The organism is Aidingimonas lacisalsi, from assembly GCF_008079445.1.
GTDB classification, from domain to species: Bacteria; Pseudomonadota; Gammaproteobacteria; order Pseudomonadales; family Halomonadaceae; genus Aidingimonas; species Aidingimonas lacisalsi.
Map to the genome: position 1 here is coordinate 630,833 of NZ_VRYH01000001.1, position 57,671 is coordinate 688,503.

51 protein-coding genes, 2 tRNA genes and 1 other RNA gene (2 of these 54 running past the window's edge) are annotated in these 57,671 nt (G+C 57.3%); 34 read left to right on the top strand and 20 right to left on the bottom strand.

Annotated features, from left to right (window positions below):
• The 3 genes in view from lysA to argH are tightly spaced (at most 2 nt apart) and all read right to left on the bottom strand, a layout consistent with a single transcriptional unit that may run on beyond the window.
• On the bottom strand, positions 1-183 hold the 5' portion of the coding sequence (gene lysA / locus FVV99_RS02890; protein WP_148252510.1) for a diaminopimelate decarboxylase. The gene continues 1,095 nt to the left of window position 1, outside the view; only the first 183 of its 1,278 coding nucleotides appear in the window; the start codon lies at positions 181-183; the stop codon falls past the left edge of the window.
• Between the two features lie 2 nt (positions 184-185).
• Positions 186-344 (bottom strand): LPS translocon maturation chaperone LptM, encoded by a 159-nt coding sequence (gene lptM / locus FVV99_RS02895; RefSeq protein ID WP_148252511.1) that lies wholly within the window; start codon positions 342-344, stop codon positions 186-188.
• A gap of 1 nt (position 345) precedes the next feature.
• The gene (gene argH, locus FVV99_RS02900) at positions 346-1,752 is read right to left on the bottom strand and encodes an argininosuccinate lyase (protein ID WP_148252512.1); all 1,407 of its coding nucleotides are present in this window, start codon (positions 1,750-1,752) and stop codon (positions 346-348) included.
• A gap of 227 nt (positions 1,753-1,979) precedes the next feature.
• Here argH and hemC point away from each other — a divergent pair, with 227 nt between their 5' ends.
• The 5 genes from hemC (at position 1,980) to FVV99_RS02925 (ending at position 8,119) form a co-directional block, all read left to right on the top strand.
• The gene (hemC, locus tag FVV99_RS02905; RefSeq protein WP_148252513.1) at positions 1,980-2,921 is read left to right on the top strand and encodes a hydroxymethylbilane synthase; all 942 of its coding nucleotides are present in this window, start codon (positions 1,980-1,982) and stop codon (positions 2,919-2,921) included.
• On the top strand, positions 2,921-3,730 hold the full coding sequence (locus FVV99_RS02910) for a uroporphyrinogen-III synthase (protein WP_407921326.1): 810 nt from the start codon (positions 2,921-2,923) through the stop codon (positions 3,728-3,730). The genes hemC and FVV99_RS02910 overlap by 1 nt, the downstream gene beginning before the upstream one ends.
• A 6-nt stretch (positions 3,731-3,736) precedes the next feature.
• Positions 3,737-5,269 (top strand): uroporphyrinogen-III C-methyltransferase, encoded by a 1,533-nt coding sequence (locus tag FVV99_RS02915; RefSeq protein ID WP_148252514.1) that lies wholly within the window; start codon positions 3,737-3,739, stop codon positions 5,267-5,269.
• A complete protein-coding gene (locus FVV99_RS02920; protein WP_148252515.1) occupies positions 5,266-6,489 on the top strand; it encodes a heme biosynthesis HemY N-terminal domain-containing protein in 1,224 nt (407 codons plus the stop codon). Before FVV99_RS02915 ends, FVV99_RS02920 begins: the two co-directional genes overlap by 4 nt.
• Before the next feature lie 262 nt (positions 6,490-6,751).
• Positions 6,752-8,119 (top strand): NCS2 family permease, encoded by a 1,368-nt coding sequence (locus tag FVV99_RS02925; RefSeq protein ID WP_148252516.1) that lies wholly within the window; start codon positions 6,752-6,754, stop codon positions 8,117-8,119.
• 95 nt (positions 8,120-8,214) lie between these two features.
• On the opposite strand, the gene ybiO is transcribed toward FVV99_RS02925, so the two are convergent.
• Together ybiO and rloA3 are read right to left on the bottom strand one after the other, a co-directional pair.
• Positions 8,215-10,533, bottom strand: coding sequence for a mechanosensitive channel protein (ybiO, locus tag FVV99_RS02930; RefSeq protein ID WP_148252517.1), 2,319 nt, complete (start codon positions 10,531-10,533; stop codon positions 8,215-8,217).
• 427 nt (positions 10,534-10,960) lie between these two features.
• Positions 10,961-11,512: a retropepsin-like aspartic peptidase RloA3 gene (gene rloA3, locus FVV99_RS02935; protein WP_148252518.1), complete on the bottom strand. Its 552-nt coding sequence runs from the start codon at positions 11,510-11,512 to the stop codon at positions 10,961-10,963.
• Between the two features lie 141 nt (positions 11,513-11,653).
• On the opposite strand from rloA3, the gene FVV99_RS18495 reads away from it, so the two are divergent.
• Positions 11,654-11,803 carry a hypothetical protein gene (locus tag FVV99_RS18495; RefSeq protein WP_161598951.1) on the top strand — a complete coding sequence of 50 codons (150 nt, stop codon included), beginning with the start codon at positions 11,654-11,656 and terminating at the stop codon, positions 11,801-11,803.
• 81 nt (positions 11,804-11,884) lie between these two features.
• Here the strand turns inward: FVV99_RS18495 and ssrA are convergent.
• Positions 11,885-12,264: a transfer-messenger RNA gene (ssrA, locus tag FVV99_RS02940) on the bottom strand.
• A gap of 74 nt (positions 12,265-12,338) precedes the next feature.
• Positions 12,339-12,824: an SsrA-binding protein SmpB gene (smpB, locus tag FVV99_RS02945; RefSeq protein WP_148252519.1), complete on the bottom strand. Its 486-nt coding sequence runs from the start codon at positions 12,822-12,824 to the stop codon at positions 12,339-12,341.
• 126 nt (positions 12,825-12,950) lie between these two features.
• Between smpB and FVV99_RS02950 the strand changes: the two genes are divergently transcribed.
• A complete protein-coding gene (locus tag FVV99_RS02950; RefSeq protein WP_148252520.1) occupies positions 12,951-13,388 on the top strand; it encodes a type II toxin-antitoxin system RatA family toxin in 438 nt (145 codons plus the stop codon).
• Positions 13,375-13,728 carry an RnfH family protein gene (locus tag FVV99_RS02955; protein WP_148252521.1) on the top strand — a complete coding sequence of 118 codons (354 nt, stop codon included), beginning with the start codon at positions 13,375-13,377 and terminating at the stop codon, positions 13,726-13,728. The genes FVV99_RS02950 and FVV99_RS02955 overlap by 14 nt, the downstream gene beginning before the upstream one ends.
• On the opposite strand, the gene FVV99_RS02960 is transcribed toward FVV99_RS02955, so the two are convergent.
• A complete protein-coding gene (locus tag FVV99_RS02960) occupies positions 13,725-14,228 on the bottom strand; it encodes an outer membrane protein assembly factor BamE (protein WP_148252522.1) in 504 nt (167 codons plus the stop codon). The two genes, FVV99_RS02955 and FVV99_RS02960, sit on opposite strands and share 4 nt — an antisense overlap.
• A gap of 72 nt (positions 14,229-14,300) precedes the next feature.
• On the opposite strand from FVV99_RS02960, the gene fur reads away from it, so the two are divergent.
• Positions 14,301-14,744, top strand: a complete 444-nt coding sequence (gene fur / locus FVV99_RS02965; RefSeq protein ID WP_148252523.1) for a ferric iron uptake transcriptional regulator — start codon at positions 14,301-14,303, stop codon at positions 14,742-14,744.
• Positions 14,745-14,880: 136 nt separating this feature from the next.
• On the opposite strand, the gene recN is transcribed toward fur, so the two are convergent.
• Positions 14,881-16,554, bottom strand: a complete 1,674-nt coding sequence (recN, locus tag FVV99_RS02970; RefSeq protein WP_148252524.1) for a DNA repair protein RecN — start codon at positions 16,552-16,554, stop codon at positions 14,881-14,883.
• 206 nt (positions 16,555-16,760) lie between these two features.
• On the opposite strand from recN, the gene grpE reads away from it, so the two are divergent.
• The 10 genes from grpE to greA all read left to right on the top strand — a co-directional run bounded on the left by grpE (position 16,761) and on the right by greA (position 29,499).
• Positions 16,761-17,402 carry a nucleotide exchange factor GrpE gene (gene grpE, locus FVV99_RS02975; protein ID WP_148252525.1) on the top strand — a complete coding sequence of 214 codons (642 nt, stop codon included), beginning with the start codon at positions 16,761-16,763 and terminating at the stop codon, positions 17,400-17,402.
• Positions 17,403-17,554: 152 nt separating this feature from the next.
• The gene (gene dnaK / locus FVV99_RS02980; RefSeq protein WP_148252526.1) at positions 17,555-19,486 is read left to right on the top strand and encodes a molecular chaperone DnaK; all 1,932 of its coding nucleotides are present in this window, start codon (positions 17,555-17,557) and stop codon (positions 19,484-19,486) included.
• 90 nt (positions 19,487-19,576) lie between these two features.
• Positions 19,577-20,710 (top strand): molecular chaperone DnaJ, encoded by a 1,134-nt coding sequence (gene dnaJ / locus FVV99_RS02985; RefSeq protein ID WP_148252527.1) that lies wholly within the window; start codon positions 19,577-19,579, stop codon positions 20,708-20,710.
• A 156-nt stretch (positions 20,711-20,866) separates the two neighbouring features.
• Positions 20,867-22,117: an NAD(P)/FAD-dependent oxidoreductase gene (locus tag FVV99_RS02990; protein ID WP_148252528.1), complete on the top strand. Its 1,251-nt coding sequence runs from the start codon at positions 20,867-20,869 to the stop codon at positions 22,115-22,117.
• An 87-nt stretch (positions 22,118-22,204) separates the two neighbouring features.
• Positions 22,205-22,486, top strand: coding sequence for a DUF2218 domain-containing protein (locus tag FVV99_RS02995; RefSeq protein ID WP_148252529.1), 282 nt, complete (start codon positions 22,205-22,207; stop codon positions 22,484-22,486).
• A 41-nt stretch (positions 22,487-22,527) separates the two neighbouring features.
• Positions 22,528-23,439, top strand: a complete 912-nt coding sequence (locus FVV99_RS03000) for a DMT family transporter (RefSeq protein WP_236645273.1) — start codon at positions 22,528-22,530, stop codon at positions 23,437-23,439.
• 55 nt (positions 23,440-23,494) lie between these two features.
• On the top strand, positions 23,495-24,310 hold the full coding sequence (gene dapB / locus FVV99_RS03005; RefSeq protein WP_148252530.1) for a 4-hydroxy-tetrahydrodipicolinate reductase: 816 nt from the start codon (positions 23,495-23,497) through the stop codon (positions 24,308-24,310).
• A gap of 287 nt (positions 24,311-24,597) precedes the next feature.
• The gene (gene carA, locus FVV99_RS03010; protein ID WP_148252531.1) at positions 24,598-25,743 is read left to right on the top strand and encodes a glutamine-hydrolyzing carbamoyl-phosphate synthase small subunit; all 1,146 of its coding nucleotides are present in this window, start codon (positions 24,598-24,600) and stop codon (positions 25,741-25,743) included.
• Between the two features lie 52 nt (positions 25,744-25,795).
• Positions 25,796-29,026, top strand: coding sequence for a carbamoyl-phosphate synthase large subunit (gene carB / locus FVV99_RS03015; protein ID WP_148252532.1), 3,231 nt, complete (start codon positions 25,796-25,798; stop codon positions 29,024-29,026).
• A complete protein-coding gene (gene greA / locus FVV99_RS03020) occupies positions 29,023-29,499 on the top strand; it encodes a transcription elongation factor GreA (protein ID WP_148252533.1) in 477 nt (158 codons plus the stop codon). The genes carB and greA overlap by 4 nt, the downstream gene beginning before the upstream one ends.
• Positions 29,500-29,580: 81 nt before the next feature.
• Here the strand turns inward: greA and FVV99_RS03025 are convergent, their stop codons facing one another.
• On the bottom strand, positions 29,581-29,907 hold the full coding sequence (locus tag FVV99_RS03025) for a YhbY family RNA-binding protein (RefSeq protein ID WP_148252534.1): 327 nt from the start codon (positions 29,905-29,907) through the stop codon (positions 29,581-29,583).
• A gap of 139 nt (positions 29,908-30,046) precedes the next feature.
• Between FVV99_RS03025 and rlmE the strand changes: the two genes are divergently transcribed.
• The 15 genes from rlmE to pnp all read left to right on the top strand — a co-directional run bounded on the left by rlmE (position 30,047) and on the right by pnp (position 45,738).
• On the top strand, positions 30,047-30,721 hold the full coding sequence (rlmE, locus tag FVV99_RS03030) for a 23S rRNA (uridine(2552)-2'-O)-methyltransferase RlmE (RefSeq protein WP_148252535.1): 675 nt from the start codon (positions 30,047-30,049) through the stop codon (positions 30,719-30,721).
• Positions 30,722-30,910: 189 nt separating this feature from the next.
• Positions 30,911-32,890 (top strand): ATP-dependent zinc metalloprotease FtsH, encoded by a 1,980-nt coding sequence (ftsH, locus tag FVV99_RS03035; RefSeq protein WP_148252536.1) that lies wholly within the window; start codon positions 30,911-30,913, stop codon positions 32,888-32,890.
• Between the two features lie 157 nt (positions 32,891-33,047).
• The gene (folP, locus tag FVV99_RS03040) at positions 33,048-33,911 is read left to right on the top strand and encodes a dihydropteroate synthase (protein WP_456236711.1); all 864 of its coding nucleotides are present in this window, start codon (positions 33,048-33,050) and stop codon (positions 33,909-33,911) included.
• Positions 33,908-35,254: a phosphoglucosamine mutase gene (gene glmM, locus FVV99_RS03045; RefSeq protein WP_148252537.1), complete on the top strand. Its 1,347-nt coding sequence runs from the start codon at positions 33,908-33,910 to the stop codon at positions 35,252-35,254. Before folP ends, glmM begins: the two co-directional genes overlap by 4 nt.
• A 104-nt stretch (positions 35,255-35,358) precedes the next feature.
• Positions 35,359-36,111, top strand: a complete 753-nt coding sequence (gene tpiA, locus FVV99_RS03050; protein ID WP_148252538.1) for a triose-phosphate isomerase — start codon at positions 35,359-35,361, stop codon at positions 36,109-36,111.
• A gap of 4 nt (positions 36,112-36,115) precedes the next feature.
• On the top strand, positions 36,116-36,475 hold the full coding sequence (gene secG / locus FVV99_RS03055) for a preprotein translocase subunit SecG (protein WP_148252539.1): 360 nt from the start codon (positions 36,116-36,118) through the stop codon (positions 36,473-36,475).
• Positions 36,476-36,516: 41 nt separating this feature from the next.
• Positions 36,517-36,603: transfer RNA gene (locus tag FVV99_RS03060), tRNA-Leu, on the top strand.
• A 96-nt stretch (positions 36,604-36,699) separates the two neighbouring features.
• A tRNA-Met gene (locus FVV99_RS03065) sits at positions 36,700-36,776 on the top strand.
• 200 nt (positions 36,777-36,976) lie between these two features.
• Positions 36,977-37,435, top strand: coding sequence for a ribosome maturation factor RimP (gene rimP / locus FVV99_RS03070; protein WP_148252540.1), 459 nt, complete (start codon positions 36,977-36,979; stop codon positions 37,433-37,435).
• Between the two features lie 40 nt (positions 37,436-37,475).
• The gene (gene nusA / locus FVV99_RS03075; RefSeq protein WP_148252541.1) at positions 37,476-38,969 is read left to right on the top strand and encodes a transcription termination factor NusA; all 1,494 of its coding nucleotides are present in this window, start codon (positions 37,476-37,478) and stop codon (positions 38,967-38,969) included.
• A 27-nt stretch (positions 38,970-38,996) separates the two neighbouring features.
• On the top strand, positions 38,997-41,624 hold the full coding sequence (infB, locus tag FVV99_RS03080; RefSeq protein WP_148252542.1) for a translation initiation factor IF-2: 2,628 nt from the start codon (positions 38,997-38,999) through the stop codon (positions 41,622-41,624).
• Positions 41,625-41,635: 11 nt separating this feature from the next.
• Positions 41,636-42,043, top strand: coding sequence for a 30S ribosome-binding factor RbfA (gene rbfA, locus FVV99_RS03085; RefSeq protein WP_148252543.1), 408 nt, complete (start codon positions 41,636-41,638; stop codon positions 42,041-42,043).
• Positions 42,043-42,969, top strand: a complete 927-nt coding sequence (truB, locus tag FVV99_RS03090) for a tRNA pseudouridine(55) synthase TruB (protein WP_148252544.1) — start codon at positions 42,043-42,045, stop codon at positions 42,967-42,969. The genes rbfA and truB overlap by 1 nt, the downstream gene beginning before the upstream one ends.
• Positions 42,970-43,104: 135 nt before the next feature.
• A complete protein-coding gene (rpsO, locus tag FVV99_RS03095; RefSeq protein ID WP_148252545.1) occupies positions 43,105-43,374 on the top strand; it encodes a 30S ribosomal protein S15 in 270 nt (89 codons plus the stop codon).
• 225 nt (positions 43,375-43,599) lie between these two features.
• Positions 43,600-45,738, top strand: a complete 2,139-nt coding sequence (pnp, locus tag FVV99_RS03100; RefSeq protein ID WP_148252546.1) for a polyribonucleotide nucleotidyltransferase — start codon at positions 43,600-43,602, stop codon at positions 45,736-45,738.
• 84 nt (positions 45,739-45,822) lie between these two features.
• Here the strand turns inward: pnp and FVV99_RS03105 are convergent, their stop codons facing one another.
• The 10 genes from FVV99_RS03105 to dksA form a co-directional block, all read right to left on the bottom strand.
• Entirely contained in the window at positions 45,823-47,001 is a 1,179-nt protein-coding gene (locus tag FVV99_RS03105) for an acetyl-CoA C-acetyltransferase (protein ID WP_148252547.1), read from the bottom strand.
• 132 nt (positions 47,002-47,133) lie between these two features.
• Complete coding sequence (gene panC / locus FVV99_RS03110; protein WP_148252548.1) at positions 47,134-47,997, bottom strand: pantoate--beta-alanine ligase; 864 nt, start codon at positions 47,995-47,997, stop codon at positions 47,134-47,136.
• Complete coding sequence (panB, locus tag FVV99_RS03115; RefSeq protein ID WP_148252549.1) at positions 47,997-48,788, bottom strand: 3-methyl-2-oxobutanoate hydroxymethyltransferase; 792 nt, start codon at positions 48,786-48,788, stop codon at positions 47,997-47,999. Before panB ends, panC begins: the two co-directional genes overlap by 1 nt.
• A 148-nt stretch (positions 48,789-48,936) precedes the next feature.
• A complete protein-coding gene (folK, locus tag FVV99_RS03120) occupies positions 48,937-49,434 on the bottom strand; it encodes a 2-amino-4-hydroxy-6-hydroxymethyldihydropteridine diphosphokinase (RefSeq protein ID WP_148252550.1) in 498 nt (165 codons plus the stop codon).
• On the bottom strand, positions 49,427-50,821 hold the full coding sequence (gene pcnB, locus FVV99_RS03125; RefSeq protein WP_148252551.1) for a polynucleotide adenylyltransferase PcnB: 1,395 nt from the start codon (positions 50,819-50,821) through the stop codon (positions 49,427-49,429). Before pcnB ends, folK begins: the two co-directional genes overlap by 8 nt.
• Positions 50,822-51,776: 955 nt before the next feature.
• Positions 51,777-53,171 (bottom strand): sigma-54-dependent transcriptional regulator, encoded by a 1,395-nt coding sequence (locus FVV99_RS03130; RefSeq protein ID WP_148252552.1) that lies wholly within the window; start codon positions 53,169-53,171, stop codon positions 51,777-51,779.
• On the bottom strand, positions 53,149-56,109 hold the full coding sequence (locus FVV99_RS03135) for an ATP-binding protein (protein ID WP_148252553.1): 2,961 nt from the start codon (positions 56,107-56,109) through the stop codon (positions 53,149-53,151). Before FVV99_RS03135 ends, FVV99_RS03130 begins: the two co-directional genes overlap by 23 nt.
• Positions 56,099-56,275, bottom strand: a complete 177-nt coding sequence (locus FVV99_RS18635) for a hypothetical protein (protein ID WP_201745013.1) — start codon at positions 56,273-56,275, stop codon at positions 56,099-56,101. Before FVV99_RS18635 ends, FVV99_RS03135 begins: the two co-directional genes overlap by 11 nt.
• A 35-nt stretch (positions 56,276-56,310) precedes the next feature.
• Positions 56,311-57,198 carry a tRNA glutamyl-Q(34) synthetase GluQRS gene (gluQRS, locus tag FVV99_RS03140; RefSeq protein WP_148252554.1) on the bottom strand — a complete coding sequence of 296 codons (888 nt, stop codon included), beginning with the start codon at positions 57,196-57,198 and terminating at the stop codon, positions 56,311-56,313.
• A gap of 82 nt (positions 57,199-57,280) precedes the next feature.
• Positions 57,281-57,671: the 3' portion of an RNA polymerase-binding protein DksA gene (gene dksA, locus FVV99_RS03145; protein ID WP_148252555.1), read on the bottom strand. The gene runs 47 nt beyond the window's last position; the window shows 391 of its 438 coding nt (coding positions 48-438); its start codon lies beyond the right edge, outside the window — the gene reads right to left on this strand; the stop codon is at positions 57,281-57,283.

Here is a 57,671-nt window from a genome sequence, read left to right on the forward strand (position 1 = left end):
TGCCTTGACGGCATAGCAGATCAGGTGCGGATGACGACCCAGGGCATCGGCATAGGCATGGAAGTGGCGTTCCAGAGTCGCCCTGGAGTAGACATAGCAGGGCGTATCGAAGCGCTCGGCGATCTCGGCCAGCGCTACGTCCTCGGCATACATCACGCCGTCCCGGTATTCGAAATGATCCATGCTCAGTTCCCGTCTGCGTCGTCCTGGTTGTCGTCGTTACCTTGCGGGTCGTAGCGTTCGGCGGCCTCGTCGTCGTCGGGCAGGTATAAGGGGCCTTTCTGGCCACAGCCGGCGGTAACAAGCAGTATAGCGATCAGCAGCGATATCCCCAGGCGTGGCATGTCAGACCTCCTGCCGAGTCATGGTGGCCAGCGACTCACGCGCGCGCTGCGCCGCAGCACGTACCTGATCCGGGGCCGTCCCACCGATATGGTTGCGGGCGGCCACCGAGCCTTCCAGAGTCAATATCTCGAAGACATCGGCGTCGATGCTGCTGGAAAATTGCTGCAGTTCCGCCAGTGACATCTCCGCAAGGTCCTTGCCGTGCTGTATGCCGTGTGCGACCGACTGACCGACGATTTCATGCGCATCGCGAAAGGCGACTCCCTTGCGGACCAGATAATCGGCCAGGTCGGTGGCTGTCGAAAAGCCGCGACGGGCTGCCTCGTACATGTTGTCGGTCTTGGCCTCGACAGCCGGGATCATGTCGGCGAACGCACGCAACGCGCCCTTGACCGTATCAACGGTATCGAACAGGGGTTCCTTGTCTTCCTGATTGTCCTTGTTGTAGGCCAGCGGTTGCGACTTCATCAGGGTCAGCAGGCTCATCAGGTGGCCATAGACGCGCCCCGTCTTGCCGCGTACCAGCTCCGGGACATCCGGGTTCTTCTTCTGGGGCATGATCGAACTGCCCGTGCAGAATCGGTCGGGCAGGTCGATGAAGTCGAATTGGGCGCTGGTCCATAAGACCAGTTCTTCGCTCATGCGCGACATGTGCATCAACAGCATGCTGGCGAAGGCCGTGAACTCGATGGCGAAATCGCGATCACTGACAGCGTCCAGAGAATTGTCGGCGGGACGATCGAAGCCCAACAAGTCAGCGCTGACATGCCGGTCGACCGGATATGTCGTACCGGCCAGCGCAGCGGCCCCCAGCGGCATGATGTTGACGCGCCGGCGGCAATCTCGCAGCCGCTCATGATCGCGTGTGATCATTTCCTGCCAGGCCAGCAGGTGGTGACCGAAAGTGACGGGCTGTGCACTCTGCAGGTGGGTGAATCCCGGCATGATGGTGTCTGCCTGCCTGGCCGCCAACTCGATCAAACCATGACGCAATCTGGCAAGCTCCAGATCGATGGAATCGATTTCGTCACGCAGGAACAGGCGAATATCGGTGGCAATCTGGTCATTGCGGGAGCGACCGGTATGAAGCTTCTTGCCGGTGACACCGATCATGTCGGTCAAGCGCGCTTCAATGTTCATGTGGACATCTTCGAGAGCGATCGACCACGGGAAGTCGCCGGCATCGATTTCCTTGGCAATGTCCTCGAGACCGCTGATGATGGAGTCACGCTCTGCATCGCTGAGCACTCCGACACGTGCCAGCATGGTGGCATGCGCTATCGATCCCCGGATGTCATGAAGTGCGAGGCGTTGATCGAAGTTTACCGAGGCAGTGAATCGCTCGACGAATGCATCGGTAGGTTCACTGAAACGACCGCCCCAGGATTGGTTGGTTGAATGGGTCATCAAACGGTACATCCTGCGTTGTTGGCCTGAACGTCTATGCTTGGGCATTGACTTGGCAGTGTACCAGAGTCGGCGGCGCTGGCCACGCGACCAGCAAGGCCGCAACTCGCATTTTTCCTGTTTCCTTCGGTGCATTATGATGTCAACAGCACCGGGGGCCGAGGAGCGCCTTCATTTCATCTTGTGCGTGGGCTTGCGAGACCCGCGCTCACCGACAGGAGAGAGCCGTGTCCGCCTACACTATCCTGCGTATCGCAACCCGCAAAAGCCGTCTCGCTTTGTGGCAGGCCGAACACGTTCGCGACCGGCTCATGGCGGTACATCCAGGCTTGCAAGTGGAACTGGTTGCCATCTCCACGCGTGGTGACAAAATTCTCGACACGCCGCTGGCCAAAGTGGGCGGTAAAGGGTTGTTCGTAAAGGAGCTGGAAGAGGCCATGCTCGATGGACGGGCCGATATTGCCGTCCATTCGATGAAGGACGTTCCCATGCATTTCCCGGAAGGTCTGGGGCTATCGGTCATTCTCGCCAGTGCTGAGCCCACCGATGCCTTCATCTCCAATCACCATGCCTCCTTTCAAGTGTTGCCTGAGGGCGCGCGAGTCGGGACGTCGAGCCTGCGCCGAGGATTGCAGGTTCGCGAGGCTCGGCCGGATATCGAGGTATTGACGCTGCGCGGCAATGTCCAGACGCGTTTGTCCAAGCTGGATGACGGTGAATTCGATGCCATCATCCTGGCGACCTCCGGGCTGCGACGGCTGGGACTCGGCGATCGAATCACGACGGAATTGCCGCCTGAGGTCTGTCTGCCGGCGTGTGGACAGGGGGCACTGGGGATCGAGTGTCGTAGCGATGATGCGAATCTGATCGAAATGCTAGCGCCATTGGATGATCCGCGGACCGCGACACGGGTGCGTGCCGAGCGTGCCATGAATACTCGGCTGGAAGGCGGTTGTCAGGTGCCGATTGGTGGACATGCGACGTTCGAAAACGATGGGCGCACTCTCTGGCTCCGGGCCCTGGTCGGCAACCCTGAGGGCACCCAGGTGTTGCGTGCCGAAGGTCGGGGCGCGGCCAGCGAACCGGAAGCGCTCGGTTTACGTGTCGCCGATGACCTCCTTGACCAAGGGGCTGGCGAGATCCTGGCGGAAGTCTATGGTAGTGCCTGATGATGTACCGGCCTCGGGTACTGATTACACGGCCCGGTGAACGCGGGCGTGTGCTGGCGTCGGCCCTGTCGTCGCGGGGAATGGCCGTCGAGCCGTTGGACATGATGTATCAGGAAATGCTTCCGGAAACACCGGCCATGCGAGCCTGCTGGCTGGATTTCGATCACTTTTCTCGCATCATCGTGGTCAGTCCGTTTGCGGCCGAGTGTCTGGCTGATGCCCTGGACCGATACTGGCCTCAATTGCCGATTGGTCCGCAGTATTATGCCGTTGGCAGCGCGACGGCGGAGGTGTTGAGTCGGGAGTTGCAGGTCAAGGTTCATCTCCCCGTGGCTGCGAATACGTTCCAGCCACGGCGGGAAACCAGTGAGGCGCTGCTGGCGCTGCCGTCGTTGCAGCACCTCGATGAGGAGAAGGTGCTGCTGGTGGCGGGTGTCGGGGGGCGCACGGCGTTAACCGAGACACTGACGTCACGTGGCGCCCGGCTGACTCGTCTGGCACTCTATCGACGGGTTGTCACGTCACCGCAGGGCGCCATGCGTGACTGTTTGAGCGACGGTCTCTTCGATGCGCTGATAGTGAGTAGCGGCGAACTACTCGAACATCTGGCAGGATGGTGTGGTAGCGCGGCGTTGAACCAACCGCTAATCGTTTCCAGTCAGCGCTTGGCTACACTGGCAGTCAACCTGGGGTTCGCCGACCCGCGTGTCGCCGCAGGCGCTACGGCGACCAAGCTGGCGGCCATGACCGCTCGGGTATGTGGCTTGGAAGGGGGCGATGTCGATCATGATGATCTTGAAAAGGGCTAGCGACAGATGAGCAAGCAACGACACGATCAGGACGAACACCAGACGCCCTCCCGTCAGGAGCAGGCTGACGAGGACCAGCAGGATAGAGATTCGGCGTCGACATCTCCCGATTCGACCCATGAGTCCTCCCCGTCGGCAACGGAATCCAATGAGACAGCGACGCCGTCGTCTTCCAGGCAAACCGTTTCGAACGCCCAGAGACACGAGTCGGATGAGCCGTCGTCGGCTACCGAGGCAACGCCTGGCAAAGACAAGGAAACGAGCCGAACAGCAGGCACTTCCGCCCCCGGTAAACGCTCCGATGCCAATGTCGCCAAGACAGCAAAGAAACGGTCTCAACGTGGTAAGTCCAGCCAGCCCGACACATCGTCCTCAGGCACTGGCAAGTCGACTAGTCAATCATCATCGACATCGAATGGTCCGACTCCTCGTACGTCATCCAGCGGCGGTGGCCGGTCGAAAGCGGGAGGGACTGCTGCTACCGGGGGCACGAGTGGAGGAGGTGCCGGCAAGGCCGGCATCGTGGCCTTGGTATTGGTGGTCGTACTTGCGGTCGCTGTCATCCTTGCTGGTTGGTGGGGTTGGCAGCGTCTCGACCAGCAACAGCAACGCCTGACTCAAGTGGATACCAATGCCGAAGCGATCAGTGAGCTGGAGTCCCGGCTCGAGGAGAGCGCAAGCGAGCGGCAGTCGGCACTGGATGACGCGTTGCAATCGTTGCGCAGCGAGTTCGAGGATTACCGCGGCGAGGTGAACGGCACCCTGGATGATGTCCTTGCTGAACTCTCTCGAGAGCAGGACACCGATGAGCGCGAGTGGCTACACGCTGAAGCCGCGTATCTGCTACGACTAGCCAACCAGAGGCTCCAGTTGGAGCGTGACGCCGAGGGAGCCGCTGCACTGTTGCGCACCGCTGATGAGCGTCTGCGTGAAGCCGATAACCCGGCGCTCACTCCCGTACGTCGTGAGATCGCTTCGGAGTTGGCGGCTCTGGACTCCGTCGCGAAAGTGGATCGTACCGGTTTGTATCTCGCATTGAATGCCCAGCAGGAACAACTGGCTGACCTGCCGCTCAAGCAGGATATCGAGGCCCAAGCCGTCGAGGGCGAGGATGCCCAGGCGCCTGAAGGCGGTTGGCGGCAACAACTGTCCCATTTCGGTGCTGAACTCAAGGACTTGGTGACCGTCCGTCGCCATGATCAGGCACTAGAGGCGCTGATTTCGCCCGAGCAGGAGTCATACTTGCGGCAGAACGTGCGGTTGTTGATCGAACAGGCGCAGCTTGCCTTGCTCAAGGAGGAGGGAGCCCTCTACGAAGAGAGTCTCGATGAGGCAATGACGCTGGTGGAAACTTATTACGACAGTGACCGGGATAGCGTTCAGTCCGTACTGGATCGGCTCGAGGCACTACGTGGAGAAGTGATACGCCCCGAACTTCCCGATATTAGCGGTTCCCAGCAGGCGCTCGCGACATTTATCGAGCGTCGTTTCGAGGATGGTGGTGATCGGGCAACGGACGATCAGGAGGATGACGCATGAGAAAGCTGATTCTACTGATCGTCCTCGGCTTGGCCGTTGGCGCTCTTTTCGGCCAACTGATGCAGGTTCTGCCGGGGTATTGGTTGATTCGTGTCGGCGATACCTCGGTACAGACATCGTTCTGGTTCGGACTGGTATTGCTGCTGGTCGTCTTCCTGGTGCTGCACTTTGCCTTGCGAGTGCTGGCGCGATTACGCCGCCCGGTCAGCCGCTTCAAACTATGGAATACCCGAGCACGTCATCGCAATGCCATGCGGCGTACCGTGCGTGGCCTTGTCGCTCTGGCCGAGGGGCGTTGGAAGCGGGCGGAAAAATCCTTGGTCAAAGCAGCCGATGACTCCAGCACACCGTTGGTCAACTATCTGTCAGCGGCACTGGCGGCTCATTATCAGGGGCGTTATGACCAGGCGGATACGTTGCTCAAGCGAGCGCACTTGAGTACCGAGGGAGCCGATACCGCGGTAGGGATGGTGCAGGCACAGTTGATGCTGGATCGTCAGCAGTTCGAGGAGGCGTTGGCGACGCTGACGCGACTTGACCGTCAGTTGCCCAACCATCCTCAAGTGCTCAAGCTGCTCAAGCAGGCTTACTTGAGTGTCAATGACTGGGACGGCTTGCGTCGGTTGATGCCCCGTTTGGCGTCCCAGCAGTTGATTGCTCAGGAAGAACAGCAATCGCTGGAACAACGAGCCTACCGTGAGTTGCTCATGCAGGCGTCTCAGCATCCTGAGGATATCGAGCGGGTACGTAATCTATGGGCCGATATGCCCGATCATCTGCGCAGCGACGTCGATCTGGTGGTGTTGTATACCGAAGCCTTGATCCGTGGCGGTGAAGAAGGGTTGGCGGAGCGTCTACTACGGCATTCACTCAAGGAGCACTGGGATACGCGTCTGGTATTGCGCTATGGATTATTGAATGTCGATGCCGGTCGACAACTGGCCTACGCCGAGAAATGGTTGCAGGAGCGCCCTAACGATCCGGATCTGCTACTGTCCTTGGGGCGTCTTTCCCTGCGCAATGCTTATTGGGGCAAGGCGCAGGAGTATTTCGAAACCAGTCAGCGCCAACGACCCAGTGGGGTCGTATGTGCGGAGCTGGCACGGCTCTATGCGAACCTGGGTGAGCACAACAAGAGCCAGCTTTACTACCGGCAGAGCGTCGAGTTGCTCGATAAATCATTGCCGGCGTTGCCTCAGCCCAGCGATGATAATTTGTGACGCACCGTCACTGTCGACATTCTCGTTTTGCTCTCCTGGGCGCCTGACGGCGCCCTTTTTTTGTGAGAACCGGTCATTACCCACCATGCCGGGGCTATTTGATTTTCTGATAGAGAGAATCAGCGCCACAACTTGTCCGATCGGTCAACTGTTGCCTAGTCTAGGCTTATCGTATTGACCAATCGGTCAGTCCTTGTCTGCTGACTTCATAGGGCGACCATTGTCTCGAATGCCCCATTTCAACAACAAAGGGACCATGGCTATGCAACACTCTTCGACTGCAGATATCGAGACCTCGCGGTCAGACACGTCGCATTCCGGGAAGAGGCTGGACGGTTACTTCAATGTTCGGCGTCGCGGCTCCACGCTAAAAACCGAGATACTTGCCGGTGTTGCTACCTTCCTGGCCTCAATGTATATCATCGTGGTCAATCCGGCGATTCTCAGTGATGCCGGGATTCCTTTCTCGGCGGCGTTGTCAGCCACGGTGCTCATCAGCTTCATGAGCAGCCTGGCGATGGGCCTCTATGCGCGCAACCCCATCCTGGTAGCACCGGGGATGGGCATGAATGCATTGTTTACTTATACCCTGGTGATGGGAGCGGGGCTGTCCTGGGAAGTGGCATTGGGCTGTGTATTCTGGTCCGGGGTTCTGTTTGCAACGCTAGCGTTGTTCAATGTCCGGCAAGCCATCATCGATGCCATACCGGAGTCGCTGCGTTATGCCATTACGTGTGGCATCGGGTTGTTCATCACCTTTATCGGCTTCAAAAATGCAGGCTTCATCGTCGGCAGCGAGGCAACGCTGGTCTCGCTTGGCCAGTTGAGCCCGACGTTGATCACGTTCTTCACCGGCATGATGGCAACCGTCGTATTCGTGATCTGGCGTTTCAATGGTGCGCTGATCCTCGGCATTGTCCTGACGACATTGCTGGCGGTACCCATGGGACGTTTATGGGGGGGCGACATACTGGTGGAATGGAGCGGGATGGCAGCCTGGCCCGATTTCAGTGTTGTCATGCAGGTGGATATCTGGGGAGCTCTCAAGGTGGCTTATCTGCCGTTCATCTTTGTGATGCTCTTCACCAACTTCTTCGATGCGCTATCGTGTTTCATGGCGCTTTCGGAGTCGGCCGACCTCAAGGATGAGCAGGGCAATCCACGTAACCTCAAGCGTTCCATGACCGTCGATGCCTTTGCTTCGATGATTGCCGCACCGTTGGGAACCAGTGCCGCTCAGACGTTCATCGAGTCGGGAGCCGGTGTGTCACAGGGTGGGCGTACCGGGCTCGTGGCCGTGGTCATCTCGTTGCTATTCCTTCCGTTTCTGTTCCTGTCGCCCCTGCTATCCCTCGTACCCAGCATTGCCACGGCACCAGCCTTGGTGCTGGTAGGGCTGTTCATGCTGGCGCCTATCGGCAAGATCGAGTGGACCCGGTTCGAGCAGGCCTTTCCTGCGTTTCTGGCCATCATTCTCATGCCGTTGACCTATTCCATTACGCTGGGAATCGCTTTTGGTTTCCTCAGCTTCGTGGTGATCAAGGTTTGTACCGGACGGTTAACCGATATCAAGCCGGCGATGTGGGTATCGGCAGCCCTGAGTGTCGTCATGCTGGCGACTACGCACTGACACGTATGCCAGGACGTTGCATACGTTTCTGATCGTTCGGAAATGACGAGGGCTGATTCAGGCAGCCCTCGTGTCTTGCAGAATGACTTAGGGCGTTATTCCGGCTCGTCGACATCATCGCCATCAGGCTTGCGGTGCGAATCGTCGCCGGTATGGTCGATATCCCGATGCGGATTACCGGCGCTCGATGGCGTACCTGCGTTACGTCGAGACGCATCGAGGAGTCGGAGGTTGGCGGCCGGCGCCTGCCCTTCCTTGTCCTCGCCGAAGTACAAGGTCGTATGGGGGAAGGGAATTTCAATGCCCGCCTCGTCGAAGCGCATCTTGACCAGACGATTGTAGGCGCGGCCTACGGCCCACTGGTCGCCAGGTGTGGTCTTGATGACCACACGAATGTTTACCGAGCTATCCGCCAGCGCAATGACGCCGGCTACGGTAAGCGGTGCAAGCAGTTTCTGACCGTGCTCTTCGCTGGCCTTGAGATCTTCGAAAGCCCGTTCCAGCTGGACAATGGCCTCGTCGATATTCTCGCGATAGGCAATGCCATATTCGCCGACATGGTTGCCGAACTCACGCATATAGTTGGAAACCGTATCGACGCTGGAGAAGGGGACGATGTGATAGGTACCTGACAGATCTCGGATCGCGACGGACCGGATGCTCAAGCGTTCGGCCGTACCGGTGATGCCGCCTACGGTCACGACGTCGCCGGTATTCATGGCGTTTTCGACCTGGATGAATACGCCGGTGATGATGTCCTGTACCAGCTTTTGCGCCCCGAAACCGATGGCAAGGCCGAGCACGCCGGCACCGGCGATCAGTGGCCCGATATTGATGCCGATTTCCGAGAGCGCAATCATCGCCGTCATCGTGATGATGGCGATGGCCAGTGCATTACGGAACAGGCTGAGCAAGGTCCTGGCGCGGGCAGAGGGTTCATCGCCCCCGGTGTCGGGGTTGAGACGATGCTCGATCAGGCTGGCCAGGCCGATCCAGACTGCCAATGCCAGCACCACGATGAAAAAGACGCTGACTATATTGCCTGTCAAGGTACGACCGGCGTCCGAGGCGTACCAGGCTGCCAGATCGAACGCATTCCAGGCATTGAGCGTCAGCATGACGACGGCGATCAGGATGATCGCGCGAATCACTCGCAGGATATTGGGGACATAGGCGTTGAGACGCTTCTCCAGCATGGGCAGCCTGTCGCGCAGCGGCGCTGTCAGCGTGATCTGTCGCCCGATCGTCTGAGTCAGCAGGTTCGAGAGCAGTGCACCAATGCCGACGATGATCAATGTCTTGAACGTAGCGGCGGCGACAAACGGCAGGGCATCGTCGGGACGAATCAGGGTGACCAGCAACACCATCAGGAAATAGGCGATGGCTAGCCAGTGCCAGAGCTTGGCGAGCAGGTTCAGCGTTACCCGGGAGGCCTGCAGGGTCGCCTTGGCAGCGGATTGCTCTATGGATTGACGCAACGACAGGCGGTTCTTGAGCACGACTGTCACGGCATAAACGAAAGCACCTAGCATGATCAGGGTGCCCACTGCCTGACCGAGGGCTGTCGATAGGTAGAAATTGAGCAGGGGAACGACGACCAGTAGCCCATAGCCTACCAAGCCAATGAGACGGGCAAACCAGCCGTTCCAGTAAGCGGCCGCGGATGCCGAAATGGGCAACAGACGTAGACCTTCGTAACGCGATGCGAACAACATGCGAAGACCGGCCTTGAGGAGCTCGATGACCAGGAAGGCATTAAGGAACAGCGAGGCTCGTGTAGACAGCGCGCCGCTCTCGCCGATGGCGAAGGTGGCAATCAAATTGCCGCCGACATAGGCAAGCACAACGATGAGGATGTCGGCAACGGCTGCCATGCCGACGGCAAGTACCAGCCGTAAAACAGGCGTCAATAGGCTGCCAGATATCGACCATTGACTGATGCGCGAGAACAAGGGACGCACCAGATAGCGAAGGATCAGGAAAAGCGCAATGGTGGCGGCGATAACCAGCCCAAGGTTGATCGCGGCATTGGTGAAGGCGCTGGTGTCGAAGGCGCTACTATCGCCGTCTGCCGAACCCACGCCGAAAAGGTTGGCGACGGTAGCGACCGATTGGCTGAACTGGTGACCGATATCACCGACGATTTGGCTGGAGGTTTCAGCCAGGCGTCGCGGCAGTGAGACTTCTTCAGCGCGTTGGTTGCCTGGTGCGTCTGCGGCGATCGCTTCAGACGATGCACTCAATGGTGAACTCGACGTCCCTTCGCGTTCGGCGAGTTGCCTAAGCTCTTCGATCAGCCGGTTACGGGAGTCCTCATTTTCCAGCAAGTCAGCCAGTGTGGAGTAAGCTGGACTATCGGGTGACGGTGCCTCTTGCTGAGCCTGTGTGGTCGGTACGATCAGTAGGGTGGCCATAACGAGCCAACCTATCAATATCGCGATAGAACGTAGTTTCAGCACGCTGCGATCTCCCTATTTCGCGTGGAAGTGATGATCATGCCACCCGATTGCGGCAACCAGACGATACCTAGGCTCTCTGAAAATTGTCTACGCGTTACGCCTGACCATTCAGTGTTAACGCAAATGCCATCAAGGCCCCACCGGCGCCTTGATAGCTCCGCTTTTCGCTGATTATTGACCTATCCAGGCTGCATTCGTTGACTTGCCATGCAAAAACCAGTGTAGCGGCATCACAGCACGTTATCCGTGACCGGGCAAACCAGTCGCGTGTCGTACTGAGTATATTCTCTATACAAATATTGTACACGAAGGTGGCTTGATGCAAAGCCCTCTTCGTAGGGTGAGTCGTGCTGAAACCATTGATTCAACCGAAGGGTGTCCGTTATTCGAGGTCTTCTTCATAAGGCTGGACCGGTGAATCCTCATCACAATTCGGGTCGGTAGTGAAGGTCTCCCGAACATCCAGGACGCCGAGGTGTTTGATGGTCCGTCGCCCGAGGAGGACGGGATAGTTCATCTTGCTGCGATCACGGAGACTGAAGTCTTCTTCATAAACGGTATCGCCCATGCAGATGTCCATGATGACTGTCGGACGACGCGATTCGCCCCCGGCGCCACGCAGGATCAGATTACGATTGACCGCCTTTTCCAAGGTTTCGGATGTCACTTCCCCGGTGTCTTCATCTTCCAGTTCGAGACGGAACCTGACCCATTCTTCGCCATCCTTTTCGAACCGCTCGATATCCCGGGCATCCATGGAGGAAGTGAGAGCCCCGCTATCGAGTTTGGCCTTGACTTCGACCCCCCAAGGCTCAACGGTGGTTTTCTCCACCCATCCGAAGGTCTTGTCCTCGTCAGCCACAGCCGTCGTGGCCGTCGTCACCAGCAGTACTCCCATGGCGGTGAGGATGGAACGATATAGTTTGTCGATCATTGAGCCTCCTTCAATGGTAAGCATAGGATCATAACGCCTGCTGAGCGGCTATTGTGATGAGACGCAGGTGTGACGCCGTTGCCCGTTACGTCATCCTGACATCGGCATCGTGTACTAAACCCACAAGGATACTGTCTGACCATGATGAAACAAGGAAGTGCGATGTGTCGCCTCTATTGCCGTCTGTCCAAGGGGATCATCGCTGGCGGATTCATGGTCGATGATGCGGCATGGTCCGAGGAACGACTATCCGGATTAGTCCTATCCGTTCGCCAGGCCGATGTCGCTTGACGAACTGCAGACAGTTCTGACGCTGCAAGGAAAACATGAAACGAAAAAAGCACCCGTAGGTGCTTGATTCGTATAGGGTGTTGGTGGAGGCGGCGGGAATTGAACCCGCGTCCGCCGGTACTCGCTCTTCGGCTCTACATGCTTAGCTTCGTCTTTTGCTTTAACGCTGCTGACTCCGACGAACAGGATGCAGCAACGCGATTCTTCTTCGATTTAACGACTGACGTGAAGACGCCGCCAGCCGCGATCCCATCAGTCTTAGCTCGTATCCCGTCCGTGATGAATGGGCACATCACTTTCGGGCCAGGCTAACAACTAGCAGTTGTTACGCTGCCAGTGCGCCTTGAGCGTAGTTGTCGTCGTTTGCGACTATTTTATCGTGATGCTGGATTTACGAGATACATCACACTCTCGGCATGCACCTAGGAGGTTGTCACCGGCGTCGAAGCCATGTCGCCCCCGTAGCGCTCATCTTATCAGATGGGGATGGCCAGGCGCTAGATCAAGGTGCCTACCATCAAATAGCCGACCTGCCCTAGTTGTTCTCACGCATGATGCGCGCGCGTTGCCGATTCCAGTCGCGTTCTTTCTCCGTCGCTCGCTTGTCGTGCATTTTCTTGCCGGTGACAAGTGCCAGTTCACATTTGACCAGGTTCTTTTTCCAATAGAGCTTCAGGGGGACGCAGGTATGTCCCTTGTCTTGAGTGCGCGAGAATATCTTGGCAATCTCCTTGCGATGCAGGAGCAGCTTGCGTGTGCGCGTCGGATCGGCCACTTCGTGCGTACTGGTCGTATTGAGTGGTGTAATGTGACTGCCCAATAGCCAGGCTTCACCGTTCCGAACCAGAATATAGGTATCGGTGAGCTGGGCCTTGCCGGCGCGCAGGCTTTTGACTTCCCAGCCGGACAACGACAGGCCGGCCTCGAAGGTTTCGTCGATGTGATACTCGAAACGAGCCTTCTTGTTGAGCGCGATGGCGTTGCCGCCTGGGCCTTTGCTCTTGCCTTTCTTGTTGGCCATAGGACCTCATGTGTTGATATGCCGGGTTCCCCCTCCGACATGGGGGGAAGCGTGATACCATTCAAGGTTTGATGGATAAACCGTCCATGATACGCCCAAGGCCCCACAAAGTCAGCGGAGAGGTACATGCCAACGGTCAATCGTTCTGCTCTGGTGCGGCACTCCCCCCAGACCATGTTCAACCTGGTCAATGATTTCGAGCGGTATCCGGAATTCCTGCCCGGCTGTCGTGAAGCGCGACTGATAGAACGGGATGAAGCTCACCTGGTCGGAGAGTTGACCCTGGCCAAAGCCGGGGTCGAACAAAGTTTTACCACACGCAATGACCTGTACGAGCCGGAGCGTATCGAACTGTCGCTGGTCAGTGGCCCCTTCCGCCGTTTACGGGGGCGCTGGCTGTTTACCCCGATGGGGGAGGAGGCCTGCAAGGTCAGTCTGGAAATGGAATTCGAGTTCGCCAATCGATTGCTGGGCATGGCTTTCGGGAAACTGTTTCAGCAAGTGGCTGGACAGTTGGTCGATTCGTTTACGCGCCGCGCCGATGACATCTATGGGAAGTACTGAGTTGCGTGAGACTGATGCAAACGAAGCAACGCTGTCGGTCGAGGTGGCGTTTGCGTTGCCGGATCGCCAGAAAATCGTTCCCCTCCTGGTGACGCCCGGAACGACCGCACGACAAGCGGTGCAGCAGGCGGATATGACGTATCATTTCCCGGACCTGTCGCCAGAGACTTTCCTGGAGGCCGATCTTGGCATCTTCGGCCATGCGCTGCGGGACCCGCAAACGCATGTGCTACGCGACGGCGATAGAGTGGAAATCTATCGCCCTCTGCTCATCGATCCCAAGGCTGCTCGTGCTCGGCGTGCTGCCGAGGCACGTTCGACCAAGTCCGGTAGACGCTAATAGTCGTCGGATGACTCCGGTTCGAGCGAGTCGTCTTCGCTCGAGGTGTCGCCACCGCTGGGTGCGTTGCCCGGCTCGGGAGTCGGGTTAGGCTGCGTCGGGAGTGCCGCATTTTCAGGATTGGCGCCTTCCGGAGCCGGACCGGGGCCTTGATCGGTTGGCAAATCGATATCGCCGCCTATGTCTCCCTCCGTTTCGATATTCGCCAGGCGATTACCCTGGAAGGTGAGTGTGACACGGCGCTGTTCTACGTCATCATAGGCTTCGTCGAGATAGAACACATAGTCCCACTGGTCAGCATCGAAAGGCGCTTCGAGCAACGGTGTGCCCATGATGGACCTCACTTGCTCCCGGCTCATGCCGGGTTGCAGTTGGGAGACCATTTCCTGATCCACCATGTTGCCTTGGGGCAGATCGCGCTTGTAGACGCCGAAGTAACTGCACCCGCTAACGAGTGACAGAGCGACTGAGAGGGTGACGGTTTTAATCAACTTTTGCATTTGAGTCCGTTCTTCACTATCGTGGATTCGGTCGATCATACCCGACACTACACGTTACTGCGAAGAGCGACCATGGCTGATCAGAACCATGAATTGCGTAAGGTGGGTCTCAAGGTCACCCTGCCTCGCGTCAAAATACTACAGATCCTCGAAAATGCCCCGGATCAACACCATCTGAGTGCCGAAGATGTCTACAAGGCGCTGCTTGATGCGGGTGAAGATGTCGGTTTGGCCACTGTATACCGTGTGCTGACCCAATTTGAAACCGCTGGTCTGGTGATACGCCATAACTTCGATGGTGGACATGCGGTGTTCGAACTCTCGCAGGAAGAACACCATGACCACATGGTGTGTCTGGACAGCGGAGAAATCATCGAGTTTTTCGATGAAGAGATAGAGCGTCGTCAGCAGGAGATCGTCGAAGAACATGGTTATGAACTCGTCGATCATGCGCTCGTGCTTTACGTGCGCCCGAAAGGTTCCAAGGTGACTCGTCAGGAGACGATCAAGAAATAATCGCTCCATGGTGTATCGTCCGTGGCGTCGCGGATAGGTAGGCCAGCGGCATGAGTCACCATGTCTTTACGCCGATACCCAGCCCATGGATATCGGCGTTTTGACGTGCGTATTCGATAAAGTGCTGCGTTAGTGGTCAGTGATGCTCATGCTGACTGGCTTCCAGCATTTCTCGTGCATGGGCGAGTGTGCGGTCGGATAGCTTGACGCCCCCCAGCATGCGGGCGAGTTCGCGAACTCGGCCAGCCGGGTCGAGGTGAGCCATTTGAGTTTGGGTCGTGTCTTGCTCGGCCTGTTTTTCGATATGCAGATGATGATGCGCTTGTGCAGCGACTTGCGGGAGGTGGGTCACGGTCATGACTTGTCCGTGTTGGCCGAGTCGCTTCAGCAACTGGCCGACGATCTCGGCCGTCGCACCAGAGACACCGACATCGACTTCATCGAATACCATGGTAGGGGTCGTCGAATGATTGGCGGCTACGACCTGAATGGCAAGACTGATACGGGAGAGCTCGCCTCCCGAGGCGACTTTGCTCAAGGGACGTGCCGGTTGGCCGGGATTGGCGCTGATCAGGAAGCGGACACGATCCAGGCCGTCCGGGCCTGGCGTGTCGCGAGCCTCTATGTCCACTTCGAATGATGCCTTGCCCATGGCCAGGAAGGCGAGTTGTCCCTGGACTTCCTGGCCGAATTGAACGGCTGCCTGGCGGCGCTGTTCGCTGATGCGTCTTGCCTGATCGCGCCACTGATCGCGTAGTGTTTCCACTTCGGCTGACAAGGTGTCCAGGTCGTGTTCACCATTTTCCAGCCCGTTCAGTTCTGCATGTAGTCGCTGATGCAAGTCCGTCAGTTCCTCGGGGAGGATCTGATGCTTGCGGGCGATGCGATGGACTTCTCCCAGGCGCTCTTCCACCCAGGCCAGACGCTCTGGATCCAATTCCGTTGCACCGATGAAACGGTGCAGCTCGCGCGTGGCTTCTTCGATCTGGATGCGAGCCTCGCCAAGCATCGTCAGAGCATCGGCCAGCGCACCACGATCACTGCCCGGTAATGGGGAGACTCGATTGACAGCTTGGTGCAACAAGGCCAATGCGCCACTGTCATCGCTGTCACAGTAGTCGGTGGCGACCTGCGCTTCGCGCAGGGATTCCTCGGCATGGGCGAGTGTTTCCTGCTCGCGTTCCAGCGTGTCGAGCTCGCCTTCTGATAAGGCCAGTTGATCGAGTTCCTCGACTTGATAGCGAAGCAATTGTCGACGTGCCTGAATTTCGTCACTGTCTTCCGAGAGGCGCTTGAGGCGTTGTCGGCGATCATGCCACTGGCGGTACAGGGCGTTGAGTGATGCCACGTCCTGGCGATGCCCTGCGAAATCGTCGACCAGGCGCAGATGTGTCTCGTCTCTCAGCAGGGCTTGATGGGCATGCTGACTGTGGATATCGATCAGGTGTTCACCCAGGGCCTTGAGATCGGTGATGGTGGCAGGTTGGCCGTTGATCCATGCCTTGGAGCGGCCGGAGGCAGTGACAACTCGCCGTAGTAGGCAGTCATCGCCGGGTAACTCGCGTTCGGCGAGCCAATCGCTGGCAGCGGGGAGTGAGCCGATGTCGAAACGCGCCGCAAGATCGGCACGGTCCGTACCGTGGCGAACGCTGCCGGCATCGGCTCTCTCACCCAGGCACAGCCCCAGTGCGCCAAGCAGAATGGACTTGCCGGCACCGGTTTCCCCGGTGATCGCCGTCATTCCATCCTGTAGCTCCAGGTCAAGGCTGTCGACGATGGCGTAATTACGGATGGCGAGCTGTACCAGCATGGCGATTGCCCTCCCTATAGCGGCCGATCAGGCCTTCTTATCACTAGGCCATGTTTGTTTATACAGTAGTTGTCGAGTGACGGCAATGTGCTCGGCGATCTTGTCTAATCTGACCGGCTTGAGATCGCAACAACCATCCCCATATAGGCAGCAACGTTCACCATTGAGCGACTAGCCCATTTGCGCATGCTTTTCAGGAGATCCACATGGCAAAAGAACCTCAGAGCCCGCTGGAAGACGAACTCGCGCGTGACGAGAGCGAAGCTGAGCCGCAGGCCACCGAGGGTGAGCCGGACGATGCTGCAGAGGCCGCCGATACGGTGTCGGAGGACGCTACCTCTGAGGCCGAAGCGTCGGCCGAACCTGCGACGGAAGAGGATCCCGATGTGCTGGCTGCCAAGGTGGAGGAGCTAGAGCAAAGTCTCGCCGAAGCCAAGGATCAGGCAATGCGTGCGGCTGCCGAGGCACAGAACGTGCGTCGCCGTGCCGAGCAGGAAACCGAGAAGGCACGCAAGTTCGCCTTGGAAAAATTCGTGAAGGAACTGTTGCCTGTCGTCGATAGTCTGGAAAAAGCGCTCGAGAGCATGGAGGACGGCGCTAGCGAGGCGCATCGTGAGGGTGTGTCGATGACACTCAAACTCCAGCTCGATGTGCTCGCCAAGTTCGGTGTCGAAGAGGTGGAGCCTGAAGGCCAACCATTCGATCCTCAATATCACGAGGCCATGACCATGGTGCCCAATCCGGAACTTGAGCCCAATACCGTAATGGAGGTCATACAGAAAGGGTATCTGCTCAACGGACGGTTGGTTCGTCCGGCCATGGTGGTAGTCAGCCAGGCGACCGAATAATACAGGGTCGGCTGTATCGATGCCGATGCGCCGGATTGCAAATAAAGGCGGGGTGCGGGCTTGAAATGACCGGTAAGACCCCCACATAGACGACAACTACGTGGTGAATGCCACGCAAACTGGATCAAAGCAACGAATTTCGAGGAATATCTATGGGACGCATCATCGGAATTGACCTGGGGACAACCAACTCCTGTGTCGCGGTTCTTGACGGTGACAATCCGAAAGTCATCGAAAACGCCGAAGGTGGCCGCACCACTCCGTCCATCATCGCTTACACCGATGATGGTGAGATCCTGGTGGGGCAAGCTGCCAAGCGGCAAGCTGTCACCAACGCCGAGAACACGCTGTATGCCATCAAGCGCCTGATCGGTCGTCGCTTCAACGACGATGTGGTGCAAAAAGATATCAAGATGGTGCCGTACAAGATTACCGAGGCCGATAATGGTGACGCCTGGGTAGAAGTCAAAGACAAGAAGTTGGCGCCACCGCAGGTCAGCGCCGAAGTACTGAAGAAGATGAAGAAGACCGCCGAAGACTATCTCGGCGAAGAAGTGACCGAAGCGGTCATCACTGTGCCGGCTTACTTCAATGATTCCCAGCGTCAGGCCACCAAGGATGCCGGCCGTATCGCCGGGCTCGAGGTCAAGCGCATCATCAACGAGCCGACCGCGGCTGCGTTGGCTTACGGCATGGACAAGTCTCGCGGCGACAAGACCCTCGCGGTTTATGATCTGGGTGGTGGTACCTTCGATATTTCCATCATCGAGGTGGCGGATGTCGACGGCGAGACTCAGTTCGAGGTCTTGGCGACCAACGGCGATACCTTCCTGGGTGGTGAAGACTTCGACATGCAACTGATCAACTATCTGGTCGATCAGTTCAAGTCCGATAGCGGGATCGACCTGTCTGGTGACAATCTGGCCATGCAGCGTCTCAAGGAAGCTGCCGAGAAGGCCAAGATCGAGCTGTCCAGCGCGCAGCAGACTGATGTCAACCTGCCGTATATCACGGCCGATAACACTGGGCCGAAGCACCTCAACGTCAAGGTGACTCGTGCCAAGCTGGAATCGCTGGTCGAGGATTTGGTCCAGCGCTCGCTGGGACCGTGCAAGACCGCACTGGCCGACGCCGGACTGTCCAACTCCGAGATCGACGATGTGATCCTGGTCGGTGGCCAGACGCGTATGCCGATGGTGCAATCCAAGGTTGCCGAGTTCTTCGGCAAGGATGCCCGCAAGGACGTCAATCCGGACGAAGCCGTGGCCGTGGGTGCGGCGATTCAAGGTGGCGTGCTCGGTGGTAACGTCAAGGACGTGCTGTTGCTCGACGTGACTCCGTTGACGCTTGGTATCGAGACGCTGGGCGGCGTGATGACTCCGCTGATCGAGAAGAACACGACCATCCCGACCAAGAAGACTCAGACCTTCTCGACCGCGGATGACAACCAGACGGCCGTGACCATTCACGTGCTACAGGGTGAGCGCAAGCAGTCCGGACAGAACAAGTCGTTGGGTCGCTTCGACCTGGCTGACATTCCGCCGGCGCCGCGTGGCGTGCCGCAGATCGAAGTCGCCTTCGATCTCGATGCCAACGGCATCCTCAACGTGTCTGCCAAGGACAAGGCGACCGGCAAGGAGCAGTCGATCGTCATCAAGGCGTCCAGCGGCTTGTCGGAAGAAGAAATCGAACAGATGGTCCAGGATGCCGAAGCGCATGCCGACGAGGACAAGAAGTTCGAGGAACTCGTGCAATTGCGTAACCAGGCCGACGGTATGGTCCACGCTGCACGCAAGACACTCGATGAGGCTGGCGACAAGGCTACCGAAGAAGAGAAACAGGCGATCGAGACCGCGATCTCCGAATTGGAAGAAGCGTCCAAGGGGGACGATCAGGAGGCCATCCAGAGCAAGCTGGATGCCTTGACCGAGGCCTCTGGCAACTTGGCTCAAAAGATGTACGCCGAGCAAGCCGAAGGCGCACAGGCGGAAGATACCGAGTCAGGCGAGGCTGGCACCAAGACGGAAGACGACGTGGTCGATGCCGAGTACGAAGAAGTCAACGACGATCAGAAGAAGCAGTAACCACGACGTCCAGGCCAAGGATGACGGCAGCGCGGGAGACGACTCCCGCGTTGGCGTTTCCGCGGCAGGCAAACGGAGGCACATGGACCCATGTCCAAACGTGACTACTACGAGGTATTGGGCGTCGAGCGCGGGGCCGATCAGAAGGAGATCAAGAAGGCCTATCGTCGCCTCGCCCAGAAGTACCATCCAGATCGCAATCCAGACGATAGCAGTGCGGCGGAGAAGTTCCGCGAGGTCTCCGAAGCCTATGAAGTGCTGACCGACGACGAGAAACGCGCTGCCTATGACCAGTTCGGCCACGCCGGCGTCGATGGCGAGGCTGGCGGCGGCGGTTTCGGTGGCGCTGGCGCTGGCGGTTTCAGCGACATTTTCGGCGATGTGTTCGGCGATATATTTGGTGGTGGCGGGCGCCGCAACCCCAACGCACCACAGCGTGGGTCGGATCTGCGCTATAATCTGGAACTCGATCTTGAAGATGCCGTGGCAGGCACCAGTGTGGACATTCGCGTACCTCGTCACGTGGAATGCGAGCGTTGTGACGGCGGTGGTGCCGAGCCAGGGTCGACCAAGGATACTTGCCCAACCTGTGGCGGCCACGGCCAGGTTCGTATGCAGCAGGGCTTCTTCGCTGTACAACAGACGTGCCCGACCTGTCATGGCAGTGGTCAGCATATCAAGGTGCCCTGTCATGAATGTCATGGTGACGGGCGAGTGCGCGAGACCCGTACCCTGTCGGTGAAGATCCCGGCGGGTGTCGATACCGGCGACCGCATTCGTCTCAATGGCGAAGGTGAGATGGGCGTCAACGGCGGCCCACCCGGCGATCTGTATGTTCAGGCTGCGATCAAGCCGCATCCGATCTTTCAGCGGGAAGGTCGCCACCTGCAGTGTGATGTTCCGATCAACTTCGTCGATGCCGCCTTGGGCGGGGAGCTGGAAGTGCCAACACTGGATGGCCGGGTTAAGCTCAAGATTCCGCCGGAAACCCAGACCGGCAAGCTGTTCCGCCTCAAGGGTAAGGGCGTCAAGCCGGTCCGTGGTGGTGCGCCTGGCGACTTGTTGTGCAAAGTGGTGGTAGAGACCCCGGTCAAGCTCAATGAGAATCAGAAGGAACTGCTGCGCAAGTTTCAGGAGAGCCTCGGCGAGAACAATAGCCACTCACCCAAGAAGAGCAACTTCTTCGACGGTGTGAAAAAGTTCTTCGAGGATATGAAACCGTAACCGGCGCATCCGCTGCGATGCCCTTGACGATTCTCTAGGCCCTCGTCGCCCAACGGTGATGAGGGCTTTTGTCATCTTGGGCGTGCCGCTCTTGGCTTTGCCAAGCTGGTGGCTCATCGGCGATGATAGCCGTATGAGCCTTCAAGGATGCTTGGCATGACTCACGATACGATTGTCTTGGGTGCCGGCATGGTCGGTACCTCGGTCGCTTTTCACTTGGCTTGCCGTGGACGTTCGGTCGCTCTGGTGGACCGGCAGGCGCCAGGGCAAGCGACGTCTTTTGGCAATGCCGGAATCATCCAGCGTGAAGCTGTCCAACCGCATCCGTTTCCCAGAGATGTTGCTACTCTGTTGCGAGTGTTGCCCAATCGGCGCATCGACATTCGCTATCGTCCCAAAGGCATGGCTGAATCGGCCGGCCCTCTTTGGCAGTACTGGCGACATTCGGCACCCGAACGCTATGCTGCCATCGTGGCTGAATATGCGACCTTGATTCGCCACTGCACTCAGGAACATCAGGTCATGATCGATGCGGCACAGGCCGAGTCATTGGTGAGCAAGGCGGGCTGGCTGGAAGGGTTCCGTTCCCAGCCCATACTTGACGAAGTCCTCGCCAATGCACGCACGCTGGAGCAACGCTTCGGCGTGACCCACGACCTGCTGGATCATCGCGCGCTCAAGGCGGCTGAGCCTGATTTGTCGGATGAATTGATCGGTGCTATCCAGTGGACCAATGCCTGGACGGTGAATGACCCTGGTGCGCTAGTGCAGGCATATGCTCGTGCCTTCGTCGAGCAAGGCGGTATCTTCGAGCGCATGGAGGTACAACGTCTTGATCCGACAACCCATGGTTGGCGCCTGAATACCGATTCCGGCGCCCTGGAAGCGCAGGATATCGTGGTGGCCGCGGGCCCCTGGTCATTGCAATGGCTCACACCGTTAGGCTATCGCCTGCCGATGTTCCCCAAGCGTGGCTATCATATGCATTACTCTCTGGCTGACGATGCATGCCTCAATCACTGGCTGATGGACTTCGAATCCGGTTATCTGCTGGCGCCGATGCGTTCAGGCATTCGCCTGACAACCGGGGCTGAGTTGACAACGCTTGATGGTCCTTCAAGAGGGGGGCAGCTGGCCGCAGCTGAGAGAGTGGCCCGGCAACTCCTGCCGCTTTCAGAACGCCTGGATGATGAGCCATGGCAGGGCAATCGTCCCTGTATGCCGGACATGAAACCGGTGATTGGCCCGGCGCCAGGACACGATGGATTATGGTTCGCGTTCGGTCACGGCCATCAAGGCTTCACGCTAGGGCCGGTGACGGGGCGCATTCTGGGAGAAATGATGACGGGGGAGCCGCCGCTGGTGGATGTGACCCCGTTTCGTCCCGAACGTTTCACCGTCTCGTGAACGCCAGATTTCGTGCCTTGGAGACTGGCGTTCGCGAGGGCAACCATCATACGCTAGGCGTCTCGTTGATAGATACTGGAGGCTGTCATGCCGATTTCCCGAGCCGATATCGTGACCGAATCCGGCACGGAATTGATGAATCGCCTTTGTAAGCACTGGGCTCACAAGCTTCATGTCGAGCAAGATGAAGGGCACGCGAGAGTCGCATTCGATGAAGGCTCATGCCTGATGCAAGCGCAAAATGACAAGCTGGTCGTCGCGCTCGAGGCGTTGGACGATGCAAGCTTGGATCGTCTTGAACAAGTGGTCGATGAACACTTGGCGCGTATGGCGGGAGAAGAAAAGCTGGATATCGTCTGGGAAAACTAAAGGGTGCAGCGGTCTCTTACAATGTCGGAGACCTGTCTGACATGAACTGGCGGAGAGTATTGCAGGCCCATCTCGGCATGTTGCTCTGGTCGCTGTTGGTCGGTCTATCCTTTCCGGTTGTCGGTTGGATCAGCGACCCGTTACCCCCCTTGCTGTTGACCTCATTGCGGTTTTTCATTGCATCGCTGGCATTGGGTGTTCTAGTCAGACCGTCGTTCCGTGAATGGCCGGGTCGGCTATCCTTGGGGCTGTACGCCATGATGGGCCTATGTCTGGCCGGGTTTTTCGGTGCCATGTTCTGGGCAGCGCATCACGCAACGGCGGTATCCATGTCGACGCTGTTCGTGAGCGTGCCGCTCCTGGCCTTTCTTCTGGGATGTCTGGCGGGTGTAGAGCGCCTTGCCTGGCGCTTGCCCTCCATTCTTGTGTTGGGAGCCATGGGCGCGCTCGGACTGGCGTGGGCGGAAGCCCGTCAGGGGCAAGATGAAGGGTGGCACTTCGGTATTGGTGAAGCGGTGTTTTTCCTGGGATGTGTTTCGTCGGCGCTTTACCCAGTGCTGAGCAAGTGGGGGTTGTCGCGTGGCTTGCTGTCAACATCGGCGGCGGTCCGAACCTTCTGGAGTCTGCTGATCGGGGCTCTATTGATCGGTTTGGCAGGATTGGGAATCGAGTCATCGGCCGCGCTTGCCCGGATGACATGGTTTGATGGCCTGATACTGGTATATCTGGGGCTCTGTTCCAGTGCCTTGACATTCTGGCTGCAGCAGCGAGCGACGGCGGTACTGACACCGGGTGCAGTGACCGCCTACAGTTATCTTGTGCCCTTCGTGTCGATGCTGTTGCTGTTCGTTCGTTCGCCGACCCATATCGATTGGGAGTGGTTACCGGGCGGTTTACTTGTGCTGACGGCTATGCTGTTGCTGCTACGCAATGGTGTCGAGAGTCCCCGTTGAGTGGTCTACCTTTGTTATACTGCGTTGATATCGAAATGCTTGATCAGGAGATTGCATGACCCGTATTGCCATCGTGGGTGTTGCCGGCCGTATGGGCCGAGTGCTGGCTACCGCTGTGCATCAGGACGCTGATGCAGTACTGGCGGGAGGCACGGTGAGACCGGAAAGCTCACTGGTCGGCACGGATATCGGAGAGTTGACGGGGCTGGGCAAACTGGGTGTGATGGCGACGGATTCCCTGGAGCGAGTCGTCGATGACATCGATGCCGTCATCGACTTCACGACGCCATCCGCGACCCTGGCCAATCTGGCTTTTTGTGCCAGTCATGGCAAACGTCTCGTGATCGGCACGACAGGTTTGGACGATGAGCAGCTCGCCACACTCGACAGCTATTGTGATCGAGTGCCAATGGTGTTTGCCCCGAACATGAGTGTCGGGGTGAACTTGACGCTAAACTTGCTTCAGACAGCGGCCGCCGCCCTGGGTGACGAGGGGTACGACATTGAAGTGGTGGAAGCGCACCATCGCCACAAGGTGGACTCGCCTTCAGGCACAGCCCTGAAAATGGGAGAAACGGTCGCCCAGGCATTGGGGCGGACTCTCAAGGAGCATGGCGTTTTCGAGCGGGTCGGTCAGTGCGGGCCGCGTCGTGACGATGAAATCGGCTTTGCTACGGTACGTGCTGGCGATATCGTCGGTGAGCATACGGTCATGTTCGCAACCGAAGGGGAGCGTATCGAGATCACGCACAAGGCATCGAGTCGCATGACGTTTGCCAAGGGGGCAGTGCGAGCAGCGCGCTGGTTGTCTGCACAGCCTGCTGGGCGTTATGACATGCAGGATGTGTTGGGGCTGAACGCCGAGTCTTGAGATGGCTCTGGCCAAGAATTCGAAAATCCTGTAGTATTCCAAAAATTTTGGCCGGGCGCAGGGTGTAGCAGCCGTGTGAGCGCTTGTTGAGTCGGGCCACCAGCATGCCGAGCGAATGACAACAAGCGGGATGAAACCGGTCTTTGATATCGGCTTTCGTCCCGCTTTTTTACGGCCCTCGGCCCAGTCCTTGGTTGGCTTCGCCGTCATCACCAGACTTTAATGAGTCCGTTCTTGAGGCTGTGGCTTTCGTTGGCAGTCTCGAGCCAGCATGGGAGGAAGTTGCGTTGAACAAACCCGCGATACTGGCCTTGGAAGATGGCAGTGTGTTTCAGGGCACCGCCATTGGCGCTGATGGGCAAACCTGCGGTGAGGTGGTATTCAATACGGCCATGACCGGCTATCAGGAAATCTTGACCGATCCCTCCTATACCCGACAGATCGTGACACTGACCTACCCTCATATCGGGAATACCGGCGTCAACCGCGAGGATGTCGAGTCCGGAGCCATCGCTGCCGCCGGGTTAGTCATACGGGATCTGCCACTGTTGGTCAGCAACTTCCGCTCCGAGCAGTCGCTTTCCGATTATCTGAAGAGCCAGAACGTACTGGGCATCGCTGATATCGATACCCGTCGCCTGACGCGCCTGTTGCGCGAAAAGGGGGCGCAGAACGGTGCTATCCTCGCGGGGTCTGAAGCCGCAGGCGATGACGCCGCAACGCGTGCCTGCGAGGTGGCCAGGGCATTCCCGGGGCTCAAAGGAATGGATCTTGCTCAGGTCGCGTCGTGTCAGTCTCCCTATGAGTGGCATGAGGGCGAGTGGACGCTGGGATCGGGGTACGCCGACATGAGTTCCGTCGAGCGACCTTTTCACGTAGTCGCCTACGATTACGGAGTCAAGCATAACATCCTTCGCATTCTAGCCTCGCGCGGTTGCCAGTTGACCGTCGTGCCGGCCCGTACGCCAGCGTCGGAGGTGCTCTCCATGCAGCCCGATGGTGTCTTCCTGGCCAACGGTCCCGGCGATCCTGAACCCTGCGATTATGCCATCAAGGCCATTCAGGAGATTCTCGCCACTGACGTTCCGGTATTCGGTATCTGCCTTGGCCATCAACTCCTGGCGCTGGCCAGCGGTGCGAATACCGTAAAGATGAAGCATGGCCACCATGGCGCGAACCATCCGGTGCAGGATATCGACACCGGGCAGGTGCTGATCACTAGCCAGAACCATGGCTTCGCTGCCGATGAGACGACATTGCCAGCCAATCTGCGCGCCACACACCGGTCGCTGTTCGATGGGACGCTACAAGGTGTCGAACGCACCGATCGTCCGGCTTTCAGCTTTCAGGGCCACCCCGAAGCGAGTCCGGGACCGCACGATGTTGCGCCACTATTCGATCGCTTTGTCGGGATGATGAAAGCACGCCGTTGAGCACGCCATAGTCAGAACGTTCTTTTCACCGATCCTAGCTGCGGGAACCGTCATGCCCAAGCGTACCGACATCAAAAGCATCCTGATCATCGGCGCCGGTCCGATCGTCATCGGACAGGCCTGTGAATTCGATTACTCTGGCGCCCAGGCTTGCAAAGCCTTACGTGAAGAGGGCTACCGGGTGATCCTGGTCAACTCCAACCCCGCGACCATCATGACCGACCCCGTGATGGCCGATGCCACCTATATCGAGCCGATCACCTGGGAGGCAGTCGAGAAGATCATCGCCAAGGAGCGCCCCGATGCCTTGCTGCCTACCATGGGCGGTCAGACAGCCCTGAACTGTGCTCTGGAACTCGAGAAGCACGGGGTGCTGGATCAGTACGGCGTCGAAATGATCGGTGCCAATGCCGACACCATCGACAAGGCCGAGAATCGTCATCGCTTTGATGATGCGATGCGCAACATCGGTCTCGAATGTCCCAAGGCGACGTTCGCCCGGAGCATGGAAGAAGCCTGGGAAGTCCAGGCCGATCTCGGTTTCCCGGTCATCATTCGTCCGTCATTCACGATGGGGGGCTCCGGTGGTGGTGTGGCTTACAACAAGGAAGAGTTCGAGGAAATATGTACTCGTGGGTTGGAGCTTTCACCGACCAATGAGCTTCTCATTGACGAGTCGTTGCTGGGCTGGAAAGAGTATGAAATGGAGGTCGTGCGCGACAAGCACGATAACTGCATCATCGTTTGTGCGATCGAGAACTTCGACCCCATGGGCGTGCATACCGGTGATTCGATCACCGTAGCGCCATCGCAGACGCTGACCGACAAGGAGTATCAGCGGATGCGTGATGCGTCTCTCGCGGTACTGCGCGAGATCGGTGTCGAGACCGGGGGGTCGAATGTGCAATTCGGCGTCGATCCGAATACCGGTCGCATGGTAGTCATCGAGATGAACCCGCGTGTATCCCGGTCGTCGGCTCTGGCGTCCAAGGCCACCGGGTTTCCCATTGCCAAGGTGGCTGCCAAGCTGGCGGTGGGCTATACACTCGATGAGCTTTCCAACGAGATCACGGGGGGAGCGACGCCAGCGTCGTTCGAGCCATCGATCGATTATGTCGTTACCAAGATTCCGCGTTTCACCTTCGAAAAGTTCCCTCAGTCCAATGATCGTTTGACCACGCAGATGAAGTCGGTCGGCGAGGTAATGGCCATCGGCCGTACCTTTCAGGAATCGCTGCAAAAGGCGTTGCGTGGTTTGGAAACCGGTAATGATGGCCTGGATCCCAAGGTCACTCGCTTTACCGACGAAGTCATGGCGGAAATCAAAGGGGAACTGCAAACACCGGGAGCCGAGCGGATATTTTATATAGCCGATGCTATGCGAGCCGGCATGAGTGTCGATGAGATCTTTGCCCTGACCAATGTCGATCGCTGGTATCTGGTGCAACTTGAAGATCTCATACGCGTGGAAGCCGAAGTGAGTGAGCATTCACTTTCTGAATTTTCGGCGCGTGAGATGTTACTGCTCAAGCGGAAGGGGTTTTCCGATGCCCGCCTGGCCGGTCTGCTGGGTGTCTCCGAGAAGGAATTCCGCAAGACGCGTCAGAAACTGAATATTCGGCCGGTCTATAAGCGTGTCGATACCTGTGCCGCTGAATTTGCTTCCAGCACGGCCTATATGTATTCCACCTATGAGGAGGAGTGCGAAGCCGAGGTCAGCGACCGAAAGAAAATCATGGTGCTGGGCGGTGGACCCAATCGCATCGGGCAAGGCATTGAATTCGACTATTGCTGTGTGCATGCGTCGCTTGCCATGCGTGACGATGGTTACGAAACCATCATGGTCAACTGTAACCCGGAAACGGTATCGACTGACTACGATACCTCTGATCGGCTGTATTTTGAGCCCGTGACGCTGGAAGATGTGCTCGAGATTGCCGACAAGGAGCAGCCCTGCGGTGTGATCGTGCAGTTTGGTGGGCAGACGCCGCTCAAGTTGGCACGAGAACTCGAAGCGGCAGGTGTGCCGATCATCGGTACGACACCGGATGCCATCGATCGTGCCGAGGATCGCGAGCGCTTCCAGCAAATGATCGACAAGCTGCGTCTCAAGCAGCCGCCCAATGCGACGGCACGCAGCTTCGAAGAGGCCTTTTCCAAAGCCGAAGCGATCGGCTATCCGTTGGTGGTAAGACCCTCCTATGTTCTTGGCGGTCGAGCCATGGAGATCGTTTATACGGCCTCCGAGCTGGAAGGCTACATGACGCATGCCGTCAAGGTGTCCAATGATAGCCCGGTGCTGCTGGATCACTTTCTGAATGCGGCGATAGAGGTCGATATCGATGCCGTCTCCGACGGTCAGCAGGTCGTCATCGGCGGTATCATGCAGCATATCGAGCAGGCTGGCGTGCACTCAGGTGATTCCGCTTGCGCATTGCCACCCTATTCGCTGCCTCCGGAAGTTCAGGACCGCATGCGTGAGCAGGTCAAGCGCATGGCCGTCGAGCTCAATGTCGTCGGGCTCATGAATGTTCAGCTGGCCTGGCAGGATGGTGAAATCTACGTGATCGAGGTGAATCCTCGTGCATCACGAACGGTCCCCTTCGTGTCGAAGTGCATTGGCAAATCACTGGCACAGGTGGCCGCACGCTGCATGGCCGGTACGACATTGGCCGAGCAAGGGTTCGAAAAAGAACTGCTGCCCGGCTATTACAGCGTCAAGGAAGCCGTCTTCCCGTTCAACAAGTTCCCGGGCGTTGACCCCATTCTGTCACCGGAGATGAAGTCGACTGGCGAGGTCATGGGGAGTGGCTCCACCTTTGCGGAAGCCTTCTATAAGGCACAGTTGGGGGCAGGAGAGGCCATCCCCAATCTTGACGGCGACCGCAAGGCCTTCCTTTCGGTACGTGACCCGGACAAGTCGGGCATTATCGAGGTGGCACAATCTCTGCTAGGATTAGGATTCACTCTATGTGCTACTCGCGGTACCGCCCACGCCCTGGAGGCTGCCGGGCTACCCGTCGAGGCTGTTAATAAGGTCTACGAAGGGCGTCCGCATATCGTCGATTTGCTCAAGAACGACGAGGTGGCCTATATCGTTAACACTACCGAGGGTCGCCAGGCGATCAGCGACTCGTCGGTGATCCGTCGTACTGCCTTGGCGCGCAAGGTGCCTTATGCCACAACGCTGGCGGGCGCCCGCGCTGTGTGTATGGCGTTGGAATATGGCAAGGAGATTTCCGTGCGGCGGCTACAAGAACTGCATGCAGGAGCAAGTCAATGAACAAGGTGCCGATGACCGTCGCAGGCGAGGCGCGCCTGCGTGAGGAGCTGGAACAGCTCAAGGGCGTCGAACGGCCCCAGGTGATCAATGCGATTGCCGAAGCGCGTGAGCACGGCGACCTCAAGGAGAATGCCGAATACCATGCCGCGCGTGAGCAGCAGGGATTCATCGAGGGGCGCATTCAGGAAATCGAAGGCAAGCTCGCTAGCGCCCAGGTCATTGATGTGACCAAACTACCAAAGACCGGCAAGGTGATCTTCGGCGTCACGGTCGAGCTGGTCAACCTGGATACCGATGAAGAGGTGAGTTATCGAATCGTGGGTGAGGACGAAGCTGATATCAAGTCCGGCATGATCTCGGTGACGTCACCCATTGCCCGTGCCCTGATTGGCAAGGAAGAGGGTGACGTGGTCGTGGTCAAGACCCCAGGTGGTGAGGTCGAATACGAGATCGGCAGTATCGAGCATCTCTGAACGATGCCCTGAAAAAGCCCGCGACGATCATGTTGCGGGCTTTTTGCGAAGTCGTCGTGCGTTTGCTCGTTGTCCGGCGTTCTAGCGCCGCCCGTGATGGTTCTCGAAGCGCTGGATATTCGACAGCTTGGGGTCGGCCTGCGGGTTGGCGCGATAGAGCAGCGCCACCTTCCCGATGGTCTGAACCGCCTCGGCACCGCTGTCGGCGAGAAGTTGTTCCAGCATAGCGGCGCGTCCCTCGCGGTCGGGAAGTGCAAGCTTGACCTTTATCAACTCATGGTCATTGAGCGCACGTTCGAGCTCGTTCTGCAAGCCTTCGGAGATACCGTGCTCGGAGACCGCGACGATAGGGTGCAGATGATGGCCGATGCGGCGTAGTGCTTTCTTTTGTTGCTGTGACAAGCTCATGGTATTGTAACGGTTCCTATATTGCCCGAGGCGCCATGGTAAGGCGAAAGCTGCCATAGCGAAAGGCGTGTCGTCGGCTTCTTCCTACCCACGGTATTCGGTTGTCGGTGATTGGACATTTCAGCATTCAGGGGGGGGTGTGACACGTTCATCCCATTCCAGTAAGTCATCTAAGCACGGTGGGAGTGGTAAGCGTCGTGCCGGCTGGCTCAAGGAGCATTTCGATGACCCCTATGTGCAGCGCAGCTGGCAGGATGGTTATCGCAGTCGAGCCAGTTACAAGCTGCTTGAGGTCGATGCCAAGGACACGCTGTTCCGACCGGGGATGACCGTCATCGACCTGGGAGCGGCACCGGGAGGCTGGAGCCAGATTGCCGCTGAGCGTGTAGGGGACACCGGATGTGTCGTGGCGTCGGATATTCTGGAGATCGATCCAGTCCCGGGAGTCACCTTCATCCAGGGGGACTTTACCGAGGATGAGGTGCTCGATGCGATTCTGGATTCTCTCGAGAATCGTCCGGTAGACCTTGTGATATCGGATATGGCCCCCAATATGAGTGGTATGGCGGCAATCGATCAACCGCAGGCCATGTACCTTTGCGAGTTGACGTTGGCGCTGGCACAGCAGGTGTTGTCACCGGGTGGCGGCTTGCTTGTCAAGGTCTTCCAGGGGGAAGGTTTCGACGATTATCTGAAGACGTTGCGTCTGGGGTTCGATAGAGTGGTTACACGCAAGCCGCAGGCATCACGCGACAGGTCGAAAGAAGTGTATCTGCTGGCTGAGCGATTCCGGGGCGAGTCCCCTCTGAGTTGACTGGTAGCAGTAAATGAGGCATTCGGGTTGTTGAGAGGGATAGCTACGAACTAACGTATCGATAGACAGACAGTGGACAGTGGGTATGTCACCCTGATACGTCCAAACGAATGGTGGAACGCTGCCAGGTTGGGTAATGTCAAACACCATGAAAGCTGGCAGAGCGATTTTGGCAATGAGGGTACTCCCTTGAACGATATGGCGAAAAACCTGATCCTGTGGTTGGTCATCGCGGCAGTTCTGCTGACGGTGTTCAACAACTTCAGTGTGGACAACTCTCCACAGGCGATGAACTATTCACAGTTCGTCGAGCAGGTACAGGACAATCAGATCCGCAGTGTCACCATCGATGGTTACACGGTAACGGGTGAGCGCACTGATGGGTCGCAGTTCCAGACTATCCGTCCCGCAGCAGAAGATCCCAAGCTGATGGATGACTTGCTCGCCAACGACGTGACCGTGGTTGGTAAGGAGCCCGAGCAGCAGAGCTTGTGGACACGCTTGCTGATCGCCAGCTTCCCGATCCTTATCATTCTGGCGATCTTCATGTTCTTCATGCGTCAGATGCAAGGTGGTGCCAGTGGCAAAGGCGGCCCGATGAGTTTCGGCAAATCCAAGGCCAAACTGTTGAGTCACGATCAGGTCAAGACGACCTTTTCCGATGTCGCTGGTTGTGACGAGGCCAAGGAGGAAGTCGAGGAACTGGTCGACTTCCTGCGTGATCCGACCAAGTTCCAGCGCCTGGGGGGTACCATTCCCCGTGGTGTGTTGATGGTCGGGCCTCCAGGGACGGGGAAGACCCTACTGGCGAAATCCATCGCCGGTGAGGCGAAAGTGCCGTTCTTCTCGATTTCCGGTTCCGATTTCGTCGAGATGTTTGTCGGTGTCGGTGCTTCGCGGGTGCGCGACATGTTCGAGCAAGCCAAGAAGCAGGCGCCCTGCATCATTTTCATCGATGAGATTGACGCTGTGGGACGTTCGCGTGGCGCCGGCATGGGTGGTGGCAATGACGAGCGTGAACAGACGCTGAATCAACTGTTGGTTGAAATGGATGGCTTTGAAGCCAATGAAGGCGTCATCGTTATCGCAGCCACTAACCGTCCTGATGTGTTGGACCCTGCGTTGCTGCGACCTGGCCGCTTCGACCGTCAGGTTACTGTGCCGTTGCCCGATATTCGCGGGCGTGAACATATCCTGGGCGTGCATTTGCGCAAAGTCCCGCTCGGCGACGATGTCAAACCACAGTTCATCGCTCGTGGTACGCCCGGTTTCTCAGGTGCCGATCTGGCTAACCTGGTCAATGAGGCTGCGTTATTTGCTGCACGCCGTAACAAGCGCCTGGTAAGCATGGATGAGCTGGAGCTCGCCAAGGATAAGATCATGATGGGCGCCGAGCGCCGTTCGATGGTCATGACCGAGAAAGATAAGCTCAATACCGCTTACCATGAGTCCGGGCATGCGATCATCGGTCTGGTGATGCCCGAGCATGACCCAGTCTACAAGGTGAGCATCATTCCTCGTGGCCGCGCCCTTGGTGTGACGATGTTCTTGCCGGAAGAGGATCGTTACAGCTTGTCGCGGCAACAGATCATCAGCCAGATCTGCTCACTGTTTGGCGGTCGTATTGCCGAGGAGATGACGCTAGGGCCCAATGGTGTGACGACGGGAGCCTCCAACGATATCAAGCGTGCCACTGAGTTGGCTCACAATATGGTTGCCAAATGGGGGTTATCCGACGAGATGGGGCCGGTCATGTATGATGAGGATGAATCCCATCAATTCCTGGGTGGCCCTGGTCAGGGCAATAAGCTCAAGTCCGGTGAAACGACGACCCGCCTTGATAAAGAAGTGCGCCGTATCATCGATGAATGCTATGCCCAGGCTCGTCAGATCCTGGAGGATAACCGCGACAAACTGGATGCGATGGCCGAGGCGCTGGTTCAGTACGAAACCATCGATGCCGACCAACTCAAGGATATCATGGATGGCCGCAAGCCGCGTCCTCCCCAGGATTGGCATGGTGATGATTCGGATGGTGGTTCGCCGGTCACTGGTAAACCTGCCGTTGAGCCCGAAGAGCCTCAATCCGATAACGGTGATGAGGCAGAGGACGATGAGGGACCGCGGCGGCGACCTTCGGATCCGCTAGGTGGGCCTGCTGGCCATTGATGGTAGCTGCCGTCGGTAACTGCTGATGGCAAGATGTAACAGGGCGCCTTTCTCGGCGCCCTGTTACGTATAATGCTGAGATGTCACATGCTGGTGTTGCCGACAGTGAGTCTCCAAGCCGATGTTTATCGCAAGCTAGTGGTAGGATAGGAGGGGCATGAACGTAGAGTCGCCTATGGATATGCTGCATTGTGGTCGGCATAGATTGGATATTTCCTTCCCACGGGTCATGGGCGTTCTCAATGTAACGCCGGACTCGTTTTCCGATGGTGGGCGCCATATTGCCGTGGATGACGCGTTACGTCATGCCGAGGGCATGCTGGCACAGGGGGCTGCCATGGTCGACGTAGGGGGGGAGTCGACGCGGCCGGGAGCGTCTCCTGTCACGCCTCAACAGGAACTCGATCGTGTCGCGCCGGTCATTGAAGTGCTGGTCAGAGAACTCGATGCGCTAGTTTCAGTGGATACCAGTGCCCCTGAAGTGATGACGGAAGCTGCGGCGCTAGGAGCAGGGATGCTCAATGACGTTCGTGCGTTGCGTCGCGAAGGCGCTTTGCAGGCCGCAGCACGGAGTGGCCTGCCGGTGTGCATCATGCACATGGTGGGGGAACCAGGGGATATGCAGGATTCTCCCTACTATGATGAAGACATAGAAGACGCTGTCAGTCGCTTCCTGGCCGAGCGGATCGAGGCTTGTGAAGCCGTCGGTCTGCAGCGGGATCGATTGATCCTGGATCCAGGGTTCGGCTTTGGCAAGACGGTGGAACATAACTTGCGTCTGCTCAACAGGATGGATGCCCTGCAAAGCCTGGGCCTCCCCTTGCTGGCCGGCATGTCACGCAAGAGCATGATCGGCAAGGTGCTGGAACGTCCAGTAGAAGAGCGTTTGCCAGGCGGTTTGGCGTTGGCCACGCTTGCCGTAGAACGAGGAGCTCGCCTCTTGCGCGTTCACGATGTCGGCCCCACCGTGGATGCTGCCAATATGACTTGGGCTGTGCTACAGGAAGGCTTGGAGCCATGACAAGACGTTATTTCGGAACGGACGGCATTCGCGGCACCGTGGGACAGTATCCGATCACTGCGGATTTCATGCTCAAGTTGGGCTGGGCGATGGGACGTGTTCTTTCCCGGGAGGGACGGGCCAAGGTCTTGATTGGCAAGGATACGCGGATTTCCGGTTACATGTTCGAATCGGCGTTGGAGGCCGGTCTGTCGGCTGCCGGTGTGGATGTCTCCTTGCTTGGACCGATGCCGACTCCGGGGATCGCCTATTTGACGCGTACCTTTCGTGCCGATGCGGGCATCGTGATCTCGGCATCCCACAATCCTCATGGTGACAATGGCATCAAGTTCTTTTCTGCCGAGGGGACCAAACTGCCGGATGAGATCGAGGATCGTATCGAACACGAACTCGATAAACCGTTGGAAACGGTGGCTGCGGATCAATTGGGCAAGGCGGTACGTATTGACGATGCTGCCGGGCGCTATATCGAATTCTGCAAGTCGACGATTCCGGATCGTGTCAATTTATACGGTTTGAAAGTCGTGCTCGATTGTGCACATGGTGCCACTTACCATATTGCTCCCAATGTATTCCGGGAGTTGGGTGCTGACGTCAGCCTGGTCGGCGCCAATCCGGATGGTCTCAACATCAATCAGGCCGTTGGATCGACTCATCCTGCGGCGCTGCGAGCTGCCGTGATTTCTGCTGGCGCCGATCTGGGAGTCGCCTTCGACGGCGATGGTGACCGGGTATTGCTCGTGGATGCCGATGGGCGCGAGATAGATGGCGACGATATTCTGTTCTTGATAGCCCGGGACCGTCATACGCGCGGTGAATTGGGTGGCGGTGTCGTCGGGACGCTGATGTCCAATTTTGGCCTTGCGGCTGCATTGGCGTCGATGGATGTTCCGTTCGAACGTGCCAAGGTCGGTGATCGTTATGTCATGGAGCGCATGCAGGCTAATGGCTGGCACCTGGGCGGTGAGTCTTCCGGGCATATTGTCTGTGGTCATGTACAGACAACGGGAGATGGTATCGTCTCTGCATTGCAGGTTCTGTCAGTCATGATGCGAGAGGGCGTGCCATTGGCTCAGTTACTGAATGGATTCGAGAAAGCGCCTCAGGCATTGGTCAATGTCCGCCTTGCACCACAGACCAATCGAGCGTCATTGCTGGAAAGCAACGAGCTCAAGGCCTCGCTGACCGCTCTTGAGAAAGAGCTGGGCGATGAAGGGCGCGTCCTGCTTCGTCCTTCCGGGACAGAGCCATTGATTCGTATCATGGTCGAAGGCCGCCCTCATCTTGATGTCGAGGGGCTGGCAAGACGACTAGCCAGCGATGTGGAATCGTTGTTGACATAGCAGGGCTGCGAGCGGAGTACGCTGGCTGACTGTTGCGATGCTGTTGTTGTCATGATAGGGCGGCTCCGATACCATTTCGCTCCACTTGGATAAGGGGATCCCTCATGCGCAAGCCGTTGATCGCCGGTAACTGGAAAATGAATGGGTCATTGTCGCTGATCGATCGCTTCGGCGAGGCATGTTCCGAGACGGACTTGCCTTTAAACGTAGAGGTCGCGCTGATGGTCCCCGCGCCCTATCTGGACGCTGCCCGGCGAGCCTTTGCCGATACTCCGATGGCTTGGGGGGGGCAAACGCTTCATGACCAGGCTGCTGGCGCTTTCACGGGAGAAGTAAGCGGCCCGATGCTGGCTGAGTTCGAGGCGCGTTACGTGCTCGTGGGGCACTCCGAGCGACGTGCCCTGTTCCAGGAGGACGACGCGGCCGTGCTGGCGCGGGTGGTTGCCGCCGTGGATGTCGGCCTGGTGCCTATTGTCTGTGTAGGCGAGACTCTGGAAGAGCGCGATGCGGGGGATACGGAGTCGGTAGTCTTGGGGCAGGTTGATGCCGTTCTGGCGGGTCTGGAAGCACGCGCGCGGGAACGGTTGGTAGTGGCTTACGAACCCGTCTGGGCGATCGGGACTGGAAAGACGGCGACCCCCGAACAGGCACAAGCGGTACATGCCTCGATCCGGAGTCACGTCAACAAGACCTACTCTGAAGCGCTGGCCGAAGGCCTTCGCTTACTGTACGGCGGCAGCATGAAGGCTGCCAATGCCACCGAGCTGCTCACGCAGCCGGATATCGACGGCGGCCTGATAGGGGGAGCTTCACTCCAGGTCGACGATTTTCTAGCCATTTGTCAGTCAGCAGGTTAATTGCATGCAAGTTGCCGTTCTTATGATTCATGTGGCGATTGCTATCGCCTTGGTCGTGATGATCTTGTTACAACAGGGCAAAGGGGCCGAAGCCGGGGCCGCGTTTGGCGGTGGTGCATCTCAAACTGTCTTTGGGTCTCGCGGTAGCGGGAGTTTTCTTGCCAAGGTGACCGCACTTCTGGCAGCGGCGTTTTTCGTAACGTCGCTGACGCTAGCCTATTTCGCCTCTCAGGCTGGTGAAGTCCAGGTGGAAGGCATTCCTGACGCGGAAGTCATCGAGGAGCGCAATGCCGCGCCAGAGGTTGACGAAAGCGCAAGTGAAGAGGATAATGCCGCGCCAGTGCTGGAAGATAGCAGCAATTGACAGCGCGTAGTCGTGTTGTCGGTCCAGTGCGGATAGTCGATGCCGAAGTGGTGGAATTGGTAGACACGCTATCTTGAGGGGGTAGTGACCTTACGGTCGTGCGGGTTCAAGTCCCGCCTTCGGCACCATCGAAAGTGATTTTGCTGGAGTCACTTCGAATCCAAGATTGGTATCAGCCAAACTTGACATATCAGGCGATGTTTTGTAAACTCGCCGACCTGTGATGCGGGGTGGAGCAGTCTGGTAGCTCGTCGGGCTCATAACCCGAAGGTCATCGGTTCGAATCCGGTCCCCGCTACCATTTTGGCGAGTCTTGGCCAACTTGGTGTGAAAGGTTTCTTGTAAAGAGCCCCTTCCAGCCGAAGGGGCTTTTTGTTAGCAGCTCATCTGTTGGCGGTACTCCTGTTGGCAGGCTGTGCTGAGATCACGCCAATCAGCCACCTAGCTTCCTTTCATCTCCTGGCCAGGTGCCTGACGCAACGGCTGTGGGAGTTTTTGTCTGTGGCAATCAAGGATACGGCGCTAACCACACTTATAGAGCCAGTGGTAACGGCGATGGGCTTCGAACTCTGGGGAGTCATGCGCTTTCAGGGCAAGTATCCCCGTGTGGTGATCTATATTGATGGCGCTGACGGTGTATCAGTGGACGATTGCGCTGATGTTAGCCGCCAAGTCAGCGCTATGCTTGATGTCGAGGACCCGGTGGCTGGTGAGTATCGTCTTGAAGTGTCGTCGCCGGGAATGGATCGGCCGTTGTTCACTCTCGAGCAGTTTGCTCGTTACGAAGGGCATGTGGCGGCTCTCAAGCTGCGCACGCCTTTTGACGGTAGACGCAAATTTCAGGGCCTTCTGGCCGGTGTCGAGGGCGATGAAGTGCTGCTGCAGCTCGACGGCGAGGAGTATTGTTTTCCCATCGAATCCATCGATCAGGCGCGGGTAGTTCCCCAGTTTGACGACTGACTTCGTTATGTAAGGACGGCTTTTCTGGCGAGGCAATGGCATGAGCAAAGAAATACTGATGGTCGTGGACGCGATCTCGAATGAAAAGGGCGTGCCCCGCGACGTGATTTTCGAGGCGGTGGAATCCGCCTTGGCCAGTGCGTCCCGCAAGCGTTTCAACAATGAAGAAGCAGCGGTTCGCGTGAAGATCGATCGCCAGACTGGCGACTACGAGACATTCCGTTACTGGACAGTGGTTGACGATGACGAGTTCGAGACACCGGACTACGAGATCAAGCAGTCCATCGCCGAGCAACGGGATCCGCCTTTGGCATTGGGTGATGTCGTCGAAGAGCGTATCGAGAATGCTGTCTTCGGCCGAATTGCCGCCCAGACTGCAAAGCAGGTGATCGTGCAGAAAGTGCGCGACGCGGAGCGTGCCGAGGTCGTGCGTCAGTACATGGACCGTGAAGGAGAATTGGTTGCCGGGATCGTCAAGAAGACGACCCGCGATGGGCTCGTCATTGATTTGGGCGAGAACGCGGAGGCGTTCCTGCCACGCGGTGAAATGATTCCCGGTGAGCGTTACCGGATGAACGAACGCGTGCGCGCCTTGCTGGTCAAGGTCGATGCGGATGCACGAGGGTCGCAATTGATCCTGTCGCGTATCAGTCCTCAATTGATCATTGAATTGTTCAAGATCGAAGTACCGGAAATTGCCGAACAGCTCATCGAGATCAAGGGCGCCTCACGGGATCCGGGATCGCGCGCTAAAATTGCCGTCAAGACCAATGATCGCCGCATTGATCCTGTGGGGGCCTGTGTCGGTATGCGTGGGTCACGAGTTCAAGCCGTTTCCACTGAACTGCAAAATGAACGTGTCGATATCGTCCTTTGGGATGACAACCCGGCTCAGTTGGTGATCAACGCCATGGCTCCGGCGGATGTAGCCTCGATTCTCGTGGATGAGGATAACCACTCGATGGATGTCGCCGTTGGCGAAGACAATCTGGCTCAGGCTATTGGGCGCAATGGTCAGAACGTGCGGCTGGCTTCGGAGTTGACGGGGTGGAAGCTCAACGTGATGACCGAAGATGAAGCCGAAGGCAAGCGTGAGCAAGAGATCGACAGCTTGGTCGAGCATTTTATCAATCATCTCGAGGTCGACGAATCACTGGCACGAGTGTTGGTCGAAGAAGGGTTCACATCGCTTGAAGAAGTGGCTTACGTACCGCTTGAAGAGATGCTTGAAATCGAAGAGTTCGACGAAGATCTCGTCGAAGAATTGCGTGCGCGCGCCAAAGATGAACTTCTCAATCTCGCGATCGCCTCCGAGGAAGCCCTGGATGGTGCTCAACCGGCAGATGACCTCCTTGACATGGACGGAATGGAGCGCCACCTGGCCTTCATCCTGGCCAGTCGCGGCATCGTTACCATGGAGGACCTTGCCGAACAGTCCGTTGATGATCTCAAGGATATTGACGGTATGGATGAAGAGCGCGCCGCAGCACTGATCATGACTGCCCGTGCGCCCTGGTTCGAGAGCGAACAGTAAACTGGTCACGGGCTCAGGAGGGTCGTAATGTCAGAAATGACCGTTAAAGATTTTGCAGTCAAGGTGGGGCGTGAAGTGCCCCGCCTACTCGAGCAGATGAAAGAAGCCGGACTTCCGCATACGTCCGAGGGTGATGCCGTGTCCGAAGAGGACAAGCAGCGCTTGCTGGATTACCTGACTAAAAGTCATGGTGGCGGTAGCGGATCGCGTAACCGAATCACGTTGACACGCAAGACCAAGAGCCGTATCCGCTCTGGTGACCGCGGCAAGACTATCGAAGTCCAGGTCCGCAAGAAGCGAACTTATGTGAAGCGTGGCGAGGAAGAGCAGGAGGCGGAACAGGCCGCGGCGCATTCCCAGCCGGAAGAGGCCGGACCGCGTCAATTGGTGGGTGACATGGCGGATTCGCAGCAGCAAGCAGCTGCTGCGGCACTGGAACAGCAGGAAGCCGCTCAAGCCCAGGAAACGGAGCAAGCGACAGAAGAGACAGCCGCAGACGCGGGTGCCTCGACTGAGTCGGCAGAACCCGTTGCTGAAACACCACAGCCACAAGCTGACTCGCAGCCCGGCGAGACGAATGAGCCGGCGGTGTCGGAGGGTGCGGATACCATTCCGGCTGAACCTGAGATTCCCGTGCCTGAACTCGAGGAAACCAGTGAGCCGCAGGAAACCGTCAATGCGCCTCCCAAGGAGCCACGCGGCGATACACGACGTGCCGCCCCCAAGAAAGCATCCGGCAAGAAAGGTCGGCATGGCCGTAGCGACGATGAGGATCGCAGTGATCGTGAAGAACGTCGTCGCGGGGGCAAAAAGGCCAAGCGTGCCGAGCGCCGCGGAAGCCGGCGTGGTGGTCGCGATGGGGGTGGTGGCAAGCATGGCTTCCAGAAGCCGACTCAGCCGATCGTCCGTGAAGTGTCTATCCCCGAGTCGATCAGTGTTGCCGACTTGGCCGACAAGATGTCGATCAAGGCCAACGAAGTCATCAAGACGATGTTCACCATGGGTGCCGCGGTGACCATCAACCAGACGATTGACCAGGAAACGGCAGTCATCGTCGTCGAGGAAATGGGGCACAAACCCAAGCTGGTCAAAGATGATGCTCTGGAAGAGGAAGTGCTGGAAGGTATCTCCTATGAAGGTGAGGAGATCACTCGTGCACCGGTCGTGACGGTCATGGGGCACGTCGACCATGGTAAGACGTCGCTGCTCGACTATATTCGTCGCACCAAGGTGGCGACAGGCGAAGCTGGTGGTATCACTCAGCATATCGGGGCCTATCACGTCGAACACGACAATGGCGATGTCACGTTCCTGGATACGCCCGGCCATGCTGCTTTCACGGCAATGCGTGCCCGCGGTGCCAAAGCGACGGACGTCGTCATTCTGGTGGTGGCAGCTGACGATGGTGTCATGCCACAGACGATCGAGGCGATCGATCACTCCAAAGCGGCGGAAGTCCCGATCGTGGTTGCCGTCAACAAGATGGACAAGGAGGGCGCCGACCCTGACCGTGTCAAGAACGAGTTGTCGCAGCATGGCGTTATCTCCGAGGAGTGGGGGGGCGATACCCAGTTCGTTTACGTCTCGGCTCAGACCGGTGATGGTATCGATGAGCTGCTGGAAGCCGTGTTGCTGGTTTCCGAAGTGTTGGAGCTCAAGGCCGTTCCCGAAGCCCCTGCCAAAGGGGTGGTAGTCGAGTCACGCCTTGATAAAGGTCGTGGTCCGGTAGCCACGGTTCTGGTACAGAATGGCACCTTGAAGAAAGGCGATATTGTGTTGGCCGGTCTTCACTATGGACGCGTCCGCGCTCTGTCCAATGAACTTGCTCAGCAGGTTGAGGAAGTTGGCCCTGCCATGCCGGTCGAGATTCAGGGACTGGATGGTACGCCGGATGCCGGTGACGACTTCATGGTCGTGGCCGATGAGCGAAAAGCGCGTGAAGTTGCCAACTTCCGTCAGGGTAAATATCGCGAGGTGCGCCTGGCTCGTCAGCAAAAGGCCAAGCTGGAAAATATGTTCAGCCAGATGGGCCAAGAAGAGGTGGCCAAGGTCAACATCGTGCTCAAGGCCGATGTACAAGGGTCACTGGAGGCGATCAGAAGCGCATTGGAAGACTTGTCGACCGATGAAGTCCAAGTCGCTGTCGTCTCTTCGGGTGTCGGCGGTATCACGGGCACCGATGCCAACTTGGCATTGGCAAGTGATGCCATCGTGGTCGGGTTTAACGTCCGGGCTGATGCTTCTGCCCGAGAAATCATCGAGCGCGAAGGATTGGATCTACGTTATTACAGCGTGATCTACAATCTCGTCGATGAAGTCAAGCAGGCCATGAGTGGCATGCTGGCGCCCGAATGGAAAGAAGATATCATTGGTGTGGCGGAAGTTCGTGATGTTTTCCGAGCGCCCAAGATCGGTGCCGTGGCAGGCTGCATGGTGCTGGAAGGTAATGTCTACCGCCACAAGAAGATTCGTGTCCTGCGTGAGAACGTTGTCATTTACGAAGGTGAACTCGAATCACTGCGTCGCTATAAGGACGATGTCAACGAGGTCCGCAACGGCATGGAATGTGGTATCGGGGTCAAGAACTACAATGACGTTCAGGTCGGCGACAAGATCGAAGTATTCGATCAGGTCAAGGTCGAACGTAGTCTTTAAGGCGGCCCCCTATGCGCGAATTCAAACGAACCGACCGCGTTGCTGATCAGCTGCAAAAAGAGTTGGCGGTCCTCATCCAGCGCGAGATCAAGGATCCGCGCCTGGGTATGGTAACGATTAGTGGTGTTACGGTAAGCCGTGATCTCGGCTATGCGGATATCTACATCACGCTGCTGGGAGAAAATGATCTCGCGCGTATCGAGGAGAACCTTGGGGTCTTGGCACGTGCCCGAGGTTTTCTGCGGAGCCAGATTGCTCGGCGTATCAAACTGCGCCATGTTCCTGAGTTGCGCTTTCATTATGACGAAAGCATCGTTCGCGGCGAAAAGCTCTCCTCGTTGATCGATGAGGCGGTGGCAAGTGACAGGCATCGTCACGGCGAAGACGATGAAGAGAATGGCGGTGGAGAGCATCACTGATGGCCAGGCGTCGTCGAGGAGTGCCGGTCAATGGCGTATTGTTACTCGACAAGCCTACCGATATGTCGAGTAATCATGCCTTGCAGCGTGTGCGGCGTCTGTTTCGCGCTCAGAAGGCAGGGCATACCGGCACCCTGGACCCGATGGCCACGGGGTTGTTGCCGATATGCTTTGGTGAAGCCACCAAGTTTTCTTCCTATCTGTTGGAAGCGGACAAGGTGTATCGGGCACGGATTCGTTTAGGGGAAACCACAACGACGGGTGATGCCGAGGGCGATGTCGTCGAGCGCCACGAGGTGCCGCCGCTTACATCAGAGAGTGTGGAAGCAGTGCTGATCCAGTTCCAGGGGGATATAGAGCAAGTGCCGCCGATGCACTCTGCCCTGAAACACAATGGCAGGCCCCTGTATGAACTGGCTCGTGAAGGAAAGACAATCGAACGTGCAGTACGTCATGTGACGGTTTATGATACGCGTCTGTTGTCACACGATGCCGAAGCGATAGAGCTGGAGGTTTCTTGTAGCAAGGGCACGTATATCCGAACGCTGGCTGAAGATATCGGCCGCTATCTGGGTTGCGGTGCTCATCTGACGGCATTACGGCGGCTCAAGAGTGGTCCTTTCGATAGTGCCGGCATGAAAGTGTTTCCGGAACTCGAGCGTAGCCCATCCGATCGCGAAGCGATGTTGTTACCGGTGGATTCCCTGGTTGTGCACTTACCCTGGCTGGCACTCAAGGATGGGGCAGCGTCCAGCCTGTTGCATGGACAGTCCGGCAAGGTCGAGGCTCAGGATCTTGAGCCTGACACGCTGGTTCGACTCTATCATGATGCTGCCTTTCTTGGGTTGGGCAGGATCAAGGCGGTGGGGCAAGTGGTGCCCCACCGCCTGAGGAATACCGCTGACGATGTTGTCAGCGGTGCATAATGGGAAGAGCGAGACGATCGCTTTTCTCCTCAGGTGGCCAATGGAAATCAATATGGCCATTAGCTAGCAGGAGACTGCAAATATGCGTGGTCTCCAACACTCATCATTCAGGCATATTGCATACTGGAGTAACAGATGGCATTAACTGCTGAAAAGAAGGCCGAAATCGTCAAGCAATACGGCCATAGCGATACCGATACCGGCTCCCCGGAAGTGCAAGTGGCTCTGTTGACGGCCAACATCGATGGCTTGCAGGATCACTTCAAGACCAATAAGCAGGATCACCACTCTCGCCGTGGGTTGATCCGGATGGTCAACCAGCGCCGCAAATTGCTTGATTACATCAAGCGCAAGGACTATGAGCGCTATCAGTCGATTATCCAGCGCCTTGGACTGCGTCGCTGATTTGGCGGACGACAATTCAAGAGGGGCTTCTTGCAAGCCCTGCTTCCAGGCCGGCTAATGCATGCACCTGGTACCTTCACGACAGGCAGCCCTGACATGGGCTGCCTGTCGCGTTTGGCACCAGGGTTTTTGCAGCTATGTGTGGCTCTGAATGCTACGAACTCCTAAAATGGTCACCGAGTCAAAACGACCAAACATGAAACAGACAAGTTGAAGGATGATACCGTGAATCCGGTCAAGCAAAGTTTTCAGTACGGTGGTAGCACCGTCACGCTAGAAACGGGCCGCGTCGCTCGACAGGCCACCGGTGCTGTGCAGGTGACCATGGATAATACCGTGGTATTGTGTACCGTGGTTGGCAAGAAGGACTTGAAGCCCGGGCAGGATTTTTTCCCGTTGGCGGTGTTTTATCAGGAAAAGACCTACTCGGTTGGCAAGATTCCCGGTGGTTTCTTCAAGCGTGAGGGGCGGCCCACGGAGAAGGAAACGCTGACTTCACGGTTGATTGATCGTCCTATTCGTCCACTGTTTCCCGATGGATTCATGAACGAGGTACAGGTGATCTGTACCGTGTTATCCGCTGATCGTAACCAGGATCCGGATATTGCCGCGATGATTGGTACCTCGGCAGCGTTGGCGATTTCAGGTATTCCCTTCAATGGCCCTCTTGGAGCGGCGCGGGTCGGCTTTACCGAAAGCGATGGATACTTTCTCAATCCGACCGTGGAAGCACTCGCTGCCTCCGAACTGGATATGGTCGTGGCCGGTACGAGCAAAGCGGTCCTGATGGTCGAGTCGGAGGCCAAGGAGCTGTCTGAAGACGAAATGCTGGGGGCGGTACTGTATGCTCACCAGGAAATGCAGGTGGCCATAGCGGCGATTAACGAGTTGGTCGAGAAGGCCGGCAAGCCGAAGTGGGATTGGCAGCCGCCGACGGAAAATACGCCCCTGAAAGAGGCCATGACCACCGGCTTCGAGAGTAAAGTGGGCGATGCTTACCGCATTACCGACAAGATGCAGCGTCAGGATGCGCTATCCGCTATCAAGGCGGAAGCTATCGAGCAATTGACGGGTGAGGCAGATGACTCATTCGATGCCGATGAGGTTGCCGATGCCTTTTCCAGCCTCGAGAAGCGAGTGGTTCGCTCGCGGGTTACCAATGGCGAGCCACGGATTGATGGCCGTGATCATAAAACAGTGCGTCCCCTGGATATCGATGTCGGTTTATTGCCCAAGACTCATGGGTCAGCGCTGTTTACGCGGGGCGAGACTCAGGCCATGGTCGTTTCGACCTTGGGTACACTGCGGGATGCGCAATTGATCGAGTCGCTGGAAGGTGAGCGAAAAGACCGCTTCCTGCTGCATTACAACTTCCCTCCGTACTGTGTCGGTGAAGCCGGTTTCATGGGGGGGCCAAAGCGTCGCGAAATCGGCCATGGCCGTCTAGCCCGCCGGGGCGTTGAGGCTATGCTGCCCAATGACGACGATTTCCCCTATACCATTCGGGTCGTATCCGAGATTACCGAGTCCAATGGCTCCAGTTCCATGGCCACCGTATGTGGTACCTCTTTGGCGTTGATGGATGCCGGAGTGCCGCTCAAGGCACCTGTCGCCGGTATTGCCATGGGATTGGTGAAGGACGGTGACAAGTTCGCGGTACTGACGGATATCCTCGGTGATGAAGACCATCTGGGCGATATGGATTTCAAGGTCGCCGGTTCCGCGGAAGGCGTTACCGCCCTGCAAATGGATATCAAGATCGAGGGGATCAACGAAGAGATCATGGAGACGGCGTTGCAGCAGGCCCTTGAGGCTCGTCTGCAAATTCTCGGTGAAATGAACCAGGTGATCTCGCAAAGCCGTACCGAAGTGTCGGAAAATGCGCCGTCAATGGCGACGATCAATATCGATCCGGATAAGATCCGTGATGTGATCGGCAAGGGGGGCGCGACGATTCGCAAGCTCTGTGATGACACAGGTGCCTCTATTGACCTCGATGATGATGGCACTGTGCGGATCTATGCGGATGACAAGACCGCTGCCAAGAAGGCAATCGACGCCGTATTGGAAATCACGGCCGAAGCGGAAATCGGCAAGCTTTACAAGGGCAAGGTAGTACGCATCGCCGATTTCGGGGCCTTCGTCAATATCATCCCGGGCACCGACGGGTTGGTTCATATCTCCCAGATCGTGCCCGAGCGTGTCAACGATGTCCGCGATTACCTCAATGAGGGGGATGAGGTCATCGTCAAGGTGCTCGATATCGATAATCGCAATCGCGTTAAATTGTCGATCAAGGAGATCACCGCGGAAGAGAGGGCGGCATTCGAAGCCTCTGAGGCGGAACCCCAACCCCAACTGTAAGACTTACGCTGTAAGACAACCGCCGTCAGGGGGCTATCCTGGCGGCGGTTGTCTTTTGGCAGCCCAGAAAATGCATGCAGCGCCTTAACGTTCGATGGCCAGTGCAACCCCTTGCCCGCCACCGATACACAAGGTGGCAAGCCCCTTTTTCGCGTCACGGGCTGCCATTTCGTGCAACAGCGTGACCAGAATGCGGCCGCCAGAAGCGCCAATGGGGTGACCCAAGGCGATGGCCCCACCATTGACATTGATCTTGCTGGTATCCCAATCCAGCTCCTTGTTCACCGCCAGGGCCTGTGCAGCAAACGCTTCATTGGCTTCCACCAGGTCCAGTTCATCCAGGCTCCAGCCGGCCTTCTCGAGGCAGCGACGCGTTGCCGGTGCAGGACCGATTCCCATGATAGCTGGGTCGACACCGGCATTGGAGTAACCGGCAATCCTGGCCATAGGCTCCAGGCCAAGCGACTTTGCCTTGTCGGCACTGCATATCATGACGATGGCCGCCCCATCATTAATCGATGACGCGTTGCCTGCCGTAACGCTACCGTCTTTCTTGAAAGCCGCTTTCATCGCTCCCAATTTTTCGGCCGTTACTCCGGCGCGCGGACCTTCATCGGTTTCGAATATTTCTGGGTCACCTTTACGCTGAGGGATCTCGATAGGGACGATCTGTCCTTTGAACCTGCCGGCATCGATAGCGGCGGCCGCTTTCTGTTGCGAGGCCGCTGCGAATTCATCCATGGCCTCCCGAGAGATACCGTATTTGTCCGCGAGGTTCTCGGCAGTGACACCCATGTGGTAGTTGTTGAAGCTATCCCATAGGCCGTCGTGTACCATGGAGTCCAACGCCTTCCAGTCCCCCATTCTCTGGCCGATTCGCGAGTTAGGCAGCACGTGCGGAGAGAGGGACATGTTTTCCTGGCCACCGGCGACGATCAATTCGGCGTCACCACATCGAATCGCTTGAGTCGCTAAGTGAAGCGCTTTCAGTCCTGAGCCGCAGACCTTGTTGATGGTCATGGCAGGAATGGTATCGGGTAGCCCGGCGTGGATCGAGGCTTGGCGAGCGGGATTCTGTCCGACGCCAGCGGTCAGGACCTGGCCAAGCAGGACTTCATCCACTTGATCGCCTTCGACACCGGTCGAGTTCAGGAGGTCCTTGATGACATGGGCACCCAACTCACTGGCGGGAATGCCGGCCAGGGAGCCACCGAATGTGCCGATGGCAGTGCGACGAGCCGCGACAATCACCACATCTTGCATAAAAGCATCCTCGTAACGGAGGTAGGATCTTCTAGCATAGGTGACTCTTGTGCGCCGCGACAATGACTCTTAAGGAGTAAATCGCGACATCGGCTTACTCATATGGGTAGCAAGAGCCAGGACCGGACGCACCTAACTAGCGTCATTTACGGGCAGGGCAACCGAGAGATTATCGATGAGCCGGGCCGGTCCGAGATGGACCGCCGCCAGGAGTACCGCACTGCGTGTTCCGGGGTGAACCTCGTCCAGGTCGGAGGCCTGTCGAAGCTCGAGATATTCGGTCGTGAACCCTTCGGCTGATAACTGGTGACATGCGTCGGTTAATACCACTTGCTCAGGGGTCCCGGCCTCCAATGCATCACGTGCCTTGCATAGGGTGCGATAGAGTCCGGGGGCTGTTAGGCGTTCCTCGTCGCTGAGGTAGCTGTTACGGGATGACAGCGCCAAGCCGTCAGCTGCCCTGACTGTGGGAACGCCAACAATATCGATGGAGAAATGCAGGTCATCGACAAGCCGACGAATGACGGTGAGCTGTTGATAATCTTTTTCGCCAAAGCATGCCAGATGAGGCTGGACCAGATTGAACAGCATGGTGACGACGGTTGAGACACCATCGAAGTGACCGGGTCGGTGGGCACCACAGAGTCCTTCACTGACTCCGCTGACCATGACTTTTGTATGGGAAGGCAGGCCGCGAGGATACAGCATGTCGGCGGTAGGTATGAAAAGCAGGTCACAGTCGGCTTGCTCCAGGGCCTGACGGTCAGCCTCCAGGGTTCTGGGGTAGGTGTCCAGGTCTTCGTCCGGGCCAAATTGCAAGGGATTGACGAAAATCGTGGCGACCACGATATCAGCACGGGCGCGGGCTGCCTCGACCAGGGCCAAGTGCCCGGCATGCAGGTTTCCCATGGTGGGTACCAGGCCAATGCGCTGTCCTGCCTCTTTTGCGCTTGCCAGCACATGCCGCAGTTCGCTGATATCCTCTATGATTCGCATCAGAAGCTGTGCTCCGCAGCGGGGAAGCGTCTCGCCTTCACGTCTTCATGGTAGTGACGGAAGGCCGAGGCAATGTCATCGGCGTCAGTGAGGAAGTTCTTGGCGAAGCGTGGTGTTCTGCCTTGAGTGACACCGATGACATCGTGCATGACAAGAATCTGTCCGTCGACATCGACGCCGGCACCGATGCCTATCACCGGTACCTCCAGAGTATCGCGCATGACTTGACCCAGTTCGGCTGGTACGCATTCGAGCAGAATCACCGACGCGCCTGCGTCAACCAGAATCCTGGCATCGGCAAGCAGTTGATCGGCGCGCTCCTGATCGCGTCCTTGAATCTTGTAACCGCCGAACTGATGTACGGCTTGCGGTGTCAGTCCCAAGTGAGCACATACGGGGACACCCCGTCGCGACAATTCCCGAATGCCATCGGCCATCCATGACTCGCCTTCGATCTTGATCATCTCGGCGCCGGCGCGCATCAACTCGCCGGCGTTCTGCAGAAGACGTTCCTGGCTGATATTGCTCATGAATGGCAGGTCGACCATCAATAAACTGTTGCCCTTGCCTTGAGCTGCACATCGTGTGTGGTAACGGATATCGTCCAGGGTGACGGCCAGAGTGCTGTCATGACCTTGCAGCACCATGCCGAGTGAGTCACCGACCAGAAGGACCTCAATACCGGCATCACTCGCCATACGAGCAAAGGATGCGTCATAGGCAGTCAGGCAGCTGAACGTTTCTCCACCACGCTTGTATGCTTGTAGCGTGCTAAGGGTGACAGGTTTCATAGGCGTGCTGTCTCAATCGTTATCGTGTCAGCGGCCATGTTCAATGGCCTTTGATGGCACTGTTTTATTAATGCCCTGTTACGCCAAGTGTTACATCCATGGCTTGTTTTGGGCGATCAGGTAACACATCTGCTGAAACACTTTACCGTTACGGTAACACGACCCGCAAGCCGTCATCAGGTAGCCTGCACGCTAATGTAGCGATATCCTCGCCTCCCGCCAACGACACGTGACCGGCAATATCGGCCAGCGGAGTGAGGACGAAGGCACGTTCAAGCATATGAGGGTGTGGAAGTGTCAATCGAGAAGTCTGCATCCGTCTCTCGCCATACAGTAACAGGTCGAGGTCCAGCGTGCGGGGACCCCAGCGGCGCTGTCGCTGACGCCCATGTCGTTGCTCCAGAGCCTGCAGTTGATCGAGCAAAGCGAGCGGTGATAGCCGCGTCGAGACTGCCACCACGGCGTTGACGAAATCCGGTTGATCCTGAGGACCAACGGGGCGACTGCTATAAAGGGGAGAGCAGCGGGTCAACTGAGTGATAGGCAGCCTGCCTAACTCCTCCATCGCACGCTCAATATGCAATTGAGGTGAATCGATGTTACTCCCTAACGCGATATAGGCGGTGGATCCTGGCTGATCAGTCATTCTGGTTTGGGGCGGACTGTCGGCGTCGTTTACGAGAACGCCGTTTTTTGGGACGACTGTTCGGTCCTGTATCGACCTTACCCAGTAGGCGATGTCTTTCATGGTCATCAGCCTCCTGGAAAGCAGACCACCACTGACCGAGGCCCGGTTCTATCTCACCGGCTTTCTCTCGCAATAGCAGGAAATCGTAGGCGGCGCGGAAGCGTGGATGATCTCGGGTCTGAAAAGCGCGCTTGCCGTTGCGACGTGGCAGGCGTTGTTGCAATTCCCAGATGTCGCGCATAGGCAAGCTGAATCGCTTGGGGATGGCGATGTGCTGGACTTCACGTGTGACGGCTTGCTGGGCAGCGGTTTGTTGTGCGGGAACGGGGGGCATCCCTTCGTCTTCCAATGTGTGTTGCCGCTGAACCATGCCAGGCCACAAGAAAGCGGCAAACAGGAATGCCGGCGTCACAGGGCGATCCTGGTGAATACGGGCATCTGTACTGGTGAGAGCCTGCTCAATCAGTGCTTCAGCCCAAGGCAGTTCGTGCATGGATTCTTCCGCTTCGGGAAACAGCATCGCGAACAACTGGTACTCCCTGAGCATTCGGAACGTGTCCAGTGCATGTCCCGCGAGGAAGAGCTTGAGAACTTCATCGAATAGGCGTGCTGGTGGAATCTGAAGCAGCAACGGTGCTAGCTCGTGGATTGGCGATGCGGTGTCGGCGTCCAGTTGGAAGCCTAGCTTGGCCGCGAACCGGACGGCTCGCAGCATCCGCACGGGATCCTCTCGGTAACGCGTTTCGGGATCGCCGATCAGGCGTAGCGTGCGAGACTCGATATCCCTGGCACCATCGGCCCAGTCATGAATCGAGAAGTCGGCAATGTTATAGTAAAGCGCATTGACCGTGAAATCCCGACGTCTTGCATCCTCTTCGATATTACCCCAGACATTGTCGCGCAGCAGAAGCCCCTCTTCCGACTGACGCGAGACATGTTCACCATGATCATCGTTGGGCCGCCCGCGGAACGTCGTGACTTCGATGATTTCCCGACCGAAGCGAACGTGGACGATGCGAAAGCGTCGACCGATGATGCGCGAGTTTCGAAAGAGATCACGCAACTGCTCTGGGGTGGCATCAGTGGCGACATCGAAGTCTTTCGGTTGTTTGCCAAGCAGAGCATCTCGAATGCAGCCTCCGACCAGATAGGCCTCAAAACCGGCGTTATGTAGTCGATAGAGCACCTTCAGTGCGGCATCGGAGAAGAGGCTTCTCGAGACCGGATGATCTTCACGAGGAATGATACGCATACCGGGTGATTGTCCGGCACCTTCCTGAGTGGCGAAAAAATTTTTCAAACGTTCACCGGGGTGCTGTAGAAAGCGGGTAAATCCTTTGAACATGCAGCGATCTAGACTCGCGGTTGGCAAAAGACTTCAAGTGTAGCCGACCACCGACACATTGGGAACCATATGTTGGGCCATGGGAACGCCTCGTATCTGTCGTCAGCATGGGTGGTGGCTTGCGAGCTACTATAGCAGGTGAAGCCGGTGCTAGCAGTTTCTCTTGCCGTTAGCAACGATATTGCTGGCAGCCTGAACTGGCAGGTAGGTCCCGAGCTGTAATGATGTAGAAAGGGGAGGCCTGATGGCCTCCCCTTAAAGCAAGCATTCAGCATCCATGCTGCTGATTTTTCTTCGTGATGGCGCATCGCCTTGAATACGCACCACGGTCATTAAAAATCATTCGGGTAAGCGATCGACTTGTTATTGGTGCTTGACCCCTGCACGACCGTCTCGTATTCAAAACAATAATCCAACCACGACGGTAGAGAAACTACCTTCCTTCGGCTTGTTATTCTTGTTGCCGAAGATGCATCTCTGACGAGCTTGTTCTTGTTATTGCCCGTACTCGATGCGTCGCGTCCTGAACCGGACCCTCGATGCTTTTGTCATTGTTATGACCGAGCCGCAACCCATTATGCCTTGTTGTTGTGTTGGCATGTGGTTGCGTTATGGCACTGACCGTTTGTTGTTGTTGGCGGTTGTGCTATGCCGAAACGATACCGCGTTGTTGTTGTTTGGCTGAACCGGATAGTCGGCGTTTGTCCGGGAATTGTTCTTCTTGGTCTATATAGTAGCAGAAGCCATGCCTATCAATAAAAAAATGATAAAAAACAGGTAGTTAATTTGGTGTCGAATCAATACGGAAGTCGAATCCGCCGAATGTGTTACCCGACATGCAGCCTGATGGGGCATATGCTGTGTGAGAAGGTAACAAATGGTGCGGAATGTCTATTGGTGGCTGCCGTCATCCCCTGGAAGCCCGCTGTCGCGGGCGTTAGACATTGGTCGTGACCTAGCTGGCGGAACGGCCGCGCGTACTCCGTTTGCGAGGGATTCCAAGACGTTGCCGGCGTTCCCAAAGACATTTGCGGCTGATTCCCAATTTTTGCGCCAGCTCGGTTTCACTCATCTGATCCTGGTGTTCCAGGACGAAATGCTGAAAATAATCTTCGAGCGAGAGCTCATCGTCATTGAGTGGGGCTTCGGGGTTGCTGAAATGCTGTCTCGGTGGCGATGCCGGCCCAGGGGGCGGCGCACCGCGGGGTGTCGCGATTGGCCGCAATCCCAGGTCGTCCGGATGGATGAGATGGCCTTCTGCGAGTATGACGCCACGTTCCAATGCATTTTGCAGCTCTCGGACGTTGCCCGGCCAAGGGTAGTCGCGAATCTCGCGACGTGCTGTGCGTGAAAGCTTGAGTCCTGGTCGATGATGGCGCTGACAGGCGCTTTCGAGCAGTGCGTCGGTAATCTTCAAGATATCGTCCTCACGGTCACGCAGGGGGGGCAAGTCTATCTGCATGACATTGAGGCGATAGTAAAGGTCGAGTCGAAACTCGCCGTTCCGCGACAAGGCATGCAGGTCCCGGTGAGTGGCTGCAATCAGGCGCACGTTGACATGCCGTGTCTCGATCGAACCTATCTTGCGGATTTCTCCTTCCTGAAGAACGCGAAGTAATCGAGCCTGGGCATCCATCGGCAACTCGCCGATTTCATCGAGAAACAGTGTCCCACCATCGGCGGCTTCGACGAGTCCGGTACGTGCAGCATTGGCGCCGGTAAAGGCGCCTTTTTCATGACCGAAGAGTTCGGACTCGATGAGTGTTTCCGGAATGGCAGCACAATTGACGCAAATCAGCGGCGCCTTGTTGCGTTGGCTCTGCTGATGGATGGCGCGTGCAACCAATTCCTTGCCGGTACCGGATTCGCCCTGGATCAAGACCGTCACATCGGCGGGAGCCGTCTTGCGAATTCGTGAATAGACAGCCTGCATGGCGGCACAGTCGCCGGTCATTGCCGGTGATTCCTCTTGAGGAGACGCGATTTCCGAGCCAGCGGTGCGGCCATATTGCTGTAATGTCTTGTCAACGGTTTCCAGCAATTCGTCATGGTCGAAGGGCTTGGCGATATAGTCCACGGCCCCCTGTTTGAGTGCATCGACCGCGGAACGCATGCTGGCGTAACTAGTCATGATCAGGACCGGCGTCGGTGATGCGATCTCGATCAGAGCCGTGCCCGGGTCGCCCGGGAGGCGCAAGTCGCCAATGACCAAATCGTAGCTTTGCGGATCCAATGACCTGGCATCAGTCAAGGATTCCGCTTCACTGACTTCATGGTCATGACGTTCCAGCAGCCGCCGCAGGGCGCTGCGGATAATGGCTTCGTCTTCAACGATTAGAATTCGGCTCATGTGGGGCGTTGCCATCCTCTTTGCTCAAGGGCAACCACATACTGATGCGGGTGCCATGCGCTTGGCCGGGGGGCGGTGACTCGATCCGAATGTGTCCTTGATGTTCGGCAACGATGCTGTAGGCCAGTGATAACCCCAGCCCCGTTCCCTCACCCACGGCTTTTGTCGTCGTGAACGGTTCAAACAGATTCTCACGAACCGATGGATCAATGCCGGACCCTTCATCAGTGACGGTCGCATGTACCCCGCCCTCCTCACTGGTTACGGAGATGATGATCTGGCCATCATCCGGACTGGCATCGCGGGCATTACTCAACAGGTTCACGAATACTTGCACCAACTGCTGCGCATTACCATCGACGTACAGGCTCTGGGGGCATTCATTCCGATAGCTGACATCCTGACGTGATCGTGCCAAATGGATCAAGTGCAGGGCTTCATCGATCACCTGGTGGAGATTGATACGAGTGAAGTTCGTCGTTTGTGCATGTCTGCCACCGTGCGCGAAACCGACCAGTGAATTGACGATGCGCGATATGCGGTCGGTAAGTTGTTGGATATGCTCAGCGGTTTCCAAAATGGCTGGATCGGTCGTGTCATAGCGAAGATTCTGAGCCAGTGATGATATACCGGTGACCGGATTGCCGATCTCATGAGCGACCCCAGCGGCCAATCGTCCGATGGATGCCAAACGCTCGGCATGGACCAACTCGTCTTCGAGCCATTTCAGTTCGCTATGATCCTCAACCAGGATCACGCTACCGCCCCGCTCAAGGTCATCCCCCTGTAATGACGCCTTATGAAGCGTTAAATAACGACGGCCGATCGTCAGTTCTACCGGCTGCTTGTAAAGTCGCTCCGCATCTTCCGTGAGTATCCTGCCAAGAAGTTCACCCCAGGGGGATGGCAGACTATTGCGATGAGCGCCGATGACGCTGTTGCCTTCGATGCCGGAAAGGTCACTGAGGGCATCATTCCACATTAACAGTTCGTCATCGTCTCCGAAGGCACACAAGCCAATGGGAAGCTGAGCCAACGTTCGACGGTGGTAGCGGCGTAGACCATCCAATTCCCTGGCTAGGCCGGTGAGTCGTGAGCGGTAAGCTTCCAGACGGTTTTCGACGAAGTGAATGTCATCGGTCGCCGTTTGCCCGTCACGGTGGTATGGCAGGTAGCGATCAACGATATCCTGTGCAACCGACGGTCCCATGAGCCCTGACAGGTTCGCTTGGATTCGGTCACGCAGCCGACGCAAAGCATAAGGCCGGTGTTCTTCGTCTGTCATGCGCAGGGCCGACATGGCACGATCGACTTCTCGTTCCGCTACGTCCCGGCCCAAGGCTGTCGCTAGTGAGCGCTTGCAGTCCTCCCCATTGGCCGCCAGCAATGGCAGTCGTTTGGGCCGAATGACGGCATCTACCGAACAAGCCTCTGCGGCAGCCCGTTCGCCTTCTGACGTGCGTGTAATCAGTGATACAAGGATGAATGTCAGGATATTGGCTGCTAGAGAGACGAGAGCCACGATGTACCAGGTGGGCTCCGTGGCCAGCATCTCCAGTCCCGGTGGAATGATGATCACGGGAGGGTGTCCACTTAACAGTGGCCACCATGAACCAAGTAACCAGATCGACAGCCCCGCCAGCAAACCGGCAACCATGCCCTTGCGGTTGGCCCCGGGCCAATAGAGTACGGCGAGTATCCCGGGCAGGCATTGAGCCATGCCGACGAAAGAGACCAGCCCTAGGCTCGTCAGGTCATTCTTGATGCCGACCGTGCGATAGAACAGCCACCCGCCAAGGATGACGATAGCAATGAGTGCACGTCTCAACCACAGTAGCCAGCGATACAGGTTCGGCTGTTGTGAGGGCGGGTGGGCGACGAGTACCAGATGATTGAGCATCATGCCCGATAATGCGAGGGCTATGATGATCAAGGTGCCGCTGGCAGCCGCCAGGCCAGCGATGAACACGAGTGAAGCCACCCATGGGGAGTCTGAGAGCCCGAAGCCGAGATAGGCACTGCCAAGAGTGCCTGGGTCGGCGCCGGCATGCTGGGCGCCCCAGAGGATCAAAGGGATGGGTAGCGCCATGAGTAACAGGTAAAGAGGCAAGCTCCAGCCAGCTTTCAATAGCGCGCGACGGGATAGCGTCTCGGCGAACGTCATGTGAAACATGTGTGGCATCAAAAACGCTGCAGCGAAGAACAGCATCAATAGGGTTCGCCATTGCCCGGGTTCGAGGCGTGTCACGCTCATCCGATGTCTGAGCCCTTCATTATCGAGCCAGTTTTGCAGGTCGGCAGGGCCGTTGAAGATGCCGAATAGAGCAATGGCTCCCAGTGAGAGCATGGCGACCAGTTTGACCAGGGATTCCAGGGCGATTACGGCGACGACCGTATCGTGACGCGCATGAAGCCGACTGTGCCGGGCACCGAAGAAAATGGCGAATAAAGCGATAAGAAGACAGAAAGCGAGCGCTAGTAACGCTGGCGAGCCGGCTTGTGTCAAAAGATGGATCGTATCGCCGAGCGTCTGAATCTGTAGTGCCAGCAATGGCAGAACAGCCAGCAGACTCACTATCGTGATCAGTGTGCCGACCCAACGTGAGCGGAAACGAAATGCGAACAGGTCGGCGAGCGAGGATAGTTGATAGGTTTGCGTCATGCGCTGGATTGGCAGCAGCAGCACTGGGGCGAGCAGGAAAGCTCCGGCTACACCGAGATAATAGGCGAGATAGCCGTAGCCGGATTGGCTGGCGAACTCCAGGCTGCCATAGGTAGCCCACGCGCTGGCATAAACGCCGAGAGCGAGCGTGTAGACTGCTGGGTGGCGTGCAATGCGTGACGGAATCCAGCCGCGTTCAACGGCTAGCGCGCAGAGGAACAGCAACGAGAGGTAACCGGTCCCCAGTAGGAAGACGCCGCCCAGACTAGCGTTCATCCAGATGCCTCTTTTGTTCCAGCCAGACAGAGAGAGCGATCAGGATGCCCCAGATCAGGAAAGGGCGATACCAGGCGATCCCGGGTGTCGCCCACCCGCTCATGAGCATGGGGGACAGCAGGTAACCGCCAAATACCAGAAACAGCATGATGCGATAAACGTACATGGTTGCTCCCAATCGAGTTGGCGATAGCAGTGATGTTAACAGGCTGGATTACGTCGTTGGGCGTGGGGTGTCAATTTTTCGATATCCCAATGCTGAATTGCATGATGGAGCTGGTCGTGGACTGGTGCGACAGCCAATTCTGCGGGGGGCGTCTGGTCGAGTGCGATCAGCGCTTGGTGCAACACGCCACGCACGGCATCTCCACTGACCGGTAGCGCCGGGGCGTGATTCTGCTTGGAAAGCTTCTGCCCATTGTCAGCGACAACCAAGGGTAAGTGCAGATAGCGGGGTTCATTCAGGTCCAGGGCCGCCTGAAGTTGGCGTTGCCAGGGCGTATTATCCAATAGGTCGAATCCCCGCACGACATCACTGATACCCTGAAAAGCATCGTCAATGACAACAGCGAGCTGATAGGCCCACAAATTGTCCTTGCGCTTGAGGACAACGTCGCCAAGCTGAGCTGGATCGAACTCCTGCTCACCGAATAATCGGTCGCACCATCGAATGGGGCGTCGCCCCAAGTCACTACGCAGACGCCAGGCTAGCGGCTTGTTCGGGTCACGAACACCGCTGCGGCACCAGCCGGGATAGATCGGATAGTCTTGCCATTGCTTGCGCGAGCAGCTACAGGGATAGGCGAGTTCCTGCCGTCGGAGCTGCTCCAGTGCTGCTTGGTAAGCGCCATCGCGATCATGCTGGTAGCACACAGTGTCATCCCAGCATAGCCCAAAGGCCTCGAGCTGCCGCAGTATCTCGTCGCTGGTGCCGGTAGGACAACGCGGTGGATCAATGTCCTCAATGCGAACCAGCCATTGGCCGCTTGCGTGTCGAGCATCCAGAAAGCTGCCCAATGCAGCGATCAATGACCCAAAGTGCAATGGACCAGAAGGAGTGGGCGCAAAACGTCCACGATAGGTACTCATAAGTTGGCGTCGTTCAACCAAGGATCCGCGAGCCCTCGAAGGGCTCGTCGGTCCGATATCGCGGGTCCATGACGATGGCCGATCAGCCGCCGAGCTGTTTCTCCTTCAGTTCGGCCAATGTCTTGCAGTCGACACAGAGCGTTGCCGTGGGGCGAGCTTCGAGTCGGCGAATGCCTATTTCAACGCCACAAGCATCGCAAAAGCCGTAATCGTCCTCATCGATCTTTTCGATGGTTTCGTTGATCTTCTTGAGAAGCTTGCGTTCACGATCGCGCGCGCGCAGTTCCAGGCTGAACCCTTCTTCCTGGGTGGCCCGGTCCGCGGGGTCGGCATAATTGTTGGCTTCTTCCTGCAGATGGCGGACGGTACGGTCGACCTCTTCCATCAGTTCCTGCTTCCAGCTCAGCAAAATTTGCCGGAAGTGCTCCAATTGCTTGTCGTTCATGTACTCTTCACCCGGCGCCGGCTCATAC

Excerpts from the sequence above, each read along its gene's own strand:
- lptM (WP_148252511.1), bottom strand. The coding sequence starts at position 344 with ATGCCACGCCTGGGGATATCGCTGCTGATCGCTATACTGCTTGTTACC.
- argH (WP_148252512.1), bottom strand. The coding sequence starts at position 1,752 with ATGACCCATTCAACCAACCAATCCTGGGGCGGTCGTTTCAGTGAACCT.
- FVV99_RS02910 (WP_407921326.1), top strand. The coding sequence starts at position 2,921 with ATGATGTACCGGCCTCGGGTACTGATTACACGGCCCGGTGAACGCGGG.
- FVV99_RS02915 (WP_148252514.1), top strand. The coding sequence starts at position 3,737 with ATGAGCAAGCAACGACACGATCAGGACGAACACCAGACGCCCTCCCGT.
- FVV99_RS02920 (WP_148252515.1), top strand. The coding sequence starts at position 5,266 with ATGAGAAAGCTGATTCTACTGATCGTCCTCGGCTTGGCCGTTGGCGCT.
- FVV99_RS02925 (WP_148252516.1), top strand. The coding sequence starts at position 6,752 with ATGCAACACTCTTCGACTGCAGATATCGAGACCTCGCGGTCAGACACG.
- ybiO (WP_148252517.1), bottom strand. The coding sequence starts at position 10,533 with ATGGCCACCCTACTGATCGTACCGACCACACAGGCTCAGCAAGAGGCA.
- rloA3 (WP_148252518.1), bottom strand. The coding sequence starts at position 11,512 with ATGATCGACAAACTATATCGTTCCATCCTCACCGCCATGGGAGTACTG.
- FVV99_RS18495 (WP_161598951.1), top strand. The coding sequence starts at position 11,654 with ATGATGAAACAAGGAAGTGCGATGTGTCGCCTCTATTGCCGTCTGTCC.
- smpB (WP_148252519.1), bottom strand. The coding sequence starts at position 12,824 with ATGGCCAACAAGAAAGGCAAGAGCAAAGGCCCAGGCGGCAACGCCATC.
- FVV99_RS02950 (WP_148252520.1), top strand. The coding sequence starts at position 12,951 with ATGCCAACGGTCAATCGTTCTGCTCTGGTGCGGCACTCCCCCCAGACC.
- FVV99_RS02955 (WP_148252521.1), top strand. The coding sequence starts at position 13,375 with ATGGGAAGTACTGAGTTGCGTGAGACTGATGCAAACGAAGCAACGCTG.
- FVV99_RS02960 (WP_148252522.1), bottom strand. The coding sequence starts at position 14,228 with ATGCAAAAGTTGATTAAAACCGTCACCCTCTCAGTCGCTCTGTCACTC.
- fur (WP_148252523.1), top strand. The coding sequence starts at position 14,301 with ATGGCTGATCAGAACCATGAATTGCGTAAGGTGGGTCTCAAGGTCACC.
- recN (WP_148252524.1), bottom strand. The coding sequence starts at position 16,554 with ATGCTGGTACAGCTCGCCATCCGTAATTACGCCATCGTCGACAGCCTT.
- grpE (WP_148252525.1), top strand. The coding sequence starts at position 16,761 with ATGGCAAAAGAACCTCAGAGCCCGCTGGAAGACGAACTCGCGCGTGAC.
- dnaK (WP_148252526.1), top strand. The coding sequence starts at position 17,555 with ATGGGACGCATCATCGGAATTGACCTGGGGACAACCAACTCCTGTGTC.
- dnaJ (WP_148252527.1), top strand. The coding sequence starts at position 19,577 with ATGTCCAAACGTGACTACTACGAGGTATTGGGCGTCGAGCGCGGGGCC.
- FVV99_RS02990 (WP_148252528.1), top strand. The coding sequence starts at position 20,867 with ATGACTCACGATACGATTGTCTTGGGTGCCGGCATGGTCGGTACCTCG.
- FVV99_RS02995 (WP_148252529.1), top strand. The coding sequence starts at position 22,205 with ATGCCGATTTCCCGAGCCGATATCGTGACCGAATCCGGCACGGAATTG.
- FVV99_RS03000 (WP_236645273.1), top strand. The coding sequence starts at position 22,528 with ATGAACTGGCGGAGAGTATTGCAGGCCCATCTCGGCATGTTGCTCTGG.
- dapB (WP_148252530.1), top strand. The coding sequence starts at position 23,495 with ATGACCCGTATTGCCATCGTGGGTGTTGCCGGCCGTATGGGCCGAGTG.
- carB (WP_148252532.1), top strand. The coding sequence starts at position 25,796 with ATGCCCAAGCGTACCGACATCAAAAGCATCCTGATCATCGGCGCCGGT.
- greA (WP_148252533.1), top strand. The coding sequence starts at position 29,023 with ATGAACAAGGTGCCGATGACCGTCGCAGGCGAGGCGCGCCTGCGTGAG.
- FVV99_RS03025 (WP_148252534.1), bottom strand. The coding sequence starts at position 29,907 with ATGAGCTTGTCACAGCAACAAAAGAAAGCACTACGCCGCATCGGCCAT.
- folP (WP_456236711.1), top strand. The coding sequence starts at position 33,048 with ATGAACGTAGAGTCGCCTATGGATATGCTGCATTGTGGTCGGCATAGA.
- glmM (WP_148252537.1), top strand. The coding sequence starts at position 33,908 with ATGACAAGACGTTATTTCGGAACGGACGGCATTCGCGGCACCGTGGGA.
- tpiA (WP_148252538.1), top strand. The coding sequence starts at position 35,359 with ATGCGCAAGCCGTTGATCGCCGGTAACTGGAAAATGAATGGGTCATTG.
- secG (WP_148252539.1), top strand. The coding sequence starts at position 36,116 with ATGCAAGTTGCCGTTCTTATGATTCATGTGGCGATTGCTATCGCCTTG.
- nusA (WP_148252541.1), top strand. The coding sequence starts at position 37,476 with ATGAGCAAAGAAATACTGATGGTCGTGGACGCGATCTCGAATGAAAAG.
- infB (WP_148252542.1), top strand. The coding sequence starts at position 38,997 with ATGTCAGAAATGACCGTTAAAGATTTTGCAGTCAAGGTGGGGCGTGAA.
- rbfA (WP_148252543.1), top strand. The coding sequence starts at position 41,636 with ATGCGCGAATTCAAACGAACCGACCGCGTTGCTGATCAGCTGCAAAAA.
- truB (WP_148252544.1), top strand. The coding sequence starts at position 42,043 with ATGGCCAGGCGTCGTCGAGGAGTGCCGGTCAATGGCGTATTGTTACTC.
- rpsO (WP_148252545.1), top strand. The coding sequence starts at position 43,105 with ATGGCATTAACTGCTGAAAAGAAGGCCGAAATCGTCAAGCAATACGGC.
- FVV99_RS03105 (WP_148252547.1), bottom strand. The coding sequence starts at position 47,001 with ATGCAAGATGTGGTGATTGTCGCGGCTCGTCGCACTGCCATCGGCACA.
- panC (WP_148252548.1), bottom strand. The coding sequence starts at position 47,997 with ATGCGAATCATAGAGGATATCAGCGAACTGCGGCATGTGCTGGCAAGC.
- panB (WP_148252549.1), bottom strand. The coding sequence starts at position 48,788 with ATGAAACCTGTCACCCTTAGCACGCTACAAGCATACAAGCGTGGTGGA.
- folK (WP_148252550.1), bottom strand. The coding sequence starts at position 49,434 with ATGACTGATCAGCCAGGATCCACCGCCTATATCGCGTTAGGGAGTAAC.
- pcnB (WP_148252551.1), bottom strand. The coding sequence starts at position 50,821 with ATGTTCAAAGGATTTACCCGCTTTCTACAGCACCCCGGTGAACGTTTG.
- FVV99_RS03130 (WP_148252552.1), bottom strand. The coding sequence starts at position 53,171 with ATGAGCCGAATTCTAATCGTTGAAGACGAAGCCATTATCCGCAGCGCC.
- FVV99_RS03135 (WP_148252553.1), bottom strand. The coding sequence starts at position 56,109 with ATGAACGCTAGTCTGGGCGGCGTCTTCCTACTGGGGACCGGTTACCTC.
- FVV99_RS18635 (WP_201745013.1), bottom strand. The coding sequence starts at position 56,275 with ATGTACGTTTATCGCATCATGCTGTTTCTGGTATTTGGCGGTTACCTG.
- gluQRS (WP_148252554.1), bottom strand. The coding sequence starts at position 57,198 with ATGAGTACCTATCGTGGACGTTTTGCGCCCACTCCTTCTGGTCCATTG.